Here is a 56,669-nt window from a genome sequence, read left to right as displayed (position 1 = left end):
TGCACGCGACCCGCGCGATCAACATCGGGGACATCGTCCGACCGCCGGAATGATGCCGGGACGGAAGACGGAAGACGGGAAACGTGAGACGGGAAACGGAAAACGCGCGGGGAGCCCCCACTTTGTCCGCCTCAGGCATATCCCTTCTTGCGTTTCCCGTTTCCCGTTTCCCGTTTTCCTCCTTTCGCCCTCGCCGTCTTCCCTCTCCCGGGGAATCATGCCGAGCGACACCGACGCCTGGCTGACCCTCGCCCGGGCCCCCGGCCTGGGCGCCACGCTGGCGGGGCGTCTGCTCGACCGTTACGGCGATGCCGGGGCCGTGCTCGCCGCCGGCCCCGCTGCGTGGCGGGAGGCCGGCGTCCCGGCGGCGGCGCGCGAGGCCATGGCACACCCCGACGAGGCGGCGCTGGCCCGCGACCGGTCCTGGCTCGAACGTCCCGACGCCGACCTGATCACCCGCGACGATCCCCGTTATCCCGCCGCGCTGCGCGACAGCGCCCAGCCGCCGCCGTGGCTGTTCGCGCTTGGTGACACGGACCTGCTTGCCGTGCCGGGTTTCGCCATCGTCGGCAGCCGCAATCCGACGCCCGCCGGCCTCGCCCACGCCCGCGATTTCGGCGCGGCCATGGCCCGGGCGGGGTTCGCCGTGGTCAGCGGCCTGGCCGCCGGTATCGACACCGCGGCGCACGAGGGCGCGCTCGAAGCCGACGGCATGACCATCGCGGTCTGCGGCACCGGCCTGGACCGGGTCTACCCGGCGCGCAACCGGGACCTGGCCCGGCGCATCGCCGCGCGCGGGCTGCTGGTCTCGGAGTTCGTGCCGGGCACGGAGCCGCGGCCGGGCCACTTCCCGCGCCGCAACCGCGTGATCGCGGGCCTCTGCGTCGGCACCCTGGTGGTCGAGGCGGCGCGCACCAGCGGGTCGCTGATCACCGCCCGCCTGGCCCTGGAAGCCGGACGCGAGGTCTTCGCCCTGCCCGGAGCCGTCGACAATCCCCTGGCCCGCGGTTGCCATCGTCTCATCCGCGAAGGCGCTAAGCTGGTAGAATCCTCGGCCGATATCCTGGAAGAGATCGCACCGCAACTCGCGCCGGCGCCGGAAAACCCGCCGCGGCGCGCCGCGGAAACCGATACCGGAACGGCGCCGGACGACGACTATCGTCGCCTCCTGGACGCCCTTCGCGGCGGCCCGGCCACGGTCGACACGGTGGTCGAGCGCACCGGTTTGACCGCGGAGGCGGTATCCTCCATGCTCCTGATCATGGAGCTGCGGGGCTTGGTGGCGCCCACCTCGGAGGGCGCATTTCAACGCACCGGCGACGCCCGGGCGGCGGGTGCTTCGGACGATTCATGAACGAAAATCTCCTCGACGTCCTGCTCTACCTCTTCGAGCACTACCCTCTGGGCGAAGTCCAGGACGACAGCGGCCTGCGCGACGATCTCGACGCCGCCGGCTTCCTGCCGGAAGAGGTCGACGACGCCTTCGCCTGGCTGCGCGGCACCGATGTCCAACGCCAGCAGCTCGTCGCCGCGCCCGGCGACGGCGCCCTGCGGCTGTACTCGGAGATCGAGGGCGAGCGCCTGTCCTCCGCCTGCCAGGGCTATCTCCTGCGCCTGCAGCAGCACGGCATTCTCAACGGCGCCACGCGCGAGATCGTGATCGACCGGCTGCTGGCCCTGGCCGACGAGGACGGCGAGCCGATCGAGGTGGAACAGCTCAAGTGGGTGGTGATGATGGTCCTGTCCAACCAGGCCGATCCCACCGCGTATGCCCACATGGAAGCCCTGCTGCTGGCCGAGGACGACGACCTCGCGCATTAGCCCGGGGTGCCGCCGGCCCGCGAAAGCGCCGGCTCCCGGACTGTCACGGCACAACCGTTTTCGCGGCCGACCGTCACCGCCCCTGCGGTGTCTCCGGGGCGCCGCCGAGGACACCCGAGCCGGTTTCCGTCATTAGCGCCCCCGCAAACGCCTGTGCTAGTGTCCTGCCGCGCGGGCCATTGCGCGGCTCCCCACCCGCCGCGGGACGCCCGGAGACGGACACGCCACTCGCATACAGCTAGAGAATCGGATCGCGGATGAGTCGGAATCTGGTCATCGTGGAGTCGCCGGCCAAGGCCCGGACCATCGAGAAGTATCTCGGCGAGGGCTTCGAGGTGCTGGCGTCCTATGGCCACGTGCGCGACCTGGTGCCCAAGGAGGGCGCGGTCGATACCCAGCACGGCTTCGCGATGCATTACGACGTCATCGAGCGTAACGCCAAGCACGTCGACAAGATCGCCAAGTCCCTCAAGAAGGCGGACGCCCTCTACCTCGCCACCGACCCCGACCGCGAGGGCGAGGCCATCGCCTGGCACCTGCTGGAGCTGCTGCGCGAGCGCGGCGCCCTCGACGGCAAGGCGGTCAAGCGGGTCGTCTTCCACGAGATCACCAAGAACGCCGTGGCCGAGGCCGTGGCGAACCCGCGCGAGATCGCCGATTCGCTGGTGAACGCGCAGCAGGCCCGCCGGGCGCTGGATTACCTGGTCGGCTTCAATCTCTCGCCCCTGCTCTGGCGCAAGATCCAGCGTGGCCTGTCCGCGGGCCGCGTCCAGAGCCCGGCGCTGCGCCTGATCTGCGAGCGCGAGGCCGAGATCGATGCCTTCGAGCCGCGCGAATACTGGAAGGTCGAGGCCCGCGCGGACAAGGACGGCCAGGCCTTCGGTGCCCGGCTGCACGTCTACGACGGCGAGAAGTTCGAGCAATTCACGATCACCGACGCCGACGCCGCGGCGGAGGCCGAGCGCGCCCTGCGTGCGGCGGCCGGCGACAGCCTGCACGTCGCCAAGGTCGAGAAGAAGCAGCGCCGGCGCAACCCCGCGCCGCCCTTCACCACCTCGACCCTGCAGCAGGAGGCCTCGCGCAAGCTCGGTTTCAACGCCACCCGCACCATGCGCACCGCGCAGCAGCTCTACGAGGGTGTCGAGATCGACGGCGAAGCGACCGGCCTGATCACCTACATGCGTACCGACTCGGTGAGCCTCGCCAACGAGGCCGTCTCGGAGCTGCGCGAGACCATCGGCCGCCGCTACGGCAAGGAATCGCTGCCGGACAAGCCGCGGACGTTCAAGGCCAAGTCCAAGAACGCCCAGGAAGCGCACGAGGCCGTCCGGCCGACCGCCAGCGCGCGTGCCCCCGAGGAGATGCGCCGCTACCTGACCAGCGACCAGGCCCGGCTCTACGACCTGATCTGGAAGCGCACCCTCGCCTGCCAGATGCAGCACGCGGTGTTCGACACCGTGGCCGCGGACCTCACGGCCGGCGACCGGCACACCTTCCGCGCCAGCGGCTCGGTGCTGCGCGAGGCCGGTTTCCTGGCGGTCTACCAGGAGGGGCGCGACGAACCGTCCGACGAGGACGACGAGAAACGCCTGCCGCCGCTGGTCGAGGGCGAGGACGTCGCCCTGCTGGACATCGTGACCAGCCAGCACTTCACCGAGCCGCCGCCGCGCTACACCGAGGCCTCCCTGGTGAAGACCCTGGAGGAGTTCGACATCGGACGGCCCTCCACTTACGCCTCCATCATCGCCACCCTGCTCGACCGCGAGTACGTGGAGATGGAAGGCAAGAGCTTCTTGCCCACGACCCTGGGCAAGATCGTCAACCGTTTCCTCACCGATCACTTCACGCGCTACGTGGACTATGAGTTCACGGCCCGCCTGGAGGACGAGCTGGACGAGATCTCGCGCGGCGAGCGCGACTGGAAACCGTTGCTGGAGGCGTTCTGGAAGCGCTTCTCCGAGCAGGTGGAGGCCAAGAAGGACTTGTCGCGCGAGGAGGTCGCCCAGGCCCGCGAGCTGGGTACCGATCCGGAGACCGGCAAGCCGGTGATCGTGCGCCTGGGTCGCTACGGCCCGTTCGTGCAGATCGGTTCCAAGGACGACGAGGAAAAGCCACGCTTCGCCGGCCTGCGGCCCGGCCAGGACATGGACAAGATCACCCTGGACGAGGCCCTGCACCTGTTCAACCTGCCGCGCGACCTGGGCGAGACGCCCGAGGGCGAGCCGATCCAGGTCAACATTGGCCGCTTCGGCCCCTACGTCCGCTTCGGCAAGGTCTATGCCTCCCTCAAGGAGGACGACCCCTACACCATCAGCCGCGAACGCGCCCTGGAGGTCATCGCGGAGAAGAAGGAAGCCGACGCCAAGAAACTGATCCGGCATTTCGAGGATGCCGGCATCAAGGTCCAGCACGGCCCGTACGGCCCGTACATCACCAACGGCAAGAAGAACGCCCGCGTCCCCAAGGACCGCGAGCCGGCGGAGCTGACGCTGGAGGAGTGCGAGGAGCTGCTGGCCAAGGCGCCCGAACGCAAGAGCCGGCGGCGTCGCAAGACTCGCAAGAAGGCCTGAGGCGTAGGGACGTGAGACGGGAGACGGAAAACGGAAAACGCGGGAACAGCGGCCGGGCGAGTATCCTCCGGACAGGCCCGGACACGACGTGTCCAGCTCCCGTCTTCCGTCTTCCGTCTTCCGTCTCCCGTCTCCCGTAACCCATGTGGCGCCTCCGGCATGCCGTCCGCCTGCTCCGGGCCGGCCGTCTGGTGGCCCATCCCACGGAGGGCGTTTGGGGGCTGGCCTGCGATCCGCTGCTGCCCGAGGCCGTGCTGCGGGTGCTGGCCGCCAAGCGACGCGATCCCGCCAAGGGTCTGATCCTGGTCACCCATGACGCCGCCGTGCTGACGCCTTTCCTGGACGCTGCCCCGGACCAGCTCGAGCGCGCGCGGGCGGACTGGCCCGGCCCCGTGACCTGGGTGCTGCCGGCGGCGCCGCAGGTGCCCTGGTGGCTCACCGGCGACCACGACAGTCTCGCCGTGCGGGTCACGGCCCACCCGGTCGCGGCCGCCCTGTGCCGCGCCTTCGGCGGCCCGCTGGTGTCCACCAGCGCCAATCTGGCCGGCCACGCCGCGCCACGCCACGCCTGGCAGGCCCGCGCCCAGGTCGGCGCCGCCGTCGATCTCTTCCTGGCCGGCGACCTCGACACCCCGGGCCGGCCCAGCACCATCCGCGACGGCCGAACCGGAGACGTGATCCGTGATTAGTGATTGGTGATCCGCCGATGAGCCGCCAACCCGACACCGACGCCGTCGTGGCCTTCATGGAAACCCTCCAGGACGAGATCTGCGCCGGCCTGGAGGCGCTCGAACCCGAGACCACCTTCCACAGCGACCGCTGGACCCGCCCCGAGGGCGGCGGCGGCGACACCCGTATCCTCGCCGACGGCGCCGTCTTCGAACGCGCCGGGGTCGGTTATTCACGTATCACCGGCGAGTCGCTGCCGGCGGCCGCCTCCGCGCGTCGCCCCGAGCTGGCGGGACGCGATTTCCTCGCGACCGGCGTCTCGGTGGTGATCCATCCGCGCAATCCCTACGTCCCCACCGCCCACAGCAATGTCCGCTTCTTCGTCGCGGAGAAACCGGGCGAGCCCGCGGTCTGGTGGTTCGGCGGCGGCTTCGACCTGACGCCCTACTACGGCTTCGAGGCGGACGCGCGCGACTGGCATCGCCGCATCCGCGATTTCTGCACCGTCTACGGCGAGGACGTCTATCCGCGCTTCAAGCGCTGGTGCGACGACTACTTCCACCTCCCGCACCGCGGCGAGCAGCGCGGCATCGGCGGCCTGTTCTTCGACGACCTCGACGAATGGGGCTTCGAGCGCTGTTTCGACTTCGCGCGCGACGTGGGACGCGGTTTCATGGCCGCCTACGCCCCCATCGTCGAACGCCGCCGCGATACGGCTTACGGCGAGCGCGAGCGCGATTTCCAGCTCTACCGGCGCGGGCGCTACGTGGAGTTCAACCTGGTCTACGACCGCGGCACCCTGTTCGGGCTGCAATCGAAGGGCCGCGCGGAGTCCATCCTGATGTCGATGCCGCCGCTGGCCGCCTGGCGTTATGATTGGCGGCCCGAGCCCGGCTCCCCCGAGGCCCGGCTCTACGACGAGTTCCTGCAGCCGCGGGAATGGGTGTGACAAGGCTCCGATGACACTCACCGAACTCCGCTATCTCGTGGCGCTGGACAAGGAGCGCCACTTCGGCCGCGCCGCCGAGCGCGCCTTCGTCAGCCAGCCGACGCTCTCGGTGGCGGTCAAGAAACTGGAGGCCGAGCTCGGCGTGGTGCTGTTCGAGCGCAATCGCGGCGAGGCCCGGGTAACCCCGATCGGACGCCGGATCATCGACCAGGCCTATCGCGTGCTGGCCGAGGTCCGCACCCTGGAACTGCTGGCCGAGCAGGGCCGCGACGAGCTGAAGGGACCGCTGCGCCTGGGCGTGATCTACACGGTGGGCCCCTATCTCCTGCCCAACCTGATCCCGAAACTGCGCCAGACCGCGCCCAACATGCCGCTGGTGATCGAGGAGAACTTCACCCGCGTGCTGGGACAGCAACTGCGCGGCAACGAGCTGGACGCGATCGTCGTGGCCCTGCCCTTCTCGCAGCCCGGCACGGTCACCTGGCCGCTCTACGACGAGCCGTTCGTGGTCGTGATGCCGCATGGTCATCCCTGGGCCGAGCGGCTCGAGATCGCGCCCAACGACCTCGCCGGCGAGGAACTGCTGCTGCTGGGTCCGGGGCACTGCTTCCGCGACCAGGTGCTCGCGGCCTGCCCGGACTGCCGCGAGCCGGACGCCGGCACCCAGCCGCGCGCCGGTTCCAGCCTGGAGACCATCCGTCACATGGTGACCAGCGGCCTCGGCATCACCGTGTTGCCACAGTCCTCGATCGAGGATCCCAACGACGACCAGACCCTGCTGGCGACACGGCCGTTCGCCGGCGAGGCGCCTTCGCGACGCATCGCCCTGGTCTGGCGCAAGAGCTTCCCCCGACCGCGCGCGATCCAGGCCCTGCGACAGGCGATCCTGGAATGCGAACTCAACGGGGTGGCCCTGCTCACGGAGCAGCAGGCCCGTACCGAGGATGGGACGCTCGTGGCATTGCCTGAGACGGTGATTGGTGATTGGTGATTCGTTGAGGCTGACGGCTAGGCCCTTTACCAATCACCAATCACGAATCACGTCCTCTCGGGATGCCACTCGACCGGCGCCAGCATCGCCTGGACGAAGGGCAGGTGCCAGTCCATCTCCTCCCAACCCCACTCGAAGGCGCGGACCATCTCGTCCGCCTGCGGCAGCAGGTTGACCGGCGACAGGGTGCGATCGAAGCGCACCAGCCAGTCGAAATAGGGCCGGTTGCCGGGCATCTGCAATTGCACCAGCCGGCTCACCGGCCATAGCCACCAGTGCCGGGGATCGGCCTGCGGCAGGAAGCAATCCCAGGCCATGTAGAAGGCGTTGCGGGTGCCGATGCGGCCCTCGTGCACGCCGTACCAGGCGGTGCGCGCGGGCACATTGTTGGCGACCGCGCCGTCGACCAGGGCGGCCAGGTCGTAGTGTTCGCGCAGATCGCGGATGGTCTTCTCGCTGCGCTTGTCGGGCGCCTGCGGCACGTATTGCAGGATGCCGGGAATCGCCGCCGACAGGCCCACCGCGTCCACCACGGCGGTCTCTTCGGTGCCGGGCTCACGACCGAACACCACTTCCTTGACCAGGTTCGGCCCCAGGAACGAGGTGAGCTGCCACATACGCTCCGCCAGCCGGTCCGAGAACGATCGCCCGCGGCCCGACTTGAGCCGGTGGATCGCCATGGGCGCCGGCATCCGCTCATAGACCCGGCGGCGCAGACCGCCCACCACGGCATCGAACGGGATCGGCAGGTCCGCCATGCGCAAGGGCGCGCCGTCCCGGTCCAGGCGCCGGTGCATCGCCGCCAGGTGCAGGCGCACCAGGCCCGGCAGGGTGTGGCCGGCCGAACGGCCGGGACGCGAGAACACGTCCCGGTTCTTCAGGGACTGGGCGAAAGCCAGGTAGTCCTGGGCCTCGCCCTGGGGGTCGGCGGCGGTGAACGCTCCCACCAGCGCGCCGATGGAGCTGCCCACGATGTAGTCCGGGCGCAGTCCCGCCGCCTGCAGCCTCGCCAATGCGCCCACGTAGACATAACCGGCGCCGCCGCCACCGCCGGCGACGATGGTGAACGCCTTGCGCGCGAGTTCCGCATCCAGGGACGCCGCGGAGAATTCGTTGTGATGGCGCTCCAGCAAGCGCTTGCGCGTCTTGGCCGCGGCCGCGGCCAGGTCCGGCGCCGCCGCGGCGGCGGCTTCGATCCGCTGCCGGGTGTTGCGCTCGTTGCGCAGGGCCTCGAACAGGGCGTGGAACACCCGCCCCCGGAACGGCCCGACCACGGTCGGGTCCACCGTCACCTCGTCGCCGTGCCGGCCACGCTCGTCCAGCGGCGCGAATCGGTCCAGGCGCGCCAGCGCCAACACGTAGCGCAGGCGCTGGTAATCGCCCTCGGCGATTGCCTCGGGATGCGTCTGGCGGGCACGCACCAGCGCCCGTTCCATGCGCTGCACCCGCAACAGGATCTTGACCGGCGGGCGCTGCCATTCGTCGCGCGACATAATCCGTTCCGTCCTCAACCCCAGAGCATGCGCACACCCACGACCACCAGCAGCAGCGCGAACACGCGCTTGAGGGCCCGGGCCGGCAGGCGGTGCGCCAGGGCCGCCCCCAGGGGCGTGAACACCAGGCTGCCGGCCACGATGCCGCCCGTCGCGGGCAGATTGAGATAACCGAGACTCCCCGGACCGGTCCCCGCCAGTCCCCAGCCGGCCACCGCGAAGCCGACGGCACCGGCCCAGGCTATGGGCATGCCGCAGGCCGCCGAGGTGCCGACCGCGCGGGTGATGGCCACATTGCACCAGACCAGGTAGGGCACCGTCAGCGAACCGCCGCCGATGCCGATCAACGACGACAGCGTGCCGATGATCCCGCCCGCGGCCGTGAGGGCGGGCCGGCCGGGCAGATCCCGGTGCGGCGCCGGCGCGATGTCCGCGAGCAATTTCACCGCCACCAGCAGCGCCGCGACACCCACCACGCGCTGCAGCCACAGGCTCGGCATCACGTGCGCCAGGGCCGCGCCCGCCAGCGCCCCGACGGCGAGGCCGGGCGCCATCGCCGCGAACACGCGCCAGATGACGCCGCCACGCACGTGATGCGCGCGCGCCGAGGAGATCGAGATCGCACTGATGCAGGCCAGGGAGGTACCGACCGCCACCTGGGTGAGTACCTCCGGCGCCACGCCCAGGGCCGGCAGCGTGAACACCAGCGCGGGCACGATCACCATGCCGCCGCCGATGCCGAGCAAACCGGCGAGGAGACCGGCCACGGCACCGGTGACCAGGAAGATCGACAGGGAAATCAGCATCGCGGCATGCTAGCCTGATTCGGCGATCGGGGCCATGGGCGCCGTCGTTCCGGGGGGACCGGGGGCAAGCCGCGGCAGCGGCCGCGGCGAGGCTTTCGCGGCATATAATCGGGATTATGACTATGCGAGCTCGTGACGTCCTCCTGGCCCTGACCCTGTGCGTGGCGACAACGGCCGCCGCGGCGGCGCCGGACGCCGTCCGCGAGCACTTCCGGACCCTGCTGGAAGCCGCCGAGCGCGGCGAGCTGCCCGCACGCGAGGACGCGCTCGCCGAGCTGGCCGACTATCCCCTGTATCCCTATCTCACGGCCGCCGATCTCACCTGGCGCCTGCGCCGCGACGGCGGTACCGAACTGGATACCCGGATCGGCGAATTCATCGACGCCCACCCCGCGCTGCCGCCGGCGCAGACGCTGCGCCGGCGCTGGGTCCGCGACCTCGCCGACCGCGGCCGTTGGGACGCGGTCCTGGCCCACACCGCCGACAGCGACGGCACGGCCCTCCAGTGCCTGGCGATGCAGGCACGTATCCGCACCCGAGCGGCCCCGCCCGCGACGCTGACGGAGCAGGCGCTGGACTTCTGGCGGGCCGGCCACAGCCAGCCGGACACCTGCGATCGGGTCTTCGAATGGCTCGACGAACGCGGTGCGCTCGACAACGCCGAGATCATGCGACGGGCCGAACTGGCCCTGGAGGCCGGCAACTCCGGGCTCGCGGGGTACCTGGGACGAAAACTCTCCGGCGACGCCGCGGACCGCATGGCGGGTTGGCTGCACCTGGTGCGCAACCCCGGCGACCTGCATCACGCCACCGACCTGCCGCCGGATGTCGCCGTGGCCGCCTTCAAACGCCTCGCCCTGCGCGACCTCGAGGCCGCGGCCGCCCTGGAGCCCGAGCTGGCCCGGCGCCTGGACCTGCCGCCCGAGGCGCGCCACGAGATGCAGCGCTACATCGCCCTGCTCCACGCCCAGGATCACGACGAGCGCGCCCTGGCCTGGTTCGAGCGGCTCGCGCCCGAGCACCTGGACACCTTCGCCCGCGGCTGGCGTATCCGCAGCGCCCTCTACCACGGCCGCTGGCAGCTCGCCCTCGACTGGATCGAGGCCCTGCCGCCGGACGAGCGGGCGGAGGAGGAATGGCGCTACTGGCGGGCGCGCGCCCTCGACGCCCTGGGGCGCGAGGCGGAGGCCGCGCAAGGCTTCGCCGCGCTCGCCGGCGAGCGCTCCTACCACGGCTATCTCGCCGCCGATGCCCTGGACCGGGACTACAGCTTCAACCGCAACCCCCTGGAACGCGATCCGGCGCTGCGCCACGCCCTGCTGAAGCGCCCCGGCATCCAGCGGGCACACGAGCTGTTCGCGCTGGACATGCGCCACCGCGCCCGGCGGGAATGGGATGCCGTGCTGCCGGACCTGTCCGCCGCCGAGTTGCGCCAGGCCGCACTGCTGGCGCACGACTGGGGCTGGCACCAACGTGCCGTGGTCACCCTGGTGCGGGCCGATTACTGGGACGATCTCGATATCCGCTATCCCCTGGTCCACCGCGAGGCGGTGGAGGCGGCCGCCCGCGAGACCGGCGTGGAAGCCGCCTATATCCTGGCGATCATCCGCACCGAGAGCCTGTTCGCACCGGACGCGCGCTCATCCGCCGGGGCCCTGGGGCTGATGCAGATCATGCCGCCGACCGCACGGCGGGTCGCCCTCGACCGGCCGGCGCCGACCGCCGAGGACCTGCTGGAGCCGGCAACCAGCATCGAGCTCGGCAGCCGCTACCTCGAGCGCATGCGGGAACGCTTCGGCGGCCATCCGGCCCTGGCCAGTGCCGCCTACAACGCCGGACCCGGCCGGGTATCGGATTGGCTACCCGAGCGCACCCTGCCGGCCGATCTCTGGATCGCCAACATCCCCTATACCGAGACCCGCGAGTACGTGCAGCGGGCGATGTCGCACATGACCGTGTTCGAGGCCCGTCTGGGCGGCGGCGTGTCGCGCCTGTCCGAGCGCCTGCCGCCGGTGCCCGCCGAACTGTCGGCGGACTGCCGTCCGCGGGCCGATACCTGCTGACCGCGCCGGCCGGCGATCGGGCACCGCGGCAGGCGCCGCTTGACCGGGCCGGCCCGGCCCCCGACGATAGCCCGGCGCAGACAGGCACCAGGAACGGCAACGCATGAGCGACGCGCCAACCCGACACCGCATCGGCGTTCTCGGCGGGACCGGCTTCGTCGGGCGGGTGCTGTGCGCGCGCCTGATCGCCGACGGCCACGAGCTGGTCGTGCCCAGCCGCGACCCGACGCGCCATCGCGATCTGGAACGCGACAACCTCCGGCTACAGCGCGGCGACGTCCACGACCGCGAGTTCCTGACCCGCACGCTGGACGGCTGCGACGTGGTCATCAACCTGGTCGGCATCTTCAACGAACACGGCCACGGCGGCCGCGAGTTCCAGGCAGTGAATTCGGAGTTGCCGCGCACGCTCGGGCGGGTCTGCCGCGAGCTGCGGGTCGAACGGGTACTGCACATGGGCGTGCTCGGCGCCCAGGCCGGCAGTTCGCCCAGCCGCTGCCTGCGCTCCAAGGGCGAGGGCGCCAACGCCCTCCAGGTCGAGCTCGGCGGCCGCATCCCCTGGACCCTGTTCAAGCCGTCCGCGATCTTCGGGCCGGGCGACCGCTTCACCTGCCGCATCGAGCGCCTCCTGCGGCGCGCCGGCGGCTTCCTGCCCCTGCCCTGCGCCGGCACCCGCCTGGCGCCGGTGTACGTGGCCGACGTCGCGGAAGCGTTCGCGCGCAGCCTGGACGACCCCGAGACCCATCGCCGCCGCTACCAGCTCTACGGCCCGGACATCCTTACCCTGGAAGAGTGCGCACGCGCGGTGGCCGCCGCTCTCGGCCGGCGGGCGCGCATCTGGCGCCTGCCGGATCCTCTCTCGCGCCTGGAGGCCGGCCTGCTGGGCACCATGCCCGGCAAGCCGTTCTCGCGCGACAACTACATGACCCTGCAGACCGACAGCATCCCCGACGGGCAGGAACCCGGTCCGGCGGACCTGGACATCGCGCCGGTCGCGATGCGCGACACCCTGCCGCGTTACCTGCCCTGCCGGACCGCCCGATGAAGACCTACCTGGTGGGCGGGGCGGTACGGGATGAATTGCTCGGGCTGCCCGTGCGCGAACGCGATTGGGTGGTGGTGGGCGCCACGCCCGCGGACATGGAGGCCGCCGGCTACCGGCCGGTGGGACGGGATTTCCCGGTGTTCCTCCATCCCGAGACCGGCGAGGAACACGCCCTGGCCCGCACCGAGCGTAAATCCGGGCGCGGCTACCACGGCTTCGTGTTCCACACCGGCACCGACGTGACCCTTGAGGACGACCTCGAACGCCGGGACCTGACCGTCAACGCCATCGCCCGTGACGACGACGGCCGGCTGGTCGATCCGTTCGGTGGCCGCCGCGATCTGGAGGCCCGCCTGCTCCGGCATGTCTCCGACGCCTTCGTGGAAGACCCCGTGCGGCTGCTGCGCGTGGCCCGCTTCTATGCGCGTTTCGCGCCGCTCGGTTTCCGCGTGGCCGACGAGACCAAGGCCCTGCTGGCGCGCATGGTCGCTGACGGCGAGGTCGACCACCTGGTGCCCGAGCGGGTCTGGTCCGAGACCGAGCGCAGCCTGGCCCTGCCCGGACCGCAGCGCTTCTTCGAACTGTTGCGGGAGGTCGGCGCCCTCGCCCGGCTGTTCCCCGAGCTGGATGCGCTGTTCGGCGTGCCCCAACCCGAGACCCATCATCCCGAGATCGACAGCGGGCGGCACACCCTGTTGGCGCTGGCCCAGGCCGCCCGCATGGAGACCTCGACCGCCGTGCGCTTCGCGGTCCTGTGCCACGACTTCGGCAAGGCCCTGACACCCCGCGACCGCTGGCCGGCCCACCACGGCCACGAGGCCGCCGGCGTTGCGCCGGTGCGGGCCTGCTGCGAGCGGCTCGGCGTGCCGCGCGCCCACCGCGACCTGGCGCTGCTGGCCACCCGCTGGCACCTGCATGTCCACCGCGCGCTAGAGCTACGCCCGGCCACCGTGCTCGACCTGCTCGAAGCCGCCGACGCCTTCCGCCGCCCGGAACGCTTCGAGGATTTGCTGCTGGCCTGCGAGGCCGACGCCCGCGGCCGCGAGGGATTCGAGGATCGCGATTACCCGCAGGCGGCTCACCTGCGCCGGGCACTGGACCTCGCCCGCGCGGTCAGTGCCCGCGAGATCGCCGAGAGCGGTCTCACCGGCCCCGCGATCGCCGAGGAACTGCGCAAGCGGCGGATAGCAGCCATTCGGCAGGTTGCAGGTGACAGGTGACAGGGCCTTTGCCCAACCCCCCGAGACGGCAACGCTGTAACCTGTAATCTGTAACCCGTAACCTGCCATGCAGGATTCGCGGCAGAGGCTCAAGCTTCAAACCCGAACACCGCCAACAGCACGACCCCCAGCACCACCCGATACACCACGAAGGGCATCAGCCCCATGTACTGGAGCATGCGCAGGAAATAGTGGATCGCCAGGGCCGCCGACACGGCGGAAAGCACGGCGGCCACCGCGAGCCCGGCCCAAGGCGCGGCCTCGGGCTGCAGGATCAGGCTGACGGCCTCGTACGCGATCGCCGCCGCGGTCACGGGGATCGCCAGGAAGAAGGACACGCGGGCCGCCGCCGGTCGCGTCAGGCCGAGCCAGCGGCCGGCCATGATGGTCATGCCCGAACGCGACGACCCCGGTATCAGTGCCAGCGCCTGGGCCAGGCCGATGGCCAGGTAGCCGCGCAGGCGCAGCACCTCCGGCTCGTGCCGGTGCGGCGCGCGGACGTCGACCCAGCCCAGCAGCAGTCCGAAACCGATGCTGGCGGCCGCGATCACCCAGGGGAGGCGCAGCCCCGCCTCGCCGGTCACGCCCAGGAGGCAGCCGAGGGCGATCGCCGGCAGGGTCGCCAGGATCAGGCCCCAGGCCATGTGCGCCTCGGGCCCGCCCTCGCGTCCGGTGACGGAACGGCTCCAGGCGGCGGCCATATCGCCCAGGTCCCGCCGGAAATAGGCGATCACGGCCACCAGACTGCCGAGATGGGTCGCCAGGTCGAAGGCCAACCCCTGGTCCGACCAGCCGAACACGTAGGGCACCAGGATCAGGTGCGCGGAGCTGGAGATCGGCAGGAACTCGGTGATGCCCTGGACCAGGGCGAGCACGACAAGCTGATACCATTCCATCGAGCGGCGTTCCTTTCAGCCGTTGCGGCACCGGCGCGGACCGGCGCCGGCAAGCGCCTCACTATATCGGATAAGTCATAAACGATCCGTTACCGCATCCCGCCCGGATGGACCGACCCATGCCCGACCCCGAAACCCCCGCCCCGATCCTGATCACCGGCGCCGGCCGCAATGTCGGCGCCCACCTGGCCCGGCGCCTGATGGCGGACGGCCGTCCCGTGATCGTGCATTACCGCACGCCGACCGCGGACGTGGACGCGCTGACCGCGGCCGGCGCCGCCACCGTGCAGGGGGACCTCGACTCGGCCGCCGGCATCCACGCCGTGGCGGCCGCGGTCGCGGCGGCCGCGCCGCGCCTGGGCGGCATCGTGCACAACGCCTCGGCGTTCGCGCGCACGCCGGACGACACCGACGACGCCACGGCCGATTTCGAGCGCTACTGGGCGGTACACATGCTCGCGCCCTGGCTGCTGGACCGCCTGCTCGGCCCGCGCCTGACGGGTACCGCGCAACGCCCGGCGGACATCGTCTACATCACCGACATCTACGCCGACAACCCGGCGCCCGACTTCGACGTCTACTGCGCCACCAAGGCCGGCCTCCAGAACCTCGCCCTGTCGACGGCCAAGCGGCTGGCGCCGGCCGTCAAGGCGAACGTGATCCAGCCCGGCCCGATCGACTTCACCGAATGGCACAGCGAGGACGACCGCGACACCATCCTGGCCGGCACCCCGCTCGGCCGCACCGGCGGCCCCGAAGCCATCTACCGCGCCCTGCGCGGCATCCTCGACAACGATTACCTGACCGGCGCGGTGATCCCGGTGGACGGCGGCAGACGACTCGGGCGCTGAGTCCGCGCCCTACAGATCCAGCGCCACACGGCGCAGCGGCTGTCCCTCGGTTCCGAACGCCGCCCACAGCTCGGCGTAGCTGCGCCCGTCCGTCGGATGGCGGGCGTCCGGCGCGATCTCGGCCAGCGGACGGAGCACGAAGGCATAGCGCAGGATATCGTCACGCGGCAGGCGGGCGTCGGGGCCGTCGGTGACCCGGTCGCCATACAGCAGCAGGTCCAGGTCCATGGTCCGGGAGGCGGTGCGCTCGCCGCGCACGCGGCCGCAGTGCGACTCGATGCAGCGCAGCGCCTGCAACAGCGCGGGGATGTCGGCGCCGGTGTCGAAACCGACCACGAGATTCAGGAAATCGGCCCCCTCGAAGCCGACCGCCGGGCACTCGTACACCGGCGAGACCCGCAGGTCGCCGAAGCGCTCGCGCAGCAGGCGCACCGCATGCGGGATGTGGCGCCGCGGTTCGATGTTGCTGCCGATGCCGACGTAGGCGGCGACCCGGCCGGTTTCGTGTCTCATGTCTGGTGTCACTCGTGCGGACGAAGGGCCGGGGCGATTCAGGCCGGGCCGGCCTCGCGGGTGATGCGCACGCCCACGCCGCCGGCGCCGCGCAGGGCATAGTGTTTGTCCAGCGTGACCGTGACCCGACGGACATCGAACTCGTCCAGGATCAACCACGCCACCCGCTCCGCCAGCGTCTCGACGAGCCGGAACTCGGCCGCTTCGACGAAGGCGATCACGCGCTTGGCCACCGCCTTGTAGTCGAGGGTGCGGGCGACATCGTCCTCGGCGGCGGCGGCACGGATGTCGAAGGCCATGTCCAGGTCGAAGCGCACAGTCTGCCGGATGCGCCGCTCCCACTCGTAGATGCCGATGACGGTATCGACCCGCAGGTCCTGTATGAAAATCGTGTCCACGTTATCCCTGGAAGGTCAGGCCGTCAGGAAGAATGAACCACAGAGACACAGGGGCACAGAGGTTGAAAGGCATTCCAAAAGCGAAGATACCGACAAAAGCGATATGTCGTATCTTGCGCTATCGATCCGACCCATTCCCGTATCCCTGTGCCTCTGTGCCTCTGTGGTTCATTGGCGGGCATAGCTCGTCGAGCGGCCAGCGGGCGCGTGCCCGGGCCGGCGCCGGCGGAGGCGTGCCCTCCCCCAGGCGCAGCGAGCCCGCGTAGGCGATCATGGCGCCATTGTCGGTGCAGAATGCCGGCCGGGGGAAGTGCAGGCCGGCGCCGCGCTCGTCCGCCAGGGCCCGCAGACGCGCCCGCAGACGGCGATTGGCACCGACGCCGCCGGCCACGACCAGGCGCCCGGCGCCGGTGGCGTCCAGGGCGCGCGCGCACTTGATCGCCAGGGTGTCGACCACCGCTTCCTCGAAACCGCGGGCGACATCCGCGTACGCGGTCTCGCCCGCGTCGCGCGCGGCCAGCAACACCGCCGTCTTGAGGCCGGAGAAGGAAAAGTCCAGCCCCGGCCGATCGGTCATCGGCCGCGGAAAGGCGAAGCGTCCGGGATCGCCCGACTCGGCCAGGGCCGCCAGGGCGGGACCGCCGGGATAGCCCAGGCCCAGCAGCTTGGCCGTCTTGTCGAAGGCCTCGCCCACGGCGTCGTCGACGCTGCTGCCCAGGATGCGGTAGCGGCCGACACCGGCGACCTCCACCAGCAGGGTGTGACCGCCAGAGACCAGCAGTGCCACGAACGGGAAGGCCGGCGGATCGTCCTCGAGCATGGGCGACAGAAGGTGCCCTTCCATGTGATGCACACCGATCACGGGCACGTCCCAGGCCAGACCCAGACCCGCCGCCGCGGACGCCCCCACCAGCAGGGCCCCGACCAGGCCCGGCCCGGCGGTGTAGGCGACGCCGTCCGGGACCCCGCCGCCGGCCTCCGCCCGCACCGAATCGATCAACGGCAGCAGCTTGCGGACATGGTCCCGCGAAGCCAGCTCCGGCACCACGCCGCCGTAGTCCGCGTGCAGCGCCACCTGGCTGTGCAGCGCATGCGCCAGCAGGCCGCGCTCGGTGTCGTACACGGCCACGCCGGTCTCGTCGCAGGATGTCTCGATACCCAGGATGCGCACGTCGCTCCAATCCGCCCTTTGCAACCGACCGGGGCCGGGATTAAACTACGCGCCCATTTTAAAGGAGCGGCGTCCGTGCCGCTTCGGCACTCATCCCGGAGAGTGATCGTTTAATGCCGAGCGTACGAGTCAAGGAAAACGAGCCGTTCGAGGTGGCCCTGCGCCGCTTCAAGCGTAGCTGCGAGAAGGCGGGCGTGCTGACCGAGGTCCGCCGCCGCGAGCATTTCGAGAAGCCCTGCCAGGCGCGCAAGCGCAAGCGCGCGGCCGCGGTCAAGCGCCACCTCAAGCGCCTGCAGCGCGAGCAGCAGCGCTTCACCCGCCAGTACTGAGCCGGCTCGCCCCGCCCGCGACGGCGGCGGCGACCGCGCACCGCAACCTGACATGACCCTCAAGGAGCAGTTAGCCGACGACATGAAGTCGGCACTGCGCGCCAAGGACCGCGAGCGCCTCGCGGTCCTGCGCATGCTGCTGGCCGAAATCCAGCGCAAGGAACTCGACGACCAGACCGAGTTCGGCGACGACGGTGTCCTGGCGGTGATCGGCAAGATGGTCAAGCAGCGCCGCGACGCCGAATCGCAGTACCGCGAGGCCGGTCGCGCCGACCTGGCCGACGCCGAGAGCGCCGAGATCGTGGTGCTGGAGAGCTACCTGCCCGAGCCCCTGGACGAGGCCGCGCTCGGGGCCCTGATCGACGAGGCGATCGCCGAGACCGGCGCCGCCTCGATGCAGGACATGGGCAAGGTCATGGGGATGCTGAAGCCCAAGATCCAGGGCCGCGCCGACATGGGCACGGTGAGCGCGCGAGTCAAAGCCAAGTTGGGCCCCCAATAGCTGCCGCTCGCCTTCTCTGTCCCCTGTAACCCGTTCCCTGTAACCTTTTGGGAATGGCCCGCATCCCGCAAGCCTTTCTCGACGAACTGCTGTCGCGCACCGACATCGTCGCGCTGATCGAGGCGCGGCTGCCGCTGCGCAAGGCGGGGCGGGAATTCCAGGCCCTGTGCCCGTTTCACGACGAGAAATCGCCGTCGTTCACGGTGTCGCCGGCCAAGCAGTTCTATCACTGCTTCGGCTGCGGCGCCCACGGCACCGCCATCAGTTTCCTGATGGAATACGACCGCCTGGAGTTCCGGGAGACGGTCGAAGTGCTCGCGAGCCAGGCCGGCATGGAAATCCCGGAGGACGCGCGCGCCGGCCCGGACCCGGACCGGCAGAAGCCGCTGTTCGACGCGCTGGCGACCGCCGACCGCCACTACCGCCAGTGGCTGCGCCGCAGCCGGGAAGCCGTCGATTACCTCAAGGGGCGCGGCATCAGCGGCGAGATCGCCAAGACCTACGGGTTGGGCTTCGCCCCGCCCGGCTGGGACAACCTGGGCGCCCGCGTGGACCGGCGGGCGGCGATCGAGGCGGGGCTGCTGATCGAGCGCGACGGCCGCAGCTACGACCGCTTCCGCAACCGGGTGATGTTCCCGATCCGGGACGGCCGCGGCCGCACCATCGGCTTCGGCGGACGCACCCTCGGCGACGACAAGGCGAAATACCTGAACTCGCCCGAGACGCCGCTGTTCCACAAGGGGCGGCACGTCTACGGGCTGTACGAAGCCCGCCAGTTGTTGCGCGAGATCCCGCGCATGCTGGTGGTGGAAGGCTACATGGACGTGATCGCGCTGGCCCAGCACGGCTTCCCGAACGCCGTGGCCACGCTGGGCACCGCGACCACGCCCGAGCACTTGCAGGCCCTGTTCCGGGTCACCGGCGAGGTGGTGTTCTGCTTCGACGGCGACGCCGCCGGCCGGCGCGCCGCCTGGCGGGCCCTGGAGCAGGCGCTGCCGGTGCTGCGCGGCACCCGGCGCATCCGGTTCCTGTTCCTGCCCGAGGGCGAGGACCCGGACAGCCTGGTGCGCGGCCCGGCCGGGCCGGAGGGCTTCCGCGCGCTGATCGACGAGGCGCGGCCCGCCTCGCGGGTGCTGCTGGACGGCCTCGCCGAGGGCCTGGACCTGCACAACGCGGACGGCCGCTCGCAACTGATCGAGGCCGCCCGCCCGTATATCGGCAAGCTGCCGCCGGAGGCCTTCAAGGCGCAGCTCATCCGCGAGATCGCCGAGCGCAGCGGCCTGCCGGCGAACGACCTGGAGCGGCTCTACCGCGAGGGCGGATCGGCGTCCGGGCCGGCGCCGCCGGCCGCCGCGCCGACGGCACGCGGCGAACTGCGCATGAATCCGGTGCGCCGCGCGCTACAGATACTCATGGATCGGCCCCGGTTGGCCGATAACATCGACGGGTATGAGGCATTACGGCAATCGGAGGTAGCCGGCACGGGTCTTCTGGCCGATGCGATTGATTTTTTCCGCAACAACCCCAGATTACCCGCTGCGGCCTTCCTCGAAAGGCTGCGCGACCGCGACGAACACGCGGCACTACAGAAATTGGCCGCCCAGTCGATCACCGGCGACGACGAGCGGCTGGCACGCGAATTCGCCGGCTGTATCGACCGGATCACCGGCCGCGCGCGCGCCGACAGCGCGCGGGCCCGCTACGAGGCGCTGCTGGCAAGACAGGAGCGGCAGCCGCTGTCGGCGGACGAGGCCGCGGAGCTCCAGAACCTGCTCCGGGAGCTGCGCGCGGCCCGCCCCTGAGGGGCGTGTTCGGATGACATGGAAACGGCCGCGGCGCTATACTGGTGCGTTTTCATGCGTTACAGCCGCGTCGCTGTGATGCGACGGGCGCAGACATCGGGGCAGCATGACACGGCAGGCGAGCATGAGCACGGAAAAGCAATCCCAGCTTAAACTACTGATCGCGCACGGCAAGGAAAAGGGGTACCTCACGTACGCCGAGGTCAACGACACCTTGCCCGACGATATCGTCGATCCCGAGCAGATCGAGGATATCATCAACATGATCAACGACATGGGCATCGCGGTGCACGAAGAGGCGCCGGACGAGGATGCCCTGTTGCTGTCCGAGAACACCGTCACCGACGAGGACGACGACGACGCCGAGGAGGCCGCGGCGACGCTGGCCGCGCTCGACCCGCAGTTCGGCCGCACCACCGACCCCGTGCGCATGTACATGCGCGAGATGGGCTCGGTGGAACTGCTCGACCGGCAGGGCGAGATCCGCATCGCCAAGCGGATCGAGGAAGGCCTGTCCGAGATGATGTTCGCACTGGCCTACTTCCCCGCCACCACCGGCCGCCTGATCGAATACGCCGATGCCATCGCCGCCGGCGACACCCGCCTGAGCGACGTGCTCGTCGCCTTCGTCGACCCCGACACCGGCGATCCCGTCGCCAGCCCGGACGAGATCGGCGAGCCCGCCGCCGCCCAGCAGGAAAGCGCCGAGGCCGACTCCGACGAGGAGGACGACGAAGACGATGCCGGCGGCCCCGAGGACACCGGCCCCGATCCCGAGGAGGCCGCGGCCCAGTTCAAGAAGCTGAAGTCCCTGCACCGCAGCGCGGTGAAGGCGCTGCAGCAGCACGGCCGCGAGGACGACCGCACCGAGCTGGCGCTGGGCAAGCTGGCCACGCACTTCATGCGCTTCAAGCTCACGCCCAAGGTCCAGGAAGACCTGACCCAGCAACTGCGCCGGACCATGGTCGAGATCCGCGGCGTGGAGCGCGAGATGATGGCGATCATCGTGCGCGAGGCCGGCATGCCGCGGCGCGACTTCGTCAAGCAGCTCCCCGAACACCTGACCGACGAGTCCTGGCTGGACAAGCTGATCCGCGCCAAGCGCCGCTATTCCTCGAAGATCGCGGCCCGCAAGCCCGACCTCGTGCGCCTGCAGCATCGCATCGGGCAGCTCGAGGAGGAAGCCGAGCTCAACGTCAACAACATCAAGGAGATCAACCGGCGCATGTCCATCGGCGAGGCCAAGGCCCGCCGCGCCAAGAAGGAGATGGTCGAGGCCAACCTGCGCCTGGTGATCTCCATCGCCAAGAAGTACACCAACCGCGGCCTGCAGTTCCTGGACCTGATCCAGGAGGGCAACATCGGCCTGATGAAGGCCGTGGACAAGTTCGAATACCGCCGCGGCTACAAGTTCTCGACCTACGCCACCTGGTGGATCCGGCAGGCGATCACCCGCTCGATCGCCGACCAGGCGCGGACCATCCGCATCCCGGTGCACATGATCGAGACGATCAACAAGCTCAACCGCATCTCCCGCCAGATGCTGCAGGAGATGGGCCGCGAACCGACCCCGGACGAGCTGGCCGAGCGCATGGAGATGCCCGAGGAGAAAGTCCGCAAGGTCCTCAAGATCGCCAAGGAGCCGATCTCCATGGAGACGCCCATCGGTGACGACGAGGATTCGCACCTGGGCGACTTCATCGAGGACATCAACGCCATCGCCCCGGACGACTCCGCGGCCGGCGAGTCGCTGCGCGAGGCCACCCACAACACCCTGGCCAGCCTCACCCCGCGCGAGGCCAAGGTCCTGCGCATGCGCTTCGGCATCGACATGAACACCGACCACACCCTGGAGGAGGTCGGCAAGCAGTTCGACGTCACCCGCGAGCGCATTCGCCAGATCGAGGCCAAGGCCCTGCGCAAGCTGCGCCACCCGTCCCGGGCGACCTTCCTCAAGAGCTTCCTGGACGAATAGCCGGGTTACGGGGCACAGGTTACAGGGCACGGGGCGACACGCTCTTCCCCTGTAACCTGTAATCTGTAACCTGCACCCTCCTCCAGGGCCTCTAGCTCAACTGGTCAGAGCAGCAGACTCATAATCTGTTGGTTCGGGGTTCAAGTCCCCGGGGGCCCACCAACACCCGCCTCGTCAATCACAGCCATCAACGTCGTTACCGCCGGCGCGAACCAACAGATTATTCCACTGTGACGGTTGTCGGTTCGGGGTTGCTCGGCCCATCCCTGGGCCGCGTCCTGGCGGACTCGCTCACGCTCGCGCCGATTCGCTCCCGGCGAATCGGTCAAGTCCCCGGGGCCCCACCAACACCCGCCTCGTCAATCACAGCCATCAACGTCGTTACCGCCGGCGCGAACCAACAGATTATTGCCTTGGCACGGCTGTCGCCGCTTCGGGCCTACCGCAAGAGAGCTCATGTCGACCTCAAAGACGAGCCAAGCGCAGTTCTCGGAGATGTTCGCGAACGAAATCGAGGCGATCCTGGCCCCAGAATATCTCGTCCCCGATAACGAAAGTCGGCACGCCGAAGACGCCCCATCGTTCGGCTGCCTCCCAGTTACGATCAAGCTGTGCCTGGCGCTGAGGGCTACGGGCGGCATCAAGCAGCGCTGCCCGATCCAGACCGATTCGCCCTGCTACGGCGGCAAGCACTTCCAGGTCACCAATGTCCCGCCCCTCAGTCCACTCCGCCCGCATCACCTCTTCGACATAGGGTCGGAGTACGCCGCGAGACTGAGCCAGCAACGAAGCCGCGCCGGCGGGGGTCGGATCGGTGTCCGCGGGCGGCGGATTCAGCGGAATCCCCATGCGCCGGGCGAAGCGCGCCACATCCTGTCTGGCGATCGACCGCTTCTTCCGGGCCCGATCCGGTGGCGAGCGTCCGGCCCAACCGCCCAGCGGCCGCCACACCAGTTCGGCGTGAAAATCGTCGAAAAGGGAGAACATGGTCTTCGACGCCAGGTAGCAGTAGGGGCTGCGGAAGTTGAAAAAGACGGTCACCCCGACCCGCTCAGTCATGACTGCTCCGGCTTTAAAGGCGTTCATTGGCTGCTTCGTTGATTCGGGAAACGGCATTGCCTAATCCGTACCGAATTGACGGATTCCCTCAGCGCCCTAGCTTCATCGCGGTCTCGCCGCCGATCCCCCACTGGCTCTTGGGCACCTCGTGGATGAGCACCCTGACGCTTTCCCGGGGAGAGCCCAGGCTGTCGCAGATCGCGTCGGTGACTGCACTGATGAGCTTCTCCTTCTTCTCGTCGTCCCGACCTTCCATGATGTTGATATGCGCGATGGGCATGATTCCTCCTCGTCTCGCTCCGGAATCGCGGCATGGGCCGCCGTTACCGTCCGACCGCGAAGCCGACGGAGTGACGCATGCCACGATTCCTCGATTGATTCGCACTCACCCGTGGTGAACGTTTTCCGGCCGTTCAAACGAAACGCATGGATACCGAACCCATGCCTTGGGCGCGCATGGTGACGTTATCGCCGGCTTCCACGGCAACCGCAGCGGTGATGCCGCCGGAGAGGATCAGGCTGCCCGCCGGAATCTCCTCGTCGCGCTGCGCCAGCATGTTGGCAAGCAGGGCCACGCTGGAGGCCGGGTGGTTGATCACCGCCGCGCCGGCGCCCACCTCGACCGGGTCGCCGTTCTTCTCCAGCACCACGCCCACCGTGCGCAGGTCCGTTTCCCACGGGCTCAGTATGCCGCCGCCGGTGACGAACCGGGACGAGGAGGCGTTATCGGCCACGACGCTGGGCAGGTCGAAACGGAAGTTTTCGTAGCGGCTGTCGATGATCTCCACCGCCGGGATCACGAAGTCCGTGGCGGCCAACACCTGGCCCACGTGGCAACCGGGGCCGCGCAGCGGGGCCTTTGTGACGAAGGCGATCTCCGCCTCCACCTTCGGGTGGATGAGCTTGGAGGTATCGATCTCCCCGCCCTCGACCTGCTGGAAGTAGTCCGCCAGGAAGCCATAGATGGGTTCCTCTACACTCATCTGCCTCATCTTGGCCCGGGAGGTCAGGCCCATCTTCAGGCCGATGATCCGGTTGCCCCGGCCTTCCTTGCGGCGGCGCGTGGCCCACTGAATGGCATAAGCATCCTCGAAGTCCAGCTCCGGGTAGTCGTCGGTTATCTTGTGCACCGCGCGGACCTGGAGCTCGGCCGATTCCAGATGCTCCGACAGGGACTCGATCTGCTCATGGCTCAGCGTGCTCATGCCTGACCTCCCACGGCCGCGCCGGCCTCTTCGCGGGCGCGGCGCATATCCAGTGCCACGTCCACGATCATGTCCTCCTGGCCGCCGACCATGCGCCGCCGCCCCAGCTCCACCAGGATGTCGACAGCCTTGAGGTCGTAGCGCTCGGCGGCCGCCTCGGCGTGGCGCAGGAAGCTGGAATAGACGCCCGCGTAGCCCAACGCCAGGGTTTCTCGGTCCACGCGAACGGGGCGATCCTGCAGCGGCCGGACAATGTCGTCGGCGGCGTCCATGAGGGCGTAAAGATCGCAGCCGTGCTGCCAGCCCATTCGGTCGGCGGCGGCGATGAACACCTCCAGCGGCGCGTTGCCGGCGCCGGCGCCCATACCGGTCAGGCTGGCGTCCACCCGGTTGGCGCCTTCCTCCACCGCAGCGATGGAATTGGCCACGCCCAGACTGAGATTGTGGTGGGCATGGATGCCGAGCTCCGTTTCCGGCTCCAGAACGTCGCGGAAGGCCCGAAAACGGCCCCGGATGTCGTCCATGGTCATGGCGCCGGCGGAGTCGACCACGTAGATGCAGGTCGCACCGTAGCTTTCCATCAGCTTGGCCTGCTCAGCCAGTCTGGCCGGCTCAAGCATGTGGCTCATCATCAGGAAGCCGACCGTGTCCATGCCCAGTTCACGGGCATACTCGATGTGCTGTTTGGAGACATCGGCCTCCGTGCAATGGGTAGCGACACGCACGATGCGGGCACCGGCACTGTAGGCGGCGCGCAGATCCTCCACCGTGCCGATGCCGGGCAGCAGCAGCGTGGCGACCTTGGCGTGACTCACCGTGTCGGCCACGGCCTCGATCCATTCCAGGTCGGTGTGGGCACCGAAGCCGTAGTTGAAGGAACTGCCCTTAAGGCCGTCGCCGTGGGCCACCTCGATGGAGTTCACCTTGGCCTTGTCCAGCGCCGCGGCGATGCGTCGGGCGTTGTCCACGCTGTACTGGTGGCGGATGGCGTGGGAGCCGTCCCGCAGGGTCACGTCGGAGATGTAGAGTTTTTTGTCCATGGTATTCCCTCCCCCTCAGGCGGTAGCACCCGCGGTCTCGCTGACGCGCTCGGCGAAACGCTCCGCCGTGGCCAGGGCCGCCGAAGTCATGATGTCCAGGTTACCCGCGTAGGCCGGCAGGTAGTGGGCGGCACCCTCCACCTCCAGGAAGATGGTGGTCTTGAGGCCGGCGACCTTGCCGATACCTGGCACATTCAGGGGACGGGTATCGTCGAAGCGCTCGAACTGCAGCTGTTGCTTGAGCCGATAGCCGGGTACGTAGTTCGCTACCCGCTCGACCATGGCATTGACGGCCGACTCGATCCGGGCCTCGTCGGCATCCAAGGGCGAGAGCGTATACACAGTATCGCGCATGAGCAGCGGTGGCTCGGCTGGGTTGAGAATAATGATGGCCTTGCCTCGCTTCGCGCCGCCGACGCGCTCCAGCGCCATGGCAGTGGTCTCCGTGAACTCATCGATGTTCGCCCGTGTGCCCGGACCCGCTGACCGGCTGGAGATGGAGGCGACGATCTCCGCGTAGCGCACCTCGGCCACGCTCGCCACGGCCGCCACCATGGGTACCGTAGCCTGACCACCACAGGTGACCATGTTGACGTTATTCACGCCCTCGGCCACCAAGATCTGGTCCAGGTTGACCACGGGAATGCAGTAGGGGCCCGTCGCCGCCGGGGTGAGGTCGATTACCTGTATGGCGGGCTTGACCTCCCGCAGCCGCCGGTCGTTATGCAGGTGCGCTTTTGCCGAGGTGGCGTCGAAGACCACGTCGATGTCGGCGAACTCGGACATCGCGATTAACCCGTCCACACCCTCGGCGCAGGTGGCCACACCCAAGCGCTTGGCGCGGGCTAGGCCGTCGGATTCAGGGTCGATGCCCACCATCACCGCCATCTCCAGATGACGGGCATTGCGCATGATCTTGATCATCAGGTCCGTGCCGATGTTGCCGGATCCGATCACCGCCGCTTTCATGGTCATTTCCGTTTCCTCCGTCGAATTCGGCACGCGACTCAGACGAACCGCGTGGACGCGGTACCGATGCCGCCGATACTCAGCTGCATGGATTCACCCGGCTGAATGGGCAACAGTGGCACCAGGGAGCCGGAGAGGATCACCTCGCCGGCTTCGAGCTTGATGCCGAACTCGCCCAGAGTGTTGGCCAGCCAGGCCACACAGTTCACCGGCGAGCCCAGCGCCGCGGCGCCCGAGCCGGTACTGACCACCTCGCCGTTCTTCTCCACCACCATGCCGCAGACGGACAGGTCCACCCGGCGCGGATCGACGATCTGGTCGCCCAGAACAAATAGCCCGCAGGATGCGTTGTCAGCCACGGTGTCCTGGATCCTGATCTTCCAGTCGCGGATGCGGGAATCGACGATCTCGAAGCAGGGCATGACGCACTCCGTGGCGCGTAACACCTCGGCGTTGGTGACGCCGGGGCCCTCGAGATCACGCTTGAGCACGAAGGCGACCTCGCCCTCGGCCCGAGGCGCGACGAGATGTTCGCTGATCGATAGTTCCTCGCCGTTGCCGAAGAGCATGGCGTCGGTGAGGTAACCGAAGTCCGGCTGGTGGACGTCGAGCATGGCCTGGACGGCCTTGCTGGTGACACCGATCTTCTTGCCGATGACCCGTTCACCGTCCGCCTTGCGTCGTTCCAGCATGCGCATGGAGATGTAGTAGGCATCCTCGATGCTGATATCCGCGTGCCGTTCGGTTAGGGGTGTGACGGTGGATTGGGCGCGCAGCGCCTCGTAGAGTTCGTCGCCCAGGGTCTGTATGGTCTGCTGGTCCACGTGGTGGCCTCCTCCTTTTAATCCGTCCGCACTATTCGGCCAGGAAGCCCGCCAGAAGCGCGTTGAAGCGCCGGGCATGCTCGATCTGGACCCAGTGGCCGCAGCGGCCGAAGAGATGCAGCTGGGCCCGGTCGATCAAGCGGAACGCACGCTCCGAGACCTCTACCGGGATCACCCGGTCTTCCCGGCCGTGCACAATCAGGGTCTCGTTGGGCAGTCCGGCCAGCTCGTCCTCGCGGCTGGCGAGCCGATCCACCCACCGTTGCCGCGGAGCCGGAAACATCGCGGCATAGGCTTCCTGCACGCCGGGACGTGTGCTCGCGTAATGGCGCAGCGCCGCGATATCGTCGCTGGCCAGCGACTGGTCGTAGGCGAACAGCTCGATGAGCGCGCGCATGTTTCTCAGGGAGGGCTCGTAGCCCCAGACACGGTCCAGCCCCTCGGTCAGCGGGAAAGACAGGCTGACCGCCCCCATCAGTACGAGCTTGCGAACCCGCTCCGGATGCTCCAGCGCCAGTCGCAGGGCGAGACTCCCGCCGAAGGAATTCCCGACCAAGTCCACCCGGTCCAGATCCAAAGCATCGAGGACGCCGATGGCATGACGCACCCATTGATTCGATGTGTACTCGATGCCTACGGGCCGCTCGGTGAAACCGAAGCCCACGATGTCGGGTGCGACGACACGCCGGGACGTCGCCAGCGCGGACAGCGTGAGACGCCAGTTCGCCCACGCACTGACACCGGGGCCGGAACCGTGCAGGAACAAGACCGGCTCTCCCCGGCCGTGATCGTGGTAATTGGTTTCGATACCGGCGGCCTTGATACTTAAGTCGACCTCCGGATTGGCTCGGGCATCCATGACCCATCACCTCAGAGCTTGATGCAGACATTGCTGAGCTCGGAGTAGAACTCCAGCCCATGCACCCCGCCCTCGCGTCCGATGCCGGACATTTTCATGCCGCCAAAGGGGGTTCGCAGGTCGCGGAGAAACCAGCTGTTGACCCACAGCAGGCCAGCCTCCAGCCGTCGCGCCACTCGGTTGGCCCGGGAAAGGTCCCGGGTCCAGATAGTGGCGGCGAGGCCGTACTCGGTGTCATTGGCAAGCCACACCGCCTCATACTCGCTGTCGAAGGGACGGATGTGGCAGCAGGGTCCAAATATCTCTTCGCGCACTACCCGGGCATCATCGGCCAGACCGGTCCAGATGGTGGGCTGTACCCAGGCACCGCCCGCGTACTCGTCGGGCATCTCGGGGACACCGCCGCCCGTGACCACGGTGCCACCCTCCTCCTCGGCCAGGCGGTAGTAACTTAGAACCTTGTCCCTGTGTTCGCGGCTGATCAGCGGGCCGAAGTTGACGTCCGGGTCCTGACTCGGGCCCATCTTCAGCGTTTCGGCGCCTTCCTTCAGACGACGGACGAATTCGTTGAACACTGGCCGCTCCACATAAACGCGTTCGGTGCCGAAGCAGACCTGACCGCAGTTGGCGAACGCTGAGCGCATGGTGCCCTCGATAGCCTTGTCGAGGTCGGCATCCGCAAAGACTATCGCCGGATTCTTGCCTCCCAGTTCGAAGGAGACATCGCGGATGCCATCGGCCGCTGCCTTCATGATGGCGGTGCCGGTGGCGGTCTCGCCGGTGAAGGTAAGCGCGTCCACGTCATGGTGCTGGGTGAGATAGGCGCCGGCGGAGTCCGGACCGAAACCGTGGACGACGTTGTACACGCCCTCGGGAATACCGGCGTCGTTCATGACCTCGCCGAGCAACGCCGTGGTTTGGGGCGTTTCCTCCGAAGGCTTGACCACCACCGTATTGCCACAAGCGAGCGCTGGTCCGACCTTCCAAGTCATCAGCAACAGCGGTAGATTCCACGGCGAGATCACCCCCACCACGCCCTTGGGGCGACGGATCGCGTAGTTCAGTGCACCGGCGCCATCCGGCGTGTCCATGTGGAAACTCTCGGTGGGCACGTTCTTCACCAGATCCGCGAAGATCTTGAAGTTCGCCGCTCCCCTGGGGATGTCGATATGGCTGGCCATCGACCGTGGCTTGCCAGTGTCCTCGCACTCCGCGGCGAGGAACGCCTCAAAGCGCTCGTCGATCCCTTCGGCCACCTTGTGCAGCAGTGCCATGCGCTCGGTGACCGGCATGTGACCCCAATCGCCGTCCAGGGCCGCCCGCGCCGAAGCCACCGCGCGATCGATCTCTTCCCGGGCACCTTCGTGCACGGTGGCAATCTTCTCGCCGGTGACCGGCGAGATAGCATCGAATACCCGTCCGCCGGCCGAGCCAACGTACTCGCCGTTAATGAAATGCTTGATCTCTTTCATAGAGCTCACCTGTTGGATTCCTTTGTCATCCGAGTCCGGCGGCCACCAGACCGGTTCGGGCACAGAGTTCGTCCTCTTCCTCGCTACCGCCGGACACACCGATGCCGCCGATGCACTCGTTATCGGTCATCACAGGCAAGCCCCCGCCCAGCATCACCAGTCTCGGACGCTGGGCGAGACCCGCGCGCAGAGCCTCGTTATCTCCCACCGCCCGATCCCATCGCGCCGTGGACATGCCAAAGCCGGCGGCGGTGTAGGCTTTGTCCTCGGCGATGGCGACGCTGTGCAGCGGCGCACCGGCCATGCGGAGAAATGCCATAGGCGTCCCATGCGCATCACAGACGGCGACGTTGATGCGGATGCCCAGGGCCTCGGCTTTCTTGACCGCGCCACACACGGCCGCGTGGGCCGCCTCCCAGTGGATGCCGCGTTGTGTCACCGTCTTCCGAATGGCCGTAGCTTCCATATCATTATCGATTAATAAATATTTTATCGATATTTTTAATAATAATGTATAACATCTGGTCGCGCGTCAAGGGCGTTGATACAATCTTTGGTAATCAAACCCCGAGATGGCGGGCCATGCCGCGACACAAAGAAGCCGCCTCCACCCTTTCCGACCGGGCCTATGAGTGGTTGAAGCGCGACATCATTCGCGGCGCATGCCCCCCCAGCGGCCGCCTCGCGGTCAAGCAGCTCTCCGATCACTACGGAATCGGCGCAAGCCCCATTCGCGAGGCACTGGCCAGACTGGCAGGCGAGGGGCTGGTCGTCGCTCTCGGTCAACGCGGATTCCGGGTACCGCCCATCAACCTGGAAGACCTCTGGGACGTGACCGATACCCGTGTGCTCATCGAGTGCCAGGCGCTCAAGCAGAGCATCGAGCATGGCGGCGATGATTGGGAGGCTGATGTGGTGGCCGCCTACCACCAGCTGGAAAAGATCGAGGGTGCGCCTACCGGGGACTTCGCCAAATGGGAACGACGCAACCAGGCTTTTCACGAGGCCTTGGTGGCCGCATGCCCTTCCCGCTGGCTGCAACGCATGCGCGACATCCTCCATGACCAGCACCGGCGATATCGCTTCCTCAGCAGTCGCTACGCGCCCGGCCGCGACATCGCCGCGGAGCACCGCGCGCTGCGGGATGCCGCCCTGGCCGGGGACGTGGGCACGGCAACCGACGTCCTGCGTGTTCACATCGAGCGAACCGCCCATGCCGTCGAAGGACTGCTGACCGAGGGCGCCGACAGTCTGGAGGAGGCGACGTCCTGATCTACTCATCCCGGCCTCACTCACGGAGCTACCCTTTCAATGACTGGGTGACCCTTGGCTTGACCACACGGGAGAGCAACGCAACCTGCGCGGCCACGACCGTGAACAGCACCAACGGGGCCGGAAGATCGCGGGTCAGCGGAAACAACGCCCACTGCACGAGGCCGGGCATCGCGTAGACAACGACCGTGAGCGTCAACTTGCTCGTGTTCGCCTTGGTGTCCCGAGCGTACCGCTCGGGCGATACTGACCGTGACCGACGCCTCTTCGCGAGGCTGCGCCTTCGGGGGAGGGCCTCCAGTGCCCGAACACTGCACGGATGCCGACAAGGCGACATCCGCTACCCACCGGCGGGCGACGCCCGGGCCGCCATCAGGCGCCTTCGGTATAAACATCCGTGAACGCCTCGTTGAGTTCGCCCGTGTGATAGAAGATTCCGCTGGCGAGGTTGTCCTCCGTCCACGTCACAACGGGCATGTCCGGCTGGGTCAAATAACCCAGGCCGGCGAAGGTCTCGTTGCGATTGCCGGAGGGATCGAAAAAGTAGCTCGTGGTGCCCCGTGTAATGCCGTGCCGCTGAGGCGTCACGTCGATTCTGACCTTGTTCTTGGCCAGAACGTCCGCAGCCTTCAGCACATCCGCCCACTCGTCCAGGAAGAAAGCGCAGTGATGCAGGCCCATTACCGGGCCACCGACGAAAGCGATGTCATGAGGCGTGGTGGTTCGGGCCAGCCAAGCGGCTGCCTGGATATCGTTATCGGGGCCAACCATGACCTGCTCGGTGAGTTTGAAGCCCAACGCCTCCTGCATGAAGTTCGTCGATTCGGCCACCTTGTTCACGCCCTGCTCCGGATGCAGCTCGCACATGAGCAGGGCGTGATCCAGCCAGTGCACCCCGGCACCGTGCAAACCGTCCGGCCAGGGGTCCGGGTTGGTCGTACCCACCGCCTTGCCGACGAATTCCTTCTCGGCGTACAGATACATCAGATGGCCGCTGGGCAACCGGAAACGGATAGCGCGGCCACAGCCAGGCAACTCACCGGCCGCCACTGCCTCCACGGCGATCCCGTAGTCCCGGATACGCTTGCCCAGCGTGTCCAGGTCGGCATCGTTTTCAACCTTGTAGGCGATATGGTTCATGCCGGCCCGATCCGCCGGGGTTAACATGACGGAGTATTTGTCCCATTCGTCCCAACCCTTGAGATAGGCGTTGCCGGCCGCGTCCGTGTCGGTCTGCTGCAGGCCCAAGACTTTGACGTAGTGATGCAGCGCCGCTTCCATGTCCAGGACGCGGATGTTGATATGGCCAATACGCATGACACCCATTGCTCTCTCCTCCACTGTTGCTCTCCGGCCGCCTCTTCCAGCGCCCGCTTGATTACACGAACCCGAACGGCCGCTTGACGGCCCTTTGCATCCTGCCGACCACCTTCAGATCCACGTCGCTGCGGGGGTAGCACCGGCAGGCCAGGGCGTAGCCAACTGCCTCCTCCGCCTCGCTCACCTGACTTCGACTCATGGACAGCGTGGTCACGAAACCGCTCACCACCCGCACCTTGCAGATGCCGCAGCCGCCACCGTGGCAACCTGAAGGGATGCCTTTCCGACCCAGCTGCGTCATGGCCTTGAGCACCGTGGTCGACCCGCAACAGGCGTAGGTCTCGCCGGTGTCCAGGATCGTGATCCGGTACGGCGCGTCGTCCATGCCGTCACCCTCCTCCGTCCGTTCACACCGCCTTGAACAGCGGGCTCTTGCGGCTTGCCTGCGCGGCGTCGGCGGCTGTGATGAATTTCTCCATGTAGATGTCCCGTTCGAACAGCCGCCCGCGCATCAACGTGGTCAAACAGGCATCGATCATCGGCGGCGGACCGCACAGGTAGGCCTTGTGGCCAGAGAACTTGCCGCCCATGTGCTCGGCGGCAACGTCGGTGATGAAACCGGTCGCGCCGTTCCAGTCATCCTCCGGCCTGGGCTCGGAGAGGGCGGGCACGTAGCTGAAATTGGCGTATTGAGCGGCCAACTCCTGGAGCAGCTCGTGGTAGTACAGCTCCGCGCGGTGACGCTGGCCGTAAAAGAGCGTGATATGCCTTTCGTCGCCCGACTCCAGCAGGTCGAGGATCATGGCCTTGGGACTGGACAGACCCGTGCCGCCCGCAAAGAACACAATGTCCTCCGGCGCGGACTTGCGGACGAAGAAGCGCCCATAGGGCCCGGACACCCGGAGCTTGTCGCCGACCTGGAGTTTCTCGTGGATATAGGTGGTTACCTCACCGCCGGGCACCAGGCGCACGTTGAGTTCGATGGTCCGCGTCTCCGACGGCGCATTGGCCAGGGAGAAGGCCCGGGGCATCTCGACGTCGGGCAGGTGCAGATTGACGTACTTGCCGGCCTGGAACCCGATGTCCCGGTCAAGCTCGATGAAGACGGCCTTGGCCGTGGGGGAAAGATCGACGATATCGACCACGGTCCCGTCGTAATCCTCTACGGGCTCGACCACGGCGTCGGGGTCCTCTTCGACGTCGGCCTCGATGATCACGTCCGTCAGGGGCTTGGCCACGCAGGCCAGGGTGTAACCCTCCTCGCGCTCGAACTCCATCAAGGCGAACGGCGATGCATCGTCGTCCTCAACCTCGCCCTCCAGCACCTGGACCTTGCACGTACCGCACAGGCCGTGGCAGCAGGCATGGGGCAGGTACAGGCCACGCCGCATAGCCGCGTCGAGCATGGTCTGCTCGTCGTTCACCTCCAGGCTCTCGCCGAGGGGCTCGATCGTGAGCTCGTAACTCATATCTCTCCTCCTCCGGCTGCGACGATTCAGCTGGCGACGCCACCGATACCGTCGAGACCGGGCGTGCGGAAACGGATCAGCGACTTGTGACCGATGCCCTGATCGGCAAGGCTGGCACCCATGTCCGGAACCAGGGGTTTGCCATCGAGCGTCCATTCGATGGAGTCCCATTCAACGCGGGCCCAGTCCGGATGGCTGGCGTAAACGTCGGGCAAGACGTCCTCGACCAGCACGCCGAAGGGCATGAAAGGCGGCAGCGGCAGGCAGACGGGGGAGCAGAACATCAAGTGCCGGTCCCAGCCGATGTACACCAATTGGTTGCCGTGGAAGTTTTCCTGCAGGTCCCTGGGCGTAGCGCGATACTCGTAGGTGGCTCGAACGGACATGGGTCTCCTCCCGGGGCCGTGAGGCCCCGTCTGGTTCTGTGCGATGGCATGGGGAAGGGCCGCCGGGGCGGCTCGCTCCGGTGCTATTGGTTGACGGCCGACTTGACCGGCCGCGCCGCCTCCGCGCTTCCACCGGTCCAACGTTCCCAATTGGCACGGTCCTGGGATTCCAGGTACTCCTTGTTATCCTGGCCGTCGACCAGGTGATACCACGCCAGAACTTCCGGCACGCTGGCGCCGCCGCAGTTACCCTGGTAGATCTGGTGCACCGGCAGCCAGGCCTGGACATACTTCTCCGGTTCGTCGTCGAAGATGTCCTTACAGCCGTCCGAGCAAAAGTGGTACTGCTCGCCGTTGTACTCGCTGGCGCGGTAGCAAACCTGGGTGGGATCGTCCGGCTCCGTGAACGCCATCGGGATCTGGCAGGTCTGGCAGAGCATGGGCAGTGTGTTGTTGTACCAACGCTCGCCCTTTTCCTGTAGCGACCGCCAGTGCTCGTAGCGTGGCCGATAGTACTTGTCGAAGGTGTCCGGATACTTCTCGGAGAGCCACGCCATCTCCGACTCGTCCGGCAGCCAGGAATGGAATGCCGCGGCGTGGCCGTAGTTGTAGAAGATGGACCAGGCTTCGTGGGAGAGACGCTCCTTCTCCTTGACCGAGACCTCCCAATACTTGGGCATGCGGATCCCGTAGCGGGAGAGGTCTTCGAAAAGCGCGCCGCCGTTCTCCTCGAAGTACATCTCCCAGGCTTCCTTCCAGGACATGACCCGTTTCGGCAACATATAGTCCATCATCATGGAGACCAGGGTGAGTAGCCGATAACCGCGCCAGAACCACTTGTCGATCCACTTCTGGACGATGGGCACATTGCGCTCGTCCTGCTCAAGCATGAACTTGATGACTTCCAGACCCAGCGTCATGTGCCGCGACTCGTCGGACTGGGCCGAAAAGCCGAAGGTCACCGTGGCCATATCGCCGTTGTAGGCCGCACCGGACATGAACGGCATGAACAACAGATTGGTCAGCACGTACTCGAAGGAGAACGAAATCGCGGTCACGAACTCGAACGGTCCGGCCGACATGGCGTCCTCGAAGAAGGACTTCGGCACGGACAGGTACCAGACGCGCTGGTGCATGTGGTTCCAGTCGTGGAAGCCGTTGAAGAACTTGTTGTACTGGCTGATGGTGTGAATCTGCGTCTGGACGTGGCGCAGTTCGTCAATGGACTGCATCTGACAGGCCACCTGGGCGCCGACGCCGGAGAACTGCCGGCCGGCCATGGCGAAACCTCTGTGGGCGGCATACTCCAGCGGAGAGACGCCGGTGAGGAACAGCTTCAGGGCGTTAACGTAGCGTGCGTCGGTAACGTTGAATTGGCCATTGTGCTGTGAGAAGGCGTCGATGATGGCGTAGAGCTTGCGCTCTTTCTCCGCCTGGTATTTCCAGTAGGCATCCACGGTCAGACGAAATGGGTCTTCCCACCTGTCCCAATCGTGAATGTGGATACCCTCGAACTCGGTCTGGGGGAAAATATCCGCCTTGCTCTGATAACCCGGCTCCCAGGCCAGATCCCGGGTGAACTTCTGGTACTTATCGCGCAGGCTGAGTCGCTTGGCTGCCATTACTGGTCTCCTCCTCGTATTCAGTCGCCGCGATGCAGGACGAACATGTCTTCGTCCTCATCGATGTTGCCGGACAGCGAAATCAGATTGATCTGCAGCTCCTGGGGGTCCCAGTCCCGGCCGATCCGTTCCTCAACGCTCTCGCGGCGAACGACGAGCCGGCCGGGGGCGTCGATCTTGACCATGGCCGGTGCGTACTCGACACGGGCCTCGACGTTGTCCTGCTCGATGGCCTCGATGATGGGACGCGCCTCCTCATTGTTCTGGAGAGCGATGAAGACGTTGTTGTTGGCCATGTTTGCCATGCCTCCTAGAGCTCGAGCCCGGCCTTCTTGCCGGCACGGTGGGTGAGAGCCTCGCGCAACTCGGCAATGACGCCATGGGCGTCCGCCTTGAAGACCTGGGCGGCCACGGGCGTGAGCGCCTCGGCGACGCGATCGACGTAGTGCCGGAGCCACGCCTCCAGCTGGACCTTGTTGGCATCGGACTCGGCGGCGGCGGTCTTCAGCGTGGCGTCCACCCAGCGGCTTGTTTCACCGAACCACTCGCTCATGAACTCGTTGAGCATGGAAAGGGTCGATCCCGACCGGCGCTGCAGCTCGCCGTCGATACGCTCGTAGACCAACGGGAACAGCAAGCCGTCCAGGGCGAAGTTCTGCGCCACGTAGAGTTCGAACCAGTCCTTGGGGACCATCAGCTCTTCGCAGAGTCGCCGCAGGGGTTGCCATGTCTCGTCTTCAAGCCAGGCTCGCTTGCCCCTGTCGAGAGACTCGCTGGTGTTGCCGTCCAACATCAGGCCGATGCGGGACAAATACTGGGCGATGCCCAGTCGGTCCACAGCGTTGAAGCCCGCCGCCTGGGTGATGGCCGTGCCGTAGCCGTAGGCACAGATGTACATATTGTTGAGATTGGCGGCGTACTCGGCATGACGCAGGGGTACGAAGATCGCCTCGGCCTGCTGGCGTGTGCTCTCCGGCACCAAGTCCAGCAGTCCGCGCTTCTCGACGAAGGCGTAGTTGCGCTCGCATACGTCCTGCTGCTTGGCGCGGGTGGTGGTCCAGGCGCCGTAGTAGAACTGGCGCGGATCACGGAAGGCGTACCAATCCTCCATGACAAGGGCCGTGCGGCCCGTGTCGTAGAGATCGTGGTCCGGATCCCACTGGGGCTTGTAATGGAAGTTCACCGTGGGCTGGAGATCGAACATCGCCTCCAAGTAGCGGGATGCCGGTTTGTCGGCGCCCTGGCGCCGGGACACGTTGCTGAAGGTGTGCCGCAGAGGCTCCACCGACTGGGTTTTGATTTCTATGGTCATGCTCTCCTCCTCGCGTCTTCGGCGCAGGCGTTACAGCCCACCCTCCCGCCATTTCTCGCGCTCGGCATCCCAACGCGCGATCGTCGCCTCGGACGGGTACTGAACCTCGTTGGCGTTGCAGAACTCCTCGAAGGCGTGCTCCGGCAGGATCATTTCGATGTATAGATCCGCGTCGCCGAAGGAAAAATCGAACTCGACGAACCCGCCGGCGCGGCGCCCGGTTACTCGCACGTAGGGTTGGTTCGTTAGTTGATTTGCTCTCATAGTGACCAGCCTGTTTACTGAAGCCTCGGTGCCGACCGAAAGCCGCGCCTCTTGACTTGCACCAAGACTCGCACAGACCATGCCACAATAATAAGCTATTGTTTTTACTAAAATTGCTGCGGTCGCATCAAATTTAATCGATAAAATCTAAAATCACGATATAATGAAGATGCATCGCAACAATTCATGATTTGATCAAACGCATCGGCACACCCGGCCTAGGCCGCATCTTGCAAAGGCCGAGGGTATAGTTAACGGATGACAACGGCGCTTGACACTGGCACTGGCACTGATACCGGACCGCCGACTGTCGCGCCGGGGCGCCCGCCAGTGCGTACAGACATATAAACAAGCGGCCCGCTTGCGCCGGCATAGGCGGTACCGATATCGGTCCGTGCCACCTGAGGCGAGGCCGCCGACCATAGGACGGAGGAGTCCCATGCCATCGCGTATCAGCTTCGAGGAGTTACCGGAGCTCGCCGCCCAGTTCAAGCTCTCCTTTCGCTCGGGCCACATATCGCTAGAGGACCAGCGCATGGTCCTTCTGCATGCCGGCGCCCTGGGCTTGCTCCGTGCGGAGCTGATCGAGACCCTGGGCCTCGATCGTGCACGCGGCGTGCTCACTCGCATGGGCTATGCCTCGGGCCGACGAGACGCCCAGATGGTCCGCGAACTCATGCCGGAAGCGTGCGACGAGGATCTGATGACTCTCGGCCCGCAACTGCACTCCCTCGAAGGCATCGTCAACGTCACCCCCATCCATTTCGTCATCGATGTCGCCGCGGGGCGTTTCTATGGCGAATTCAGCTGGGAAGACTCCTATGAGGCGGAGGTCCACGTCGAGACATTCGGCCATTACCACGCGCCGGTGTGCTGGACCCAGATCGGCTATGCCTCCGGCTACACGAGCGCCCTGATGAACAACTTCATAGTGTTTCGCGAGACCGAGTGCGTAGGGCAAGGCGACAGTCGCTGCAAGATCGAGGGCAAACCTCTCGAGGATTGGGGGCCGGAAATACAGGACAATCTACGCTACTTCCAGCCCGAAAACGTCGCCGAGCAGATCGCCGAGTTGCAGAATCAGGTCGCGCATCTGCGCTATTCCCTGGACGACGAATTCACCCTGGGCGACATGGTCGGTACCTCACAAGCCTTTCGCGAGACTGGCGAGATCATCCACAAGGCCGCCGACAGCTTCGTTACCGTGCTGCTGCTGGGCGAAACCGGCGTGGGCAAGGAAATGTACGCCAGAGCGGTACACCAGCTGAGCCCGCGCGCCTCGAAACCCTTCGTGGCCGTGAACTGCGCCGCCATGCCGGAGGAACTCATAGAGTCGGAACTCTTCGGCGTCGAAAAAGGGGCTTTCACGGGCGCCCAGCGGTCCCGGCCCGGGCGATTCGAGCGCGCCGACGGCGGCACACTATTCCTCGACGAGGTCGGCGAGTTGTCCCCCTCTGCCCAGGCGAAGCTGTTGCGGGTACTCCAGGAAGGCGAATTCGAGCGGCTCGGTGACACCCGCACCCGACAGGTCGACGTTCGCCTGATCGCGGCAACCAACGTTGAACTCGGCCAAGCTGTCCAGGAAGGTCGATTCCGTGCTGACCTGTACTACCGCCTGAACATCTATCCGGTGGTCGTGCCGCCCCTGCGCGAACGCGCAGAGGACATCCCTCTCCTGGTCGCACGTTTTCTCGACAAATATAACGCCCGGCACGGCAAACGCATTGCCGGCATCACGGACCGCGCCATCGAGGCGCTCAAAAATTACGACTGGCCGGGGAACATCCGCGAGCTAGAGAACATGATCGAACGGGGCATCATCATCGTCGGCAACGGCGACCAGATCGATATAAAAGACATATTCCCCAACCTGAGCGCGTCGGCGGCGGCCGTGCCAACCACGCAAACGGGCGCCGCCGATCCCATCGGGCAGGGGAACGTTCCCATCAGTGAAACGCCAGACACCACTGGTCACGACCTGGTGGACCGCTTGCTCAGCGAAACAGAATCCCTACAAGATCTGGAATCGCGGCTGATTGAACGAGCGGTCGAACGCGCCCAGGGCAACCTCAGCCAAGCGGCCCGGACCCTTGGCATGACCCGGCCCCAGCTCGCCTACCGGCTGAAGAAACATCGGGGCTGATCGTCGGAAACTACCTCGCCGAAAAGAGTCTGTCCGCCGCCATCCTTGGGGGCACGGGCAATCCAGATCGAGCGCACGGCGGCGTTGGCTACGGACCAGTGCACGGTGGGACATGGCCAGCGGACAGACACTGCCTTCTTACCGGCTCCGGCGCCACGACCCCGGACCGAAGACCGGCGACTACTTTGGCGCCGCTAACCGCTGGCCTTAGCCGGCTTTGGCACGCGCCTTCGGCGCGACCGGCGTAAAGGTGAACCCTTCGTAACCGTTCGCCACGACCTCATCGCAAATCGACTTGTACTGGGCGCCACCGCCGAGGTAAACCATGAACACTCGCGGTTTACCCGGCACGTTGGCACCGAGGTACCAGGAGTTCGCCTGAGGCAATAGCGTCTGATCCGCGACCTCGCGCGTGTGTTCGATCCAGCGCGCCTCCGGCTCGGGATTAGCCTCGATCGTGACGTATCCATGCTCGCGCATGTAAGCGAGGCAGCCCGAAATCCACTCGCAGTGCTGCTCGATGCTGCGCGGCATATTGAACAACACGGACGGACTCAACGGCCCGGTGATCACGAACATATTCGGAAAGTTGTGGGTGGCCAGACCCAGATAGGTCCGCGGCCCGGCTTGCCAATGGTCTTCCAGTCGCAGACCACGGCGGCCACGGATATTCATGCGATACAGGCCACCCGTGAAGGCATCGAACCCGGTCGCGTAAATCAGGCAATCGAGCTCGTGTTCCCTCTCCGAGGTCGCGATACCGTGGGGAGTGACACGACGTATCGGCGTTTCCCGCACATCGACCAGCGTCACGTTGTCGCGGTTAAAAGTCTCGTAATACCCGGTCTCGCAAGGCTGGCGCTTGGCACCGTAGGGATAATCCCTCGGGGTCAGTTTCTCGGCAATCTCGGGGGCGTCCACCCGTTCCCGGATCTTCTCGCGGACGAATTCAGCCGCAGTCTCGTTGGCCTCCCGGTCGAACAGGATATCCTCATAGCTGCCGACCCACAGGGCGAAGCCGCCTTCCTGCCAGCATTGCTCGTAATGTTGACGGCGCTCTTCCTCGGAAACCGCCAGCGCCGACGGCTGCACGCTATGATCATAGGGCTGACCGACGAGCGACTGCCACTCCTTACGGCGCAGATTGCGATAATTGGCCTTGATCTCCCGGTCCGTAGCCTCGTCCATGGGCCGGTTCTGCAGCGGCGTCGCGTAGTTCGGCGTGCGCTGGAACACGGTCAGATGGCGCGCCTGCTCAGCGACGATCGGGATCAGCTGGATCGCTGTGGCGCCTGTCCCTATCACGCCCACGCGCCGACCGGTGAAATCGACGTCGTCGTGAGGCCACTGGCCTGTGAAGTAAGTCTCGCCCGCGAATTCGTCACTCCCCTCGAACTCGGGGATATTGGCCGCCGCCAGGCAGCCCACGGCGGAGACGAAGAATTGCGCGCGCAGCATCTGACCATCGGCAGTGCCGATTACCCACTGGTTGGCCTCATCGTCGAATTCCGCGGAAGTCACCCGGGTATTGAACTGGATGTCGCGTCTTAGATCGAAGCGATCGGCGACGTGTTTCAAGTACTCGAGAATCTCGGGCTGGGCCGCAAAACGTTCGCTCCAGGTCCACTCCTGCTCAAGCTCCGGGCAGAACGCGTAGGAGTAGTGATGCGCAGGAATATCGCAACGCGCCCCGGGATACCGGTTCCAGTACCATGTACCTCCGACCTCGGGTGCCGCCTCGATAACACGTGCCGACAGGCCGAGCCGATCACGCAGGCGGTGCAACATATACAGGCCTGCGAAACCCGCACCGACCACCACGACGTCATAAGTCTCGGTGGCAGTGGTGCCCGTGCTGACGCCTTGTCCTTGCAAACGGTCTATCATTGATCTCCTCCTGCTTTTCGCCTGCCGTGGCCAATCGAACGGTTTTCCATTCTCTGGCTTGCGCACATCCCGCAGGGGTTGGGTGCTTGACCCTCTCCCGTTTCCGATCAGGAAACGCGCTTCTTAATCTGAGCCCTGGATTAGCACGGACTGTGCCAATAGAGTAACCTTCTGTTTTTATTGTTATTTATTCTATACAACCATTTTTATCGATAAAATAAAAAATCACGATATAATGAAGGTGCAGCGCAGCAATTGATGATTTGGTCAAACGTATCCCCATGCCTGTATTCGCCACGGAGTGCCATGTCCGGCTTGGCGTTTCCCGCCGCGCCCGCCAGGGAGCAAGGACCTAACGGGGTGCTGAGCATGCGACCCCGTCCCGATATCCACAGCAACAATGGCGACTCTTGCCGCGTGGCAGATCTAGGGGAGCAAGGCATTGCCCCGCTACGGATTTCGTGATCGACGACGACATAAAGACCGGATCGCGAGGGGAACTGATGCCGACTTCCGCGCCGGCAGGCTGGATGTGTACGCCGTCTACCCTTCCCGTCGGCATATGCCACCAAAATCCAAGCATCCTCGGATTTCTGACCGAGTATTTCGCCACGACCTTCACCCTCCGTGACGCGTCCCGTTTACCCTCCGATACGTAATCGATCCGCAGCACTCACGCACAGGCTGTAACCCCCGCTAGAGAAAATGCGATGAACCGATTCTTTCTTTGCCGGAGTGTGGCGGGCTGGAGCCTGCTGGGCGCCATGACACTCTTCACGGGCTGCGCCAGTCTCACCGAGCATCGGGTCGGCTTGGTGGACGGCGACCTGACGCCCTGTCCGGACGCGCCGCGCTGCGTCAGCAGCCGGGCGGACGAGCCGGATAGACGGGTCGATCCCTTCGAGCTGGCGGAGGACATGGACCCCGACACGGCCTGGGCCGAGGCACGGGACGCCGTGGCGTCGATGCCGCGCACCACCCTCGTCGACCGACGGCCGGATTACCTGCGTGCCGAGGTGATCAGTCCCTGGCACGTCTACACGGACGACCTGGAGTTGCTGCTGGACCGGCAGGCGCGGCTCATCCATGTCCGCTCCAGCGCCCGCATCGGCTACTACGACTTCGGGGTCAACCGCGAGCGGGTGGAGGCATTGCGCGGGCGCCTGCTCAAGCGCGGACTGCTGGAGAGCCGGTAACGCGGGGCCACTTCGCCGGACACAAAAAACCGCCCCCGGCCATGCCGGGGGCGGGTTCTTCAGTCGTCAATCCGACGATTGTCGATCAGGTATCGTTCCCGCAGCCCGAGGACTCCAGGGCAATGGTCGGCGACAGCACACCGGTGGCGGCCATGGCCAGGAAGCCGGCGGTCTGCGCCTGCATCTCGCAGGTGGTGACGGCCGCCTCGGCCGGATCCACGCCCGCATCCTGCTCCGCCTGGCTCGGCGACGGGTTCAGGATCGAGCCGTGGGTACCCGCCGCGAAGCGCACCACCGTGCCCGCGGCGGCGTTCGCCGGGTTATCGGTGTACGGCGGCGCCACCGACGCCTCGGCCAGCCCCATGACGTCCGCCAGCGGATCGGTGCCGGAGAGCGGTCCGGCCTCGCAGGCGGTGTCCAGGAAGGCCACCGAGCCGGCGCTCAGCGGGCAGTCGTTGCCGGTGGGCGCGATGTTACGCACCACGTAGTTCGGCACCACCAGGTCCGGCGGGTTGCCACTGTTGGGGTCCCCCGCGACTTCGATCATGTGCAGCGGATGACCGGCACTCGCCGCCGCGCCGTAGTTCACCGGATCGCCACTGTCGATCAGCGTCTGGGCGAAGCGCAGGAAGGTCTCGTAATTGTCCGTGCCTTCATCGAGGCCGCTGGCCGCCAGACCGGCGGCGATCTCCGGCCCGAAGGCCGCGGAACCGTCCAGCAGGCGGCCGATCCCGCCACCCGGCATGGCCAGGGTCGCGGCGTTCACATCGTCGCTGATGGCCAGGAACACGGTGCCGACGATGCCGCCCAGCGAATGGCCGATGTAGTGGACATTGCCGTCGTCGGCGATGTTGATGCCACCTTGTGCGTCGACACGAGGGATACCGGGCCCGTCGAGCGCCTTGGCGAGCTGCACCAGGTCGGCCGCGCCCTGACGCAGATTGTCGCGCGCGGTCAGCAGGCTGCTGAGGTTGACGAAGTGCGTGCCGGAGTCGTCGACATTGCCGTCCGGGCCGGGTGCACCGCTCTCGTTATCGACCAGATCGAGGTCGAAGGTGCGCTCGACGCTGCCTAGCGACTGGTACAGCGGCGAATCGCTCTGCACGCCGTGCAGCGGCAGATCGATGGCCACGGTCACGAAGCCCGCATTGGCCAGCGTGGGCGCGATCGCGAAGGCATCGGCGCGATTGCGCGTGATGCCGTGCTGGAAGATCACCACCGGCCAGCCGCCCTGCGGCGGGGTGGCGCCGGCCATGCTGTTGGCGTTGGGCACGGTGATCAGCACGGGCACGGTCTGGGTGCTCTGCCGCACCGGGTCCGGGAAGCAGTGCGTCGTGGATGTGCTAGGCGCGAACGCCGCGCACTGAATCGGGCCGCTGTCGCCCAGCAGGGTGCTGTTGCCGTCGATCGGCGTGCCGTCGGACTGCCAGAAGCCCGACAACGGCGCCGTGGGATTCTCGCCGCTGGGCGCGGACAGGTAGTACGGCAGATCGATGCTGCCCACGAAGATATCCGCCGTGTCCGGCAGACCCAGCTCGAGGTCGCCCGTGGACAGGCCGGACGCGGCCGCCCGCAACTGCGGCGACACCGCCGGCGCGTTGTCGGCCAGACGCTCCAGCGAATCGGCGATCGACTGGGTGGTGAAGCTCCAGGCCAGGATCACGGAATCCGGATCGATGCCGTTGGGCACGATCACGTTGTTGAAGATCGGGCGCATGAAGCTGGTGCGTATGGTCTCCAGTTGCACCTGCTGTGCCGCCGAGTACCCCGCCGCCGGGTTGGCGTCCGAGCCCACCAGCTCGGTGCTGGAGACGATCCTGAACTCGTTGCTCGGCTCGATACCCAGACCCTTCTCGGTGCGCAGGGCATCGGTCACGATCACGAAATGCCGGGTCCCCGGCTCCAGCGGCTGCAGCGGCCGGATCAGCAGCCGCGGCCGGTTGGTGATCACCGAGGAGGCGACCACCTCGTAGTCCTCGCCGGGCGTGAGCATGCCCTCGGCCGAACTGATCACGATGATGCCGCCCGCGGTCGCGGTCGCGAGATCCAGGGGCGGGCCCAGGAAATCGGTGAAGGCCTGGGCCGTGGTCGAGAAGCCATCCAGCTCGTTGGCGGCGGCCACGAAGGGCACACTGTCCGAGTTGGGGATATTGAGCGTGGTGTCCGTGGTCAGGCCGGTGCCGCTCTCCGCGTCGGAGAAGAACAGGTCGATCGGGAACGGCACCGTGGCGTCGCCCACCGGCGCGAACAGGCTCACCACCGCCGTGCCCGAATCGCGCCCCGGCACGTCGCCGTTGTCGTCGCAGGCCGTGACCATCAAGGCGGCGAGTACCGCCGCGAAAGAAATCCGCATGCCCTTTAGCATCTTTGTCCTCCCTGTCGCCCGTAACGGGCGTGTCATCGCACGCTTTCGATACTACGTAAGTCCCCGGCACGGGGAATAGTAAAAATCACCTACCGTCGCGTAGGTGTGGACCGCGACTTGACGCGGCAACAAGCGCCTCGTTAATTTAACTTTGTTAATTTAACGACGTTAATAATATGCCCCGCGCCCCGCTGACCGAGACCGAAGAGGCCCGCACCCGCGAACGCCTGTGCGACGCCGCGCTCGAGCTGTACCGCGAACACGGCCAGGAGGCGGTGACCTTCCGGCGCCTCGCCGAGGCGCTGGGGACCAGCCATACCCGGCCCTACCGCTACTTCGAGGACAAGGATGCCCTGATGGCCGAGTTGCGGCTGCGCTGCTTCCGTGCGTTCGCGGACGTGATCCGGGGCAGCGACCCGGGCGGCCACGACCCGGCGGCACGACTGCGCTCGATCCATGCCGGGATCATGCGCTATGTCCACGACCATCCCGCCGAATACCGACTGATGTTCTCGCTGCGCCAACCGCCGCTGGACACCTATCCGGCCCTGCTGACGGCGCGCCGCACGGCCTTCGACTACCTGGTGGACGTGGTGCAGCAGGCGGTGGACCAGGGCCGGATCACCGGCGACGCGCGGACCATCGTGCACGTGGCCTGGGGCGCGGTGCACGGCGTGCTGTCGTTGCACGCGGCCGACCAACTCGTCCACGGCCGCACCCTGGCGCAACTCACCACGCCCATCCTCTACACCGTGCTCGGTCCGCTGTTCGACGACGCCGGCGCGGGCGGCGCCCACATCCGCCGCGCGACCGGCTGAACCGGGAGGGAACGCTCATGGCCATCCTCGACGACCTCGACCCCGATACCCGGCAGCGCCTGGTGCCCCACAACGCCTCAGCGATGTCCTTGATACGACGCACGGACACGCCGGTTAGATACCTCTCGATCATCGCCTCCTCGACGCTGCACTCATGCCGTCGGTAGCGCTCGATGGTCGCCGTCTGCGACGGCTAACGACGCAACTTGGACATCTTCAGCGTGATCTCGCCAGCCTTGGTGTGCAGGCCGCGCTTATAGTACCCGGCCCGGTAATCCGACCGGTCGGTCGGGGCAGCAACCGCAGTCGGCGAAAGCAACGACGAAACAGGTCACCGCGCTAGCGCGGGGCGTCGACCCAGTCGGCGTGACGATGCCAGCCACATGCGATGAACCGCTCGGTATCGGACATCGTTGCGGCGTGATTGGGGCATATATAGGGTTCGCGCTCCGCTATTACCCTGACCCAAAGCTAAAGACGCGCTGGCTTGTCAGCTTAAGCGTGTCGTTGACCTTGATAGCACTGGCTTCTCTACGCTTACCGCCATTGGGAGTGATCACTTCGATTTCAGGGTTAGTAATCATGCTCTCGTGAATGTCATCACTGTGAGCCGGGGTTTCGCTATAAGCAGCGGCGTAGAAATCCTCGATCGATATGGCATCGCCTGACTCGGCGATCATGCGCGGAATATCCTCAGTCAAAGCGTCTCGGGTGAGCGCTCTGGAATCAAAATCGAACAAATATAAGTGGCCTTGGTCAGCGCTCGGGTCGTAGGCAAGCATGTTCAGGCCGGTTCTGCCGAAGTGCCCTTGGGATGAGTCCGACTCGTGAAGCACGTTGTTATACACTTGCCGCGCTCTATAGGAATTGGCGAAATGCATCAGCCAATAGCGCCAGCCACCGCCGGGGTTTTGAATCGAAAATGGGCTGACGAATGGGGCGCACGCTTTCAGATGATCAAAGACGATTTTTTCGGCTTCACCGAGCCACCTGTTTTTATTCAGCAACTGTTCGTCGTCAAGGATTTGGTTGATTTTTTCTTGCACTTCCGGTTCCAGCGGCACCCCGGCTTTACGTTTATTGCGTGGCGATAAAAAGGCTAATAGCGCCGTGATGGTGAAAGTGAGGAGGATTTCCGCGCGTTTCCAGCTTGAAATAATATCGCGCAGGATACCCGTCGGTACTTTCGAGTAACCGTATTGATCGAGGTTGAACAATACGTTGTTACATTTCGCTTGCTTTAGACGCGCTTTGATATCGGGATAAATCGCCTCAAACACCCCGCTGGAAAATTCGCACTTAATATGAACAGCCGGCTCACTTTCGTCTGCGTGAGCGAGCAGAGGCGCGATGTTCTGTTTCAGCAGTTCGAGTGTGCCGGGATCGTAATCATTAAGCAGCAACAGGCACTCAATATCGATGCGCTTGAGGCCGTTCACGGCGCGGCGGGTATTAATCTCGTGTGCTGTTTTAACCAGCGTATCGACAAATAACAGCGGCGAGCCGAAGCTGCCACACTGATACTTGCCGCCGCCGGCAAAGCCATCAACGATGGCTAGGCGAAACCGATCTTGTTGTGGCAAGCAACAGCGCGTTAACAGATAAGCTCGAAAATACTCGGTAAGAATAGAGTGCTTCTTACGGGTGTGGTTTTCGAGAACAGCGCCGTTTTGCCAGTCCAGTTCCTTGCGTGCCATATCCCCTCGTCATATTTTTATTATGCGCGTGTTTGGTATGTAGGCATCTCGTCCCATGTGCGCCCGCGATACTCACGGCCGTTGGCTTTTTTGGAACGCCGCTGGTTATCTTTACCCCACGCGCCCCATTGCTTGAAGAAAAAGGCCGTTTCATTTTCAAGACACTGTGCATGGATGTCATCGATCCATTCTTCTTTGATCGGTCGCGCCTTCGGGCCGCTTTCGCCGCCCACGATAGCCCAGTGGATACCACTTAAGTCGATATCACCGACTGGCCCAATAAGCGGTTCGAACGAAATGAAGCGGATTGCGGCCGGCGTCTCGCGGAGCGCAGCAATGCGAGTCCTGGTCAGTGCATTCTCTACGCTCGTGCCCAGCCATACGTTTGCTAAGGGCTGTTTCCCGCGGTTGCGTACGAATGCCGCCATTCGCTCAGGGCGCTTGGTGAGAATCTGGTAATGGTGGCGCGGCGTACTCGCCATCACGTCCCATACATCATTTGCAAACGCCTCGCTAACCTCCGGGTGGAACAGGTCGCTCATGGAGTTGACAAAAATTTTGCGAGGCTTCTTCCATTTGAGCGGCGCCGTTAATGCTGAGCGATCCTCGCGAATAATGCCGTTCCAGACTACATTGGTGCCGTGTTTTTTCGTGAGTCCAACGTATTTTTTTACGCCCATGGCTTCGAGCCTTCGGGCCATCTTCATGGCATAGCAATTCTTGCATCCCGCGCTGGCCAGCGAACAGCCCGCAACCGGATTCCAAGTCGCATCCGTCCATTCGATTTGCGATTCCGCCATGATTCTATCCCCAAGCTAAAACAATCATTTGCGACAACGTCTTTATAGCAAGTTTATATCTTAGGGTCGATTAAAAGGCGCCACCGATGGCTCGGCAGTGCCTTCTCGCCTGAACATACGATCCTAGAGCGTGGGTTTTGCAGCAAGCAAGCCACGAACTTACTGGATTGTGCGAGTCATCCGCTAATCACGGCATGTGCACATAAGTTTTATAGGCAGAGCCCACTGTGAGTCGGTAGCGGACATCCCTCAGACCGAATAACTCCTTGGTCGCAAAGTTCGAGCCCTACCAGGCCACTACCTCCCGCCGCGACGCCAACGCGACTACACCGCGTCGGCCATCGCGCGTAGCGTTTCGATAAAATTGTCCGCCAGGGGACCGGTCTTGCCACGCGGATGCAGAATGCCCAATTCGATTTGCGCCGGGCGACCGCGCAAGGGCCGGTAGAACACACCGGGCCGCTGGAGATTACGCACCGAGGACGGCACCAGCGCGACCCCCATCCCCGCGGACACCAGGCCGACAACCGTCTGCATCTGACGCGCGCTCTGCGTGATCCGGGGTGCAAAGCCGGCCGCCCGGCAACGACTGACGACCAGATCGTACAGACCGGGACCGATATCGCGCGGTGGCACGATGAAACTGGCCCCCGCTAACGAACGCAGATCGACGGCCGTTCCGTCCCCCTCCTCCACGTCGCCGACCCCGTCATGCTCCGCCGGCGCCGCCAACACCAGCGCCTCGCGCCGCAATCGGATGAATCCGATATCGCTCTCGTTGACCGGCGCCAGGCCGATCGCCAGATCGAGCCGGGCGGCGCGCAACTCGCGGATCTGGGCGTCCGTGGTTAATTCGTGCAACTGCACTTCGGCCCGCGGGTAGCGGGCACGGAAACGTTTCAACGCCGGTGGCAGGATGCTGTAGTCGGCGATCGACACGAAACCCACGGACAACATGCCGACATCCCCCCGATGCACTTGGCGCGCGCGGCCACGCGCCTGATCGAGCCGGGCCAACACCACGCGCACCTCCTCGTAGAAGACCGCGCCGGCGGCGGTCGGGGTCACGCCACGGTTGCCCCGTTCCAGCAGGGTCGCGCCCACCGCCTCCTCAAGCGCCTTGATCTGCGTGGACAACGGCGGCTGCGAGATGTGCAGACGCTTCGCCGCGCGCGACAAACTGCCCTCCTCGACAACCGCGACGTAATACCGGAGCCGACGCAATTCCACTATTCGAATTCCATATAGAAAGGCAATGAATATTGTATTAGACGATATATCAAAGGCGCCACACAATAGATTCAAGCCAGCCCGCCCCACCGGAACGCAGGCCAGCCAACGAGAGGATCGCAGCATGCCCGACTATCGCTCCCGCACCAGCACCCATGGCCGCAACATGGCCGGCGCGCGCGCCCTGTGGCGCGCCACCGGCATGGAGGACGAGGACTTCGGCAAGCCGATCGTCGCCGTCGCCAACTCGTTCACGCAGTTCGTGCCCGGTCACGTACACCTGAAGGATCTCGGCCAACTAGTGGCCGGAGAGATCGCGAAAGCCGGCGGCATCGGCCGGGAATTCAACACCATCGCCGTGGACGACGGCATCGCCATGGGCCACGACGGCATGCTCTACAGCCTGCCCTCGCGCGACATCATCGCCGACAGCATCGAATACATGTGCAACGCGCACACGGCCGACGCCCTGGTCTGCATCTCCAACTGCGACAAGATCACGCCGGGCATGCTGATGGCGGCGATGCGCCTGAACATCCCGACCGTGTTCGTCTCCGGCGGTCCGATGGAGGCCGGCAAGACCCGGCTCGCCGGCGAATCGGTGTCCCTGGACTTGGTGGACGCAATGGTCGCCGCCGCGGACGACCGCGTGCCGGACGCGGACGTCGACCGGATCGAGCGCTCGGCCTGCCCGACCTGCGGCTCCTGCTCCGGCATGTTCACCGCCAATTCCATGAACTGCCTGACCGAGGCCCTGGGTCTGTCGCTGCCCGGCAACGGCTCGCTGCTAGCCACGCACAAGGATCGAGAGGGTCTGTTCCGCCGCGCCGGCGCGCTGGCCGTGGAACTGGCCAGACGCTACTACGTCGGGGACGACGCCTCGGTGCTGCCGCGCCGGATCGCGACCCGGGCGGCATTCGAAAACGCTATGACCTTGGACATCGCCATGGGCGGCTCGACCAACACCGTGCTGCACCTGCTGGCGGCCGCGCGGGAAGGCGAGGTCGGTTTCAGCATGCATGACATCGACGTACTCTCGCGCCGGGTTCCCAACCTGTGCAAGGTCGCCCCCTCCAGCCTCCACCACATGGAAGACGTGCATCGCGCCGGCGGCATCATGGCGATCCTCGGCGAACTGGAACGCGCCGGCCTGCTCGACACCACGGTCGGCACCGTACACAGCCCCTCCCTGGCCGAAGCGATCGAAACCTGGGACATCACGCGCACTGAGGACAGCGCGGTCCACGAGTTCTACCGTGCCGGTCCGGCCGGCATACGCAGCACACGTGCGTTCTCGCAGGACTGCCGCTACGAATCCCTGGACACTGATCGTAACCGGGGCTGCATCCGCGACCAGGCCCACGCCTACAGCCGGGACGGCGGCCTCGCCGTGCTCTCCGGCAACCTTGCCGAGCGCGGCTGCCTCGTCAAGACCGCCGGCGTCGACCCCGGTATCCTGACCTTCGCCGGCCCGGCGGTGGTTCTGGAAAGCCAGGACGATGCGGTACAGGCGATTCTCGACGGCCGGGTCAAGGCCGGCGATGTCGTCGTGATCCGCTACGAAGGCCCGCGCGGCGGGCCCGGCATGCAGGAAATGCTCTATCCGACCAGCCACCTGAAATCCAAGGGCCTCGGCAAGGTCTGCGCCCTGATCACCGACGGTCGTTTCTCCGGCGGCACCTCGGGCCTGTCGATCGGTCATGTCTCCCCGGAGGCGGCCGAGGGCGGCAACATCGGTCTGATCGAAAACGGCGATCGCATCGAGATCGACATCCCCAACCGTTCGATCCGGATCGACATCGGCGACGAAGAACTCGCACGACGCCGCACCGCGCGCAACGCCGAGGGCTGGAAGCCGGCGACTCCACGCCCACGCCGGGTCAGCACCGCCCTGAAGGTCTACGGCAAGCTCACGACCAGCGCCGATCGCGGCGCCGTGCGCGACACGAGCCTGTTCGACTAAACCCGGCGGTCGCGACAAAGGCACACATCCCGGCCAGACAGCGCTTACGGCGCGGGCGTAGAATGGTCGCCCCCGACGACGAACGACCCGATTGGCGAGGCGGCATGGACCGGCTGGAGATCACCCGACCCGACGACTGGCACCTGCACGTGCGTGACGGCGAGGCCCTCGCGGCCGTGGTGCCGCACAGCGCCCGCATCTTCGGCCGGGCCATCATCATGCCCAACCTGAAGCCGCCGGTGACCACGGTCGCCGAGGCCCGTGCCTACCGCGACCGGATCCTGTCGGCGGTGCCGGCGGGCAGCGGCTTCGAACCGCTGATGACCCTGTACCTGACCGACCGCACCACCCCCGAGACCGTGCGCGAGGCCGCGGCCGACCCGTCGGTGCACGCGATCAAGCTCTACCCCGCCGGCGCCACCACCAATTCCGACGCCGGGGTGACCCGGATCGAGAACGCCTATCCCGCCATCGAGGCCATGGCCGAAACCGGCCTGCCGCTGCTGGTGCACGGCGAGGTCACCCGCGACTCGGTCGATTTCTTCGACCGCGAGAAGGTATTCCTGGACGAGGTGCTGACGCCGCTGGTCGAGCGTTTCCCCGGCCTGCGGCTGGTATGCGAGCACATCACCACGCGCGAGGCCGTGGCCTTCGTGGCCGACGCCCCGGACCGCGTGGCCGCCACCATCACCGTCCACCACCTGCTCGAGAACCGCAACGCGCTGTTCCGCGGCGGGCTGCGGCCGCACCATTTCTGCCTGCCGGTGCTCAAGCGCGAGGAGGACCGCCGGGCGCTGCTGGAGGCGGCCACCGGCGACTCGCCCAAGTATTTCCTGGGCACCGACAGCGCCCCGCACCCGCGCGGCGCCAAGGAATCGGATTGCGGCTGCGCCGGCATCTACACCGCGCACGCGGCGCTCGAGCTGTACGCGGAGGTCTTCGACGCCGCCGGCCGCCTGGACCGGCTGGAGGCCTTCGCCGCCCAGCGCGGCGCCGACTTCTACGGCCTGCCGCGCAACACGGGCCGCGTGCGCCTGACCCGCGAACCGATGCCGGTGCCGGACAGCTACCGGTTCGACGGCGACGTCCTGGTGCCGTTCCGGGCGGGCGGCGAGATCGGCTGGCGGGCGGAATCGATGACGTAAAACGGGAAACGGGAAACGGGAAACGGGAAACGGAAGACGTTTTTGGACGATTGAGAGCGCGATGACGATCGACGACTGGAACGAGGCCCTGCGCTTCGACCGCGAGCACATCTGGCATCCCTACACCTCGATGCTGGATCCGACGCCGGTATGGCCGGTGACCGATGCCGAGGGCGTGCGCCTGCGGCTGGCGGACGGGCGCGAACTGATAGACGGCATGGCCTCCTGGTGGTGCGCCATCCACGGTTACAACCACCCGGCCCTGAACGCCGCCATGCACGAGCAGATCGACCGCACGGCGCATGTCATGTTCGGCGGGCTCACCCACGGCCCCGCGATCGAGCTCGGCCGGCGCCTGGTGGCGCTCACCCCGGAGCCGCTGGAGAAGGTGTTCCTGGCCGACTCGGGCTCGGTATCGACCGAGGTCGCGATCAAGATGGCGATCCAGTACTGGCAGGCCCGGGGCAAGCCGGACAAGCACCGCCTGCTGGCGCTGCGCAACGGTTACCACGGCGACACCCTGGGCGCGATGTCGGTCTGCGATCCCGTCACCGGCATGCACCACCTGTTCAGCGGCGTGGTACCGGAACAACGCTTCGCGCCGGCGCCGACCTGCCGTTACGGCGAGGACTGGGACCCGGACGACCTGAGCGAGATCGCGGCCACCATCGAGCGCCACCGCGACGAGCTGGCGGCGGTGATCCTGGAACCCATCGTCCAGGGCGCCGGAGGCATGCGCTTCTACCATCCCGAGTACCTGCGCGGCGTGCGCGAGTTGTGCGACCGCCACGGCCTGCTGCTGATCGCCGACGAGATCGCCACCGGCTTCGGTCGCAGCGGCCGGCTGTTCGCCTGCGAGCACGCCGGCGTCAGCCCGGACATCCTGTGCGTCGGCAAGGCCCTGACCGGCGGCACCATGACCCTGGCCGCGACCCTGGCCACCCGCGACGTGGCCGAGACCATCTCCCGCGGCGGCGCCGGCTGCTTCATGCACGGGCCGACCTTCATGGGCAATCCCCTGGCCTGCAACGTCGCCACCGCCAGCATCGACCTGCTCGCCGACGGCGGCTGGCGACAGCGTGTGGCGGCGATCGAAGACGGTCTGCGCACCGGCCTGGCCCCCTGCACCGACCTGCCGGGCGTGGCCGAGGTCCGCGCCCTGGGCGCGATCGGCGTGGTGGAGATGAACGAACCGGTGGACATGCATGCGCTGGTGCCGCGCTTCGTGGATGCCGGTGTCTGGGTGCGCCCCTTCGGGCGGCTGGTCTACGTGATGCCGCCGTATGTCATGACCACGGACGATCTCGCCCACCTGACCGGGGCCATCCACCGGGTTCTCGCAGCCGACGACTGACGCGTCTCCGGTCTCAGGTGACGCCGTCCGGCGCCGGCAGGCGTCTGCGCCACATCGCGGCCGCTTCCTCGGCGGGCACGCCGGCGCCGAAGTAGAAGCCCTGCCCCAGCAGGCAACCCAGCTCGCGCAGGACCGCCACCTGCTGCGGGGTCTCGACCCCCTCCGCGACCACTTCCGCCCCGAGGGTCTCGGCCACGCGCAGCACCATGCGCACGATCTCCCGGCTGTAGGCCCGTTCCACGCAGGACTGCACGAAGCGCCGGTCCAGCTTGATCTGGTCGAAGGGATAGTCGTGCAGGTGCGCCAGCGACGAGTAGCCGGTGCCGAAATCGTCCAGCGCGATGCGCACCCCCATCTCGCGCAGCCGCCGGATCTGTGTCAACAGCGTCAACGGCTGCTGCTCCAGCATGCTCTCGGTGATCTCCAGCGACAGGCACCGGGCCGGCAGGCCGGTCTCGTCGAGCACCGACCGCACGATCGCGGGCAGATCGGATTGCGCGAACTGGATCACCGAAACGTTGACCGCAATGCGCACGCTGTCAGCGGCGGTTGCCCTGCGCCACTCCGCCAGCGACCGACACGCGGTACGCAACGCCCAAAGGCCGATGGGCACGATGAGCTGCGAACGCTCGGCCACCGGGATGAAGCGGTCCGGCATCTGCCAGCCCAGCGACGGATGCCGCCAGCGCAGCAGCGCCTCGACCGCCACCGGACGGCCGTCGGCCAACCGCACCACGGGCTGGTAGCGCAGCTCGAATTGCTGGCAATCGAGAGCGACCCGCAGCCCTTCCGTGATCCGGATACGCTCCATGGCCTCGCGATCCAGCGCCGCGGTGAAGGCCACCCAGGTACGGTCGTCGCTCTCGCGGGCGGCGTGAAGCGCGAGCTGGGCCCGGCGCAGGGCCTCCTCGGGGGTGCGGCAATCGCCTCCCAGGCTCGCGACGCCCACGCTGGTGTCGACCTTGATCCGCCGCCCCTCCACCGACAGCGGCACGGCCAACCGCCGTTCGACCCAACCGGCGACCGCCGCCTCCGTGTGCGCTCCATCGCTGTCGCTCCCCCGCAGCAGCGCGACGAAGTAGCTCTCCCCCAGGCGACCGACACACTCGTCCTCGCCGATATCGGCGGACAGATGCTCGCCCACCGCCTTCAACAACTTGTCCCCGATCCGGAACCCGTGGGCCTGGTTCACGTCATTGAGCCGCTTGATATCCACCACCAGCAGATACATCCCGTCCGCCGATCCATCGAGGACCGCCTTCAACCGCCGGACAAAACCCGCCCGCGACGGCAGACCGGTCAACGGGTCCTCGTACACCAGCCGTTGCAACTCGCGCTGGGCCCGCTCGCGTTCCACGACGTCGCCCAGGCGGCGGGCGATCAGGTCCATCAACGAACGCTCCTCGGCGAGAAAGGGGCCCTCGTCGGCGGCCGGCCGCGGCTCCAGGTAGCACACGGTGACCCGACCGATGGTGGCGCCGTCCGCCACGATCGGCGCATCCAGGCTGATCGCATCGTCGCGGAAACCGGCGGTGGTGTACGTCCGCCCCCCGATCGCGATGCGCGCGGCGGTGATCGCGGGATACTGGAAGGCCGGCGGCAGCGTTTCCGCGAGTTCCCCCAGGGAGTCCGAGAGCGAGCGCCCGCGATCCTGCAGGATGCCCGAGATTCGGTTGATGCAGTCCAGTTCCTTCACGCGTTCGCCGAGACGGTAGCTCTTTTCCCGCAGGCTGTCCTCGACCCGCCGGCGGTCGGTCACGTCCTGGGTGAACCCGTATACCTTGACCAGCTCGCCGTCGCGGTAACTGCCTTCGGCGTGCACCCGGACCCAGCGCACCTCGCCGTTGTCCGGCCGCACGATACGGTTCTCGATGTCGTGCGGCGTGCCGGTCGCAATCGCGTGTTCCAGGCTGTCGCGCACCGCCCCCAAGTCATCGGGGTGAACGTGCGCCGTCGCCGTCTCGCGGTTCAGGGGCTCGTCGGTCACGCCGGTCACCTGCCGCCACTCGGGCGAGGGCCGGAAAGTGTCCGTGACGGCGTCCCACTGCCAGCTTCCCATGCGCGCGAGCGACTCCGCGCGCGAACGCATGATCTCGCTCTCCCGCAGCACCGACCGGGCTCGCTCGATGCTGCGGCGACGACTCTCGGTGACCTGCGCGACAATCGTCGCGAGCAGATTGGCCAGGATCAGACTGCCCAGGAAAGTCAGGACCGCCAGCGCCTGCGAACCGGCATACAGCGGCGCAAGCGCGGCGACGGCCGCGAGATTGACCGTGACGGCCCAGCGCCGGGGCAGGACCAGCAGGTTGGCCACGGTCACCGGAAAGAGCCAGAGCGCGATGTATGCATCGCGGGTAACCGCCAAGGCCACGACCGTGACGGTATAGAACACCATCAGGGCCGCGCCGGCACCCCGGACCTGTTTGGTGCGGCGGGCCCGCTCGGCAAGGGCCATGGCGACCGCTATGAGCGCGATGTTGACCAGGGCGGCGGCCGGCTGACCGTTGAGCAGGCGTATCAGGACGAACGGCGCGATCGAGAGGATCAACGCCGCGTTGAACAGCAGCAGGATGCGGACCCGGAACGGTTCCAGGACGGCGCGTGCCGGCGGCGGCCGGCGGGAAGTCATGACGCCGCCAGGCCGCGGCAACGGACGGTATCACGTCCCCGGCCGGATTCGGCGGCGGCACACTCTCCCGTTCGCGATGCTCTCGTCATCGGCATTCTCCCGCCCCAAGCCGGGCCCGACGGGTCTACGGTACCACCCCGGCGGGCACCCCGCGAGATACCGCCCGTGCCGGGACGCCCGCGGGTATATCAGCTCTCGTACTTGAACGAGACCTTCACCTTGGCGCGGTAAGCCTGGACCTTGCCGTCCACCATGTGCATGTCCAGCTCCGAGACCTCCGCGACCCGGAGCTCGCGCAGGTGCTC

The 56,669-nt window shown here is 66.6% G+C and carries 53 protein-coding genes, 1 tRNA gene and 1 pseudogene (2 of these 55 cut by a window edge); 23 read left to right on the top strand and 32 right to left on the bottom strand.

Annotated features, from left to right (window positions below; genetic code table 11):
* The 7 genes from PC39_RS00795 to PC39_RS00765 form a co-directional block, all read left to right on the top strand.
* Positions 1 to 53 carry the end of a LysM peptidoglycan-binding domain-containing protein gene (locus tag PC39_RS00795; protein ID WP_353251453.1) on the top strand. 1,084 nt of this gene lie to the left of the window's left edge, so the window shows 53 of its 1,137 coding nt (coding positions 1,085-1,137); its start codon lies off the left edge, out of view; it ends in the stop codon at positions 51 to 53.
* Between the two features lie 164 nt (positions 54 to 217).
* Positions 218 to 1,354 carry a DNA-processing protein DprA gene (dprA, locus tag PC39_RS00790; RefSeq protein WP_353251452.1) on the top strand — a complete coding sequence of 379 codons (1,137 nt, stop codon included), beginning with the start codon at positions 218 to 220 and terminating at the stop codon, positions 1,352 to 1,354.
* The gene (locus PC39_RS00785; RefSeq protein ID WP_353251451.1) at positions 1,351 to 1,821 is read left to right on the top strand and encodes a Smg family protein; all 471 of its coding nucleotides are present in this window, start codon (positions 1,351 to 1,353) and stop codon (positions 1,819 to 1,821) included. The genes dprA and PC39_RS00785 overlap by 4 nt, the downstream gene beginning before the upstream one ends.
* A gap of 257 nt (positions 1,822 to 2,078) precedes the next feature.
* The gene (locus tag PC39_RS00780) at positions 2,079 to 4,391 is read left to right on the top strand and encodes a DNA topoisomerase I (protein WP_353251450.1); all 2,313 of its coding nucleotides are present in this window, start codon (positions 2,079 to 2,081) and stop codon (positions 4,389 to 4,391) included.
* 143 nt (positions 4,392 to 4,534) lie between these two features.
* Complete coding sequence (tsaC, locus tag PC39_RS00775; protein WP_353251449.1) at positions 4,535 to 5,080, top strand: L-threonylcarbamoyladenylate synthase type 1 TsaC; 546 nt, start codon at positions 4,535 to 4,537, stop codon at positions 5,078 to 5,080.
* A gap of 17 nt (positions 5,081 to 5,097) precedes the next feature.
* Positions 5,098 to 6,009, top strand: coding sequence for an oxygen-dependent coproporphyrinogen oxidase (gene hemF / locus PC39_RS00770; protein WP_353251448.1), 912 nt, complete (start codon positions 5,098 to 5,100; stop codon positions 6,007 to 6,009).
* Between the two features lie 10 nt (positions 6,010 to 6,019).
* Positions 6,020 to 7,000: a hydrogen peroxide-inducible genes activator gene (locus PC39_RS00765; protein ID WP_353251447.1), complete on the top strand. Its 981-nt coding sequence runs from the start codon at positions 6,020 to 6,022 to the stop codon at positions 6,998 to 7,000.
* 47 nt (positions 7,001 to 7,047) lie between these two features.
* Here the strand turns inward: PC39_RS00765 and PC39_RS00760 are convergent, their stop codons facing one another.
* Both PC39_RS00760 and PC39_RS00755 read right to left on the bottom strand, forming a co-directional pair.
* Positions 7,048 to 8,493, bottom strand: coding sequence for a patatin-like phospholipase family protein (locus PC39_RS00760; protein WP_353251446.1), 1,446 nt, complete (start codon positions 8,491 to 8,493; stop codon positions 7,048 to 7,050).
* Between the two features lie 14 nt (positions 8,494 to 8,507).
* Complete coding sequence (locus PC39_RS00755) at positions 8,508 to 9,299, bottom strand: sulfite exporter TauE/SafE family protein (RefSeq protein WP_353251445.1); 792 nt, start codon at positions 9,297 to 9,299, stop codon at positions 8,508 to 8,510.
* A 122-nt stretch (positions 9,300 to 9,421) separates the two neighbouring features.
* Between PC39_RS00755 and PC39_RS00750 the strand changes: the two genes are divergently transcribed.
* The 3 genes from PC39_RS00750 (at position 9,422) to PC39_RS00740 (ending at position 13,627) form a co-directional block, all read left to right on the top strand.
* Positions 9,422 to 11,362, top strand: a complete 1,941-nt coding sequence (locus PC39_RS00750) for a transglycosylase SLT domain-containing protein (protein ID WP_353251444.1) — start codon at positions 9,422 to 9,424, stop codon at positions 11,360 to 11,362.
* 103 nt (positions 11,363 to 11,465) lie between these two features.
* A complete protein-coding gene (locus tag PC39_RS00745; protein ID WP_353251443.1) occupies positions 11,466 to 12,407 on the top strand; it encodes a complex I NDUFA9 subunit family protein in 942 nt (313 codons plus the stop codon).
* The gene (locus tag PC39_RS00740) at positions 12,404 to 13,627 is read left to right on the top strand and encodes a multifunctional CCA addition/repair protein (RefSeq protein ID WP_353251442.1); all 1,224 of its coding nucleotides are present in this window, start codon (positions 12,404 to 12,406) and stop codon (positions 13,625 to 13,627) included. The genes PC39_RS00745 and PC39_RS00740 overlap by 4 nt, the downstream gene beginning before the upstream one ends.
* A gap of 89 nt (positions 13,628 to 13,716) precedes the next feature.
* Here PC39_RS00740 and PC39_RS00735 read toward each other — a convergent pair whose 3' ends face one another.
* A complete protein-coding gene (locus PC39_RS00735; protein WP_353251441.1) occupies positions 13,717 to 14,523 on the bottom strand; it encodes an undecaprenyl-diphosphate phosphatase in 807 nt (268 codons plus the stop codon).
* Positions 14,524 to 14,642: 119 nt separating this feature from the next.
* Here PC39_RS00735 and PC39_RS00730 point away from each other — a divergent pair, with 119 nt between their 5' ends.
* Positions 14,643 to 15,374 carry an SDR family oxidoreductase gene (locus PC39_RS00730; RefSeq protein WP_353251440.1) on the top strand — a complete coding sequence of 244 codons (732 nt, stop codon included), beginning with the start codon at positions 14,643 to 14,645 and terminating at the stop codon, positions 15,372 to 15,374.
* 9 nt (positions 15,375 to 15,383) lie between these two features.
* Here the strand turns inward: PC39_RS00730 and folK are convergent, their stop codons facing one another.
* The 3 genes from folK to tsaD form a co-directional block, all read right to left on the bottom strand.
* Complete coding sequence (folK, locus tag PC39_RS00725; protein WP_353251439.1) at positions 15,384 to 15,887, bottom strand: 2-amino-4-hydroxy-6-hydroxymethyldihydropteridine diphosphokinase; 504 nt, start codon at positions 15,885 to 15,887, stop codon at positions 15,384 to 15,386.
* Between the two features lie 38 nt (positions 15,888 to 15,925).
* Positions 15,926 to 16,285, bottom strand: coding sequence for a dihydroneopterin aldolase (gene folB / locus PC39_RS00720; RefSeq protein WP_353251438.1), 360 nt, complete (start codon positions 16,283 to 16,285; stop codon positions 15,926 to 15,928).
* Between the two features lie 118 nt (positions 16,286 to 16,403).
* Complete coding sequence (gene tsaD, locus PC39_RS00715) at positions 16,404 to 17,456, bottom strand: tRNA (adenosine(37)-N6)-threonylcarbamoyltransferase complex transferase subunit TsaD (RefSeq protein ID WP_353251437.1); 1,053 nt, start codon at positions 17,454 to 17,456, stop codon at positions 16,404 to 16,406.
* Positions 17,457 to 17,569: 113 nt separating this feature from the next.
* Between tsaD and rpsU the strand changes: the two genes are divergently transcribed.
* The 5 genes from rpsU to PC39_RS00690 all read left to right on the top strand — a co-directional run bounded on the left by rpsU (position 17,570) and on the right by PC39_RS00690 (position 22,226).
* Positions 17,570 to 17,785 (top strand): 30S ribosomal protein S21, encoded by a 216-nt coding sequence (rpsU, locus tag PC39_RS00710; RefSeq protein ID WP_353251436.1) that lies wholly within the window; start codon positions 17,570 to 17,572, stop codon positions 17,783 to 17,785.
* 52 nt (positions 17,786 to 17,837) lie between these two features.
* Positions 17,838 to 18,287 (top strand): GatB/YqeY domain-containing protein, encoded by a 450-nt coding sequence (locus PC39_RS00705; RefSeq protein WP_353251435.1) that lies wholly within the window; start codon positions 17,838 to 17,840, stop codon positions 18,285 to 18,287.
* Positions 18,288 to 18,340: 53 nt separating this feature from the next.
* A complete protein-coding gene (gene dnaG / locus PC39_RS00700; protein ID WP_353251434.1) occupies positions 18,341 to 20,089 on the top strand; it encodes a DNA primase in 1,749 nt (582 codons plus the stop codon).
* Between the two features lie 124 nt (positions 20,090 to 20,213).
* Positions 20,214 to 22,064: an RNA polymerase sigma factor RpoD gene (rpoD, locus tag PC39_RS00695; RefSeq protein WP_502950828.1), complete on the top strand. Its 1,851-nt coding sequence runs from the start codon at positions 20,214 to 20,216 to the stop codon at positions 22,062 to 22,064.
* An 85-nt stretch (positions 22,065 to 22,149) separates the two neighbouring features.
* Positions 22,150 to 22,226, top strand: a tRNA-Ile gene (locus PC39_RS00690).
* A 303-nt stretch (positions 22,227 to 22,529) separates the two neighbouring features.
* Here the strand turns inward: PC39_RS00690 and PC39_RS00685 are convergent.
* The 9 genes from PC39_RS00685 to PC39_RS00645 form a co-directional block, all read right to left on the bottom strand.
* Positions 22,530 to 23,123, bottom strand: coding sequence for a 2-hydroxychromene-2-carboxylate isomerase (locus tag PC39_RS00685; protein WP_353251432.1), 594 nt, complete (start codon positions 23,121 to 23,123; stop codon positions 22,530 to 22,532).
* Between the two features lie 88 nt (positions 23,124 to 23,211).
* Entirely contained in the window at positions 23,212 to 23,487 is a 276-nt protein-coding gene (gene thmT / locus PC39_RS00680) for a 2-hydroxymuconate tautomerase (protein ID WP_353251431.1), read from the bottom strand.
* Positions 23,488 to 23,536: 49 nt separating this feature from the next.
* Complete coding sequence (gene dmpH / locus PC39_RS00675) at positions 23,537 to 24,328, bottom strand: 2-oxo-3-hexenedioate decarboxylase (RefSeq protein WP_353251430.1); 792 nt, start codon at positions 24,326 to 24,328, stop codon at positions 23,537 to 23,539.
* Positions 24,325 to 25,368 carry a 4-hydroxy-2-oxovalerate aldolase gene (dmpG, locus tag PC39_RS00670; protein ID WP_353251429.1) on the bottom strand — a complete coding sequence of 348 codons (1,044 nt, stop codon included), beginning with the start codon at positions 25,366 to 25,368 and terminating at the stop codon, positions 24,325 to 24,327. Before dmpG ends, dmpH begins: the two co-directional genes overlap by 4 nt.
* 15 nt (positions 25,369 to 25,383) lie before the next feature.
* A complete protein-coding gene (locus tag PC39_RS00665; RefSeq protein WP_353251428.1) occupies positions 25,384 to 26,343 on the bottom strand; it encodes an acetaldehyde dehydrogenase (acetylating) in 960 nt (319 codons plus the stop codon).
* Between the two features lie 32 nt (positions 26,344 to 26,375).
* Complete coding sequence (dmpE, locus tag PC39_RS00660) at positions 26,376 to 27,161, bottom strand: 2-oxopent-4-enoate hydratase (RefSeq protein ID WP_353251427.1); 786 nt, start codon at positions 27,159 to 27,161, stop codon at positions 26,376 to 26,378.
* Positions 27,162 to 27,192: 31 nt separating this feature from the next.
* The gene (locus PC39_RS00655) at positions 27,193 to 28,020 is read right to left on the bottom strand and encodes an alpha/beta fold hydrolase (RefSeq protein WP_353251426.1); all 828 of its coding nucleotides are present in this window, start codon (positions 28,018 to 28,020) and stop codon (positions 27,193 to 27,195) included.
* Between the two features lie 11 nt (positions 28,021 to 28,031).
* Positions 28,032 to 29,492, bottom strand: coding sequence for a 2-hydroxymuconic semialdehyde dehydrogenase (locus PC39_RS00650; protein ID WP_353251425.1), 1,461 nt, complete (start codon positions 29,490 to 29,492; stop codon positions 28,032 to 28,034).
* Between the two features lie 25 nt (positions 29,493 to 29,517).
* Complete coding sequence (locus PC39_RS00645; RefSeq protein WP_353251424.1) at positions 29,518 to 29,958, bottom strand: GlcG/HbpS family heme-binding protein; 441 nt, start codon at positions 29,956 to 29,958, stop codon at positions 29,518 to 29,520.
* A gap of 116 nt (positions 29,959 to 30,074) precedes the next feature.
* Here PC39_RS00645 and PC39_RS00640 point away from each other — a divergent pair, with 116 nt between their 5' ends.
* Positions 30,075 to 30,764, top strand: a complete 690-nt coding sequence (locus tag PC39_RS00640; RefSeq protein WP_353251423.1) for a GntR family transcriptional regulator — start codon at positions 30,075 to 30,077, stop codon at positions 30,762 to 30,764.
* 28 nt (positions 30,765 to 30,792) lie between these two features.
* Here PC39_RS00640 and PC39_RS00635 read toward each other — a convergent pair whose 3' ends face one another.
* The 9 genes from PC39_RS00635 to PC39_RS00595 form a co-directional block, all read right to left on the bottom strand.
* Positions 30,793 to 30,963, bottom strand: a complete 171-nt coding sequence (locus PC39_RS00635) for a putative antibiotic biosynthesis monooxygenase (protein WP_353251422.1) — start codon at positions 30,961 to 30,963, stop codon at positions 30,793 to 30,795.
* A gap of 173 nt (positions 30,964 to 31,136) precedes the next feature.
* Positions 31,137 to 32,090, bottom strand: coding sequence for a catechol 2,3-dioxygenase (locus tag PC39_RS00630; protein ID WP_353251421.1), 954 nt, complete (start codon positions 32,088 to 32,090; stop codon positions 31,137 to 31,139).
* Between the two features lie 52 nt (positions 32,091 to 32,142).
* Positions 32,143 to 32,469, bottom strand: a complete 327-nt coding sequence (locus tag PC39_RS00625; protein ID WP_353251420.1) for a 2Fe-2S iron-sulfur cluster-binding protein — start codon at positions 32,467 to 32,469, stop codon at positions 32,143 to 32,145.
* 22 nt (positions 32,470 to 32,491) lie between these two features.
* A complete protein-coding gene (locus PC39_RS00620; RefSeq protein ID WP_353251419.1) occupies positions 32,492 to 33,553 on the bottom strand; it encodes an NADH:ubiquinone reductase (Na(+)-transporting) subunit F in 1,062 nt (353 codons plus the stop codon).
* A 26-nt stretch (positions 33,554 to 33,579) separates the two neighbouring features.
* Complete coding sequence (locus PC39_RS00615) at positions 33,580 to 33,939, bottom strand: phenol hydroxylase subunit P4 (protein WP_353251418.1); 360 nt, start codon at positions 33,937 to 33,939, stop codon at positions 33,580 to 33,582.
* 83 nt (positions 33,940 to 34,022) lie between these two features.
* The gene (locus PC39_RS00610) at positions 34,023 to 35,561 is read right to left on the bottom strand and encodes an aromatic/alkene/methane monooxygenase hydroxylase/oxygenase subunit alpha (RefSeq protein ID WP_353251417.1); all 1,539 of its coding nucleotides are present in this window, start codon (positions 35,559 to 35,561) and stop codon (positions 34,023 to 34,025) included.
* 20 nt (positions 35,562 to 35,581) lie between these two features.
* Entirely contained in the window at positions 35,582 to 35,857 is a 276-nt protein-coding gene (locus tag PC39_RS00605; RefSeq protein WP_353251416.1) for an MmoB/DmpM family protein, read from the bottom strand.
* A gap of 14 nt (positions 35,858 to 35,871) precedes the next feature.
* Positions 35,872 to 36,873, bottom strand: coding sequence for an aromatic/alkene monooxygenase hydroxylase subunit beta (locus PC39_RS00600; RefSeq protein ID WP_353251415.1), 1,002 nt, complete (start codon positions 36,871 to 36,873; stop codon positions 35,872 to 35,874).
* 30 nt (positions 36,874 to 36,903) lie between these two features.
* Positions 36,904 to 37,104, bottom strand: a complete 201-nt coding sequence (locus tag PC39_RS00595; protein ID WP_353251414.1) for a phenol hydroxylase subunit — start codon at positions 37,102 to 37,104, stop codon at positions 36,904 to 36,906.
* A 472-nt stretch (positions 37,105 to 37,576) separates the two neighbouring features.
* On the opposite strand from PC39_RS00595, the gene PC39_RS00590 reads away from it, so the two are divergent.
* The gene (locus tag PC39_RS00590; protein WP_353251413.1) at positions 37,577 to 39,280 is read left to right on the top strand and encodes a sigma 54-interacting transcriptional regulator; all 1,704 of its coding nucleotides are present in this window, start codon (positions 37,577 to 37,579) and stop codon (positions 39,278 to 39,280) included.
* Between the two features lie 207 nt (positions 39,281 to 39,487).
* Here PC39_RS00590 and PC39_RS00585 read toward each other — a convergent pair whose 3' ends face one another.
* Positions 39,488 to 41,167, bottom strand: a complete 1,680-nt coding sequence (locus tag PC39_RS00585; protein ID WP_353251412.1) for a flavin-containing monooxygenase — start codon at positions 41,165 to 41,167, stop codon at positions 39,488 to 39,490.
* 710 nt (positions 41,168 to 41,877) lie between these two features.
* Here PC39_RS00585 and PC39_RS00580 point away from each other — a divergent pair.
* Positions 41,878 to 42,363 (top strand): DUF1499 domain-containing protein, encoded by a 486-nt coding sequence (locus PC39_RS00580; protein ID WP_353251411.1) that lies wholly within the window; start codon positions 41,878 to 41,880, stop codon positions 42,361 to 42,363.
* A gap of 85 nt (positions 42,364 to 42,448) precedes the next feature.
* Here PC39_RS00580 and PC39_RS00575 read toward each other — a convergent pair whose 3' ends face one another.
* Positions 42,449 to 44,716, bottom strand: coding sequence for a hypothetical protein (locus tag PC39_RS00575; protein WP_353251410.1), 2,268 nt, complete (start codon positions 44,714 to 44,716; stop codon positions 42,449 to 42,451).
* Positions 44,717 to 44,904: 188 nt separating this feature from the next.
* Between PC39_RS00575 and PC39_RS00570 the strand changes: the two genes are divergently transcribed.
* The gene (locus PC39_RS00570; protein ID WP_353251409.1) at positions 44,905 to 45,546 is read left to right on the top strand and encodes a TetR/AcrR family transcriptional regulator; all 642 of its coding nucleotides are present in this window, start codon (positions 44,905 to 44,907) and stop codon (positions 45,544 to 45,546) included.
* Between the two features lie 58 nt (positions 45,547 to 45,604).
* On the opposite strand, the pseudogene PC39_RS16625 reads toward PC39_RS00570, so the two are convergent.
* The 4 genes and pseudogenes from PC39_RS16625 to PC39_RS00550 form a co-directional block, all read right to left on the bottom strand.
* Positions 45,605 to 45,829: pseudogene (locus PC39_RS16625) on the bottom strand (transposase); the annotation flags it as partial.
* A 172-nt stretch (positions 45,830 to 46,001) separates the two neighbouring features.
* Entirely contained in the window at positions 46,002 to 47,243 is a 1,242-nt protein-coding gene (locus PC39_RS00560; RefSeq protein WP_353251408.1) for a three-Cys-motif partner protein TcmP, read from the bottom strand.
* Positions 47,244 to 47,263: 20 nt separating this feature from the next.
* Positions 47,264 to 48,043 carry a DUF5131 family protein gene (locus PC39_RS00555; protein WP_353251407.1) on the bottom strand — a complete coding sequence of 260 codons (780 nt, stop codon included), beginning with the start codon at positions 48,041 to 48,043 and terminating at the stop codon, positions 47,264 to 47,266.
* A gap of 324 nt (positions 48,044 to 48,367) precedes the next feature.
* Positions 48,368 to 49,273 (bottom strand): LysR family transcriptional regulator, encoded by a 906-nt coding sequence (locus PC39_RS00550; protein WP_353251406.1) that lies wholly within the window; start codon positions 49,271 to 49,273, stop codon positions 48,368 to 48,370.
* Between the two features lie 124 nt (positions 49,274 to 49,397).
* Here PC39_RS00550 and ilvD point away from each other — a divergent pair, with 124 nt between their 5' ends.
* From ilvD to bioA, 3 genes are all read left to right on the top strand, one after another.
* Positions 49,398 to 51,236: a dihydroxy-acid dehydratase gene (ilvD, locus tag PC39_RS00545; RefSeq protein ID WP_353251405.1), complete on the top strand. Its 1,839-nt coding sequence runs from the start codon at positions 49,398 to 49,400 to the stop codon at positions 51,234 to 51,236.
* A 104-nt stretch (positions 51,237 to 51,340) separates the two neighbouring features.
* Positions 51,341 to 52,381, top strand: coding sequence for a dihydroorotase (gene pyrC / locus PC39_RS00540; protein ID WP_353251757.1), 1,041 nt, complete (start codon positions 51,341 to 51,343; stop codon positions 52,379 to 52,381).
* 61 nt (positions 52,382 to 52,442) lie between these two features.
* Positions 52,443 to 53,735 carry an adenosylmethionine--8-amino-7-oxononanoate transaminase gene (gene bioA / locus PC39_RS00535; RefSeq protein ID WP_353251404.1) on the top strand — a complete coding sequence of 431 codons (1,293 nt, stop codon included), beginning with the start codon at positions 52,443 to 52,445 and terminating at the stop codon, positions 53,733 to 53,735.
* 13 nt (positions 53,736 to 53,748) lie between these two features.
* Here bioA and PC39_RS00530 read toward each other — a convergent pair whose 3' ends face one another.
* Together PC39_RS00530 and PC39_RS00525 are read right to left on the bottom strand one after the other, a co-directional pair.
* On the bottom strand, positions 53,749 to 56,364 hold the full coding sequence (locus PC39_RS00530; protein ID WP_353251403.1) for a putative bifunctional diguanylate cyclase/phosphodiesterase: 2,616 nt from the start codon (positions 56,362 to 56,364) through the stop codon (positions 53,749 to 53,751).
* A gap of 188 nt (positions 56,365 to 56,552) precedes the next feature.
* Positions 56,553 to 56,669, bottom strand: partial view of a dodecin family protein gene (locus tag PC39_RS00525; RefSeq protein WP_353251402.1) — the 3' portion only. Its footprint extends 93 nt past the window's final position; 117 of the gene's 210 nt are visible here — the last part of the coding sequence; its start codon lies beyond the right edge, outside the window; the stop codon is at positions 56,553 to 56,555.

The sequence above is a fragment of the Salinisphaera sp. PC39 genome (assembly GCF_040361335.1).
Taxonomy (GTDB): Bacteria; Pseudomonadota; Gammaproteobacteria; order Nevskiales; family Salinisphaeraceae; genus APNM01.
The sequence above is the reverse complement of the archived record's forward strand: the minus strand, read 5'-3'. Positions and strand labels throughout refer to the sequence as shown.

Coding starts and splice junctions, on each gene's coding strand:
- bioA (WP_353251404.1), top strand. CDS start 52,443: ATGACGATCGACGACTGGAACGAGGCCCTGCGCTTCGACCGCGAGCAC.
- PC39_RS00685 (WP_353251432.1), bottom strand. CDS start 23,123: ATGACTGAGCGGGTCGGGGTGACCGTCTTTTTCAACTTCCGCAGCCCC.
- PC39_RS00730 (WP_353251440.1), top strand. CDS start 14,643: ATGCCCGACCCCGAAACCCCCGCCCCGATCCTGATCACCGGCGCCGGC.
- PC39_RS00750 (WP_353251444.1), top strand. CDS start 9,422: ATGCGAGCTCGTGACGTCCTCCTGGCCCTGACCCTGTGCGTGGCGACA.
- PC39_RS00645 (WP_353251424.1), bottom strand. CDS start 29,958: ATGGAAGCTACGGCCATTCGGAAGACGGTGACACAACGCGGCATCCAC.
- PC39_RS00580 (WP_353251411.1), top strand. CDS start 41,878: ATGAACCGATTCTTTCTTTGCCGGAGTGTGGCGGGCTGGAGCCTGCTG.
- PC39_RS00570 (WP_353251409.1), top strand. CDS start 44,905: ATGCCCCGCGCCCCGCTGACCGAGACCGAAGAGGCCCGCACCCGCGAA.
- PC39_RS00755 (WP_353251445.1), bottom strand. CDS start 9,299: ATGCTGATTTCCCTGTCGATCTTCCTGGTCACCGGTGCCGTGGCCGGT.
- PC39_RS00610 (WP_353251417.1), bottom strand. CDS start 35,561: ATGGCAGCCAAGCGACTCAGCCTGCGCGATAAGTACCAGAAGTTCACC.
- dmpH (WP_353251430.1), bottom strand. CDS start 24,328: ATGAGCACGCTGAGCCATGAGCAGATCGAGTCCCTGTCGGAGCATCTG.
- PC39_RS00655 (WP_353251426.1), bottom strand. CDS start 28,020: ATGGATGCCCGAGCCAATCCGGAGGTCGACTTAAGTATCAAGGCCGCC.
- PC39_RS00650 (WP_353251425.1), bottom strand. CDS start 29,492: ATGAAAGAGATCAAGCATTTCATTAACGGCGAGTACGTTGGCTCGGCC.
- PC39_RS00575 (WP_353251410.1), bottom strand. CDS start 44,716: ATGCGGATTTCTTTCGCGGCGGTACTCGCCGCCTTGATGGTCACGGCC.
- PC39_RS00785 (WP_353251451.1), top strand. CDS start 1,351: ATGAACGAAAATCTCCTCGACGTCCTGCTCTACCTCTTCGAGCACTAC.
- rpoD (WP_502950828.1), top strand. CDS start 20,214: ATGAGCACGGAAAAGCAATCCCAGCTTAAACTACTGATCGCGCACGGC.
- PC39_RS00590 (WP_353251413.1), top strand. CDS start 37,577: ATGCCATCGCGTATCAGCTTCGAGGAGTTACCGGAGCTCGCCGCCCAG.
- PC39_RS00740 (WP_353251442.1), top strand. CDS start 12,404: ATGAAGACCTACCTGGTGGGCGGGGCGGTACGGGATGAATTGCTCGGG.
- rpsU (WP_353251436.1), top strand. CDS start 17,570: ATGCCGAGCGTACGAGTCAAGGAAAACGAGCCGTTCGAGGTGGCCCTG.
- PC39_RS00530 (WP_353251403.1), bottom strand. CDS start 56,364: ATGACTTCCCGCCGGCCGCCGCCGGCACGCGCCGTCCTGGAACCGTTC.
- PC39_RS00765 (WP_353251447.1), top strand. CDS start 6,020: ATGACACTCACCGAACTCCGCTATCTCGTGGCGCTGGACAAGGAGCGC.
- PC39_RS00735 (WP_353251441.1), bottom strand. CDS start 14,523: ATGGAATGGTATCAGCTTGTCGTGCTCGCCCTGGTCCAGGGCATCACC.
- PC39_RS00780 (WP_353251450.1), top strand. CDS start 2,079: ATGAGTCGGAATCTGGTCATCGTGGAGTCGCCGGCCAAGGCCCGGACC.
- PC39_RS00640 (WP_353251423.1), top strand. CDS start 30,075: ATGCCGCGACACAAAGAAGCCGCCTCCACCCTTTCCGACCGGGCCTAT.
- dmpG (WP_353251429.1), bottom strand. CDS start 25,368: ATGGACAAAAAACTCTACATCTCCGACGTGACCCTGCGGGACGGCTCC.
- PC39_RS00705 (WP_353251435.1), top strand. CDS start 17,838: ATGACCCTCAAGGAGCAGTTAGCCGACGACATGAAGTCGGCACTGCGC.
- PC39_RS00665 (WP_353251428.1), bottom strand. CDS start 26,343: ATGACCATGAAAGCGGCGGTGATCGGATCCGGCAACATCGGCACGGAC.
- PC39_RS00600 (WP_353251415.1), bottom strand. CDS start 36,873: ATGACCATAGAAATCAAAACCCAGTCGGTGGAGCCTCTGCGGCACACC.
- tsaC (WP_353251449.1), top strand. CDS start 4,535: ATGTGGCGCCTCCGGCATGCCGTCCGCCTGCTCCGGGCCGGCCGTCTG.
- PC39_RS00745 (WP_353251443.1), top strand. CDS start 11,466: ATGAGCGACGCGCCAACCCGACACCGCATCGGCGTTCTCGGCGGGACC.
- PC39_RS00585 (WP_353251412.1), bottom strand. CDS start 41,167: ATGATAGACCGTTTGCAAGGACAAGGCGTCAGCACGGGCACCACTGCC.
- PC39_RS00630 (WP_353251421.1), bottom strand. CDS start 32,090: ATGGGTGTCATGCGTATTGGCCATATCAACATCCGCGTCCTGGACATG.
- PC39_RS00560 (WP_353251408.1), bottom strand. CDS start 47,243: ATGGCACGCAAGGAACTGGACTGGCAAAACGGCGCTGTTCTCGAAAAC.
- PC39_RS00605 (WP_353251416.1), bottom strand. CDS start 35,857: ATGGCCAACAACAACGTCTTCATCGCTCTCCAGAACAATGAGGAGGCG.
- PC39_RS00625 (WP_353251420.1), bottom strand. CDS start 32,469: ATGGACGACGCGCCGTACCGGATCACGATCCTGGACACCGGCGAGACC.
- dnaG (WP_353251434.1), top strand. CDS start 18,341: ATGGCCCGCATCCCGCAAGCCTTTCTCGACGAACTGCTGTCGCGCACC.
- PC39_RS00555 (WP_353251407.1), bottom strand. CDS start 48,043: ATGGCGGAATCGCAAATCGAATGGACGGATGCGACTTGGAATCCGGTT.
- hemF (WP_353251448.1), top strand. CDS start 5,098: ATGAGCCGCCAACCCGACACCGACGCCGTCGTGGCCTTCATGGAAACC.
- dprA (WP_353251452.1), top strand. CDS start 218: ATGCCGAGCGACACCGACGCCTGGCTGACCCTCGCCCGGGCCCCCGGC.
- PC39_RS00620 (WP_353251419.1), bottom strand. CDS start 33,553: ATGAGTTACGAGCTCACGATCGAGCCCCTCGGCGAGAGCCTGGAGGTG.
- pyrC (WP_353251757.1), top strand. CDS start 51,341: ATGGACCGGCTGGAGATCACCCGACCCGACGACTGGCACCTGCACGTG.
- PC39_RS00615 (WP_353251418.1), bottom strand. CDS start 33,939: ATGTCCGTTCGAGCCACCTACGAGTATCGCGCTACGCCCAGGGACCTG.
- folK (WP_353251439.1), bottom strand. CDS start 15,887: ATGAGACACGAAACCGGCCGGGTCGCCGCCTACGTCGGCATCGGCAGC.
- ilvD (WP_353251405.1), top strand. CDS start 49,398: ATGCCCGACTATCGCTCCCGCACCAGCACCCATGGCCGCAACATGGCC.
- PC39_RS00760 (WP_353251446.1), bottom strand. CDS start 8,493: ATGTCGCGCGACGAATGGCAGCGCCCGCCGGTCAAGATCCTGTTGCGG.